This is a genomic window from Gordonia soli NBRC 108243, from assembly GCF_000334455.1.
GTDB lineage: Bacteria > Actinomycetota > Actinomycetes > Mycobacteriales > Mycobacteriaceae > Gordonia > Gordonia soli.
The window spans coordinates 1-56,455 of the sequence record NZ_BANX01000024.1; the positions used below are offsets into that span (position 1 = coordinate 1).

The window sequence follows — 56,455 nt, forward strand, 5'->3', positions numbered from 1 at the left end:
CCGGCGCGAACTTCGCGCTGGTATGCGGATCGGTGCTCGCGGTGGTGCGTGCCGTCGGCACCCCACCGCGCACCACTGCCGTGATCGGGGCGTTGGTCATCCTGGCGTTCGTGGTGCTGGTGCGACCCTCGCCGAGCGTGCTGCGCGCGGCCATGATGGGCGCGGTCGGCATCCTCGCGCTGGCGTCGTCGCGCCGGTCCCAGGCGATCCCCGCGCTGGGCACGGCGACCATCGTCGGCCTGCTGTGGTGGCCGGGCCTCGCGGTCTCACCCGGCTTCGCCCTGTCGGTCGCCGCGACCGGGGGACTCGTCGTGTTGGGTGCACCGATCCGTGATCGGCTGACCCGGCGTCGGGTCCCGCGAGGACTCGCCGAGGTGCTGGCCATGGCGATCGCTGCCCAGATCGTGACGGCGCCGATCATCGCCGGGCTCAGCGGTTCCTACAGTGCCGTGTCGGTGGTCGCGAACGTCCTCGTGGCACCGGTGGTCGGGGTCATCGCCATCGCCGGCACCGCGGCCGCCCTGGTCGGTGCGATCGGTCCGCCGTCCGGGATATGCGCCGACGTCGCACTGGTGGTACTCCGTGGCTTGATCCCCGAGGTGTGGTGGATGCTGGCTTGCGCCCGCACCGCCGCGAACACACCGTGGGCGCGGCTCCCGGTTCCCGACGGCGCAGTCGGCGCGGTGGTGGTGATCGCGGTGACCGTGGTCGTGGTCCTGGTGGTGCGCAACCGGCACACGCGGCGCCTGCGATCCCGTGTCCGTCGGGTCTGGCAGCATGAACGCCGTGAGCGAGCGACTGCATCTGCTGCTGGGCGATGACGACTTCCTCACCGGCCGGGTGATCGGCTCGGTGACCGGTGGTCGCGTCACCGACGTCGGGTCCGAGTTGCCGGTGACGAGGGTGCGGGCAGGCGATGTGAGCGAGCACGAGCTCGCCGAGCTGCTCAGTCCGTCGCTCTTCGCCGAAGAGCGCGTCGTGGTCATCGAGTCGGCCGCCGACGCCGGCAAGCAGCCGGCGGCATTGATCGCCGAGGCTGCGGCCAACCTGCCCGAGGGCATCACGCTGATGGTCGTCCACACCGGCGGTGGGCGCGCCAAGCCCTTGGTCGGCGACCTGAAGTCGGCAGGGGCGACCGAGCACGACTGCGCGGCACCGCGCTGGCCGTCCGAGCGGATGGACTTCGTCCGCAAGGAGTTCCGCTCGTTGGGTGTGCGCGTGAGCGCCGATGTCGTCGAGCAGGTGGTCGAGGGCGTCGGCTCGGAACTGCGCGAGCTCGCTGCCGCATGCAGTCAGCTGGTCGCCGACACCGGCGGAAAGATCGACCGCGATGCGGTTCGACTCTACTACGCGGGTCGGCCGGAGATCACCGGCTTCGAGGTCGCCGACAAGGCCGTCACCGGTGATCGTGCCGGGGCGCTGGAGTCGCTGGCGTGGGCCCACCACCACGGCGTGCCACGGGTCCTGCTCGCCGACGCCCTGGCCGAGGCGGTCCACGCCATCGCCCGGGTGCGGGCGATCGGTTCGATGGACCAGTACGCGGCCGCCTCGGAACTCGGCATGCCGCCCCGGCGGGTCAAGAAGGTACAGGCACAGGCTCGAGCGTGGGATTCTGCGTCCATCGCCGAGGCGGTCGTCGTGGTGGCGACGCTCAACGGTGACGTCAAGGGACAGGCCGCCGACGCCGATTACAGCCTCGAACACGCGGTCGGCCGGGTGGCCGATCTCCGGCCGTCATCCGGCCGGGCAGCACGCGCCTGACCGACCCGTCGACCGACGACACCCGAGCCGGCGGCAGATGGGGGAGCGCCTCGTCTGCCGTCCGTCGTGGCCCGACAACGCAACGCAGCTCACCCCGGTGACCGCGTGGAGGTCGCCGGGGTGAGCTGAAGAAGTGTGTGTCTAGGTCAGAGCTTGTTGACCGCGACGGCCATGGCCGACTTCTTGTTGGCAGCCTGGTTGGCGTGGATGACGCCCTTGCTGGCTGCCTTGTCGAGCTTGCGGCTGGTGCTGGTCAGCAGCTCGGTGGCCTTGTCCTTGTCGCCCGCCTCGACGGCCTCACGGAAGCCACGGATGGCGGTGCGCAGCGACGACCGCACCGACTGGTTGCGGAGCCGACGCACCTCGTTGGTGCGGTTGCGCTTGACCTGGGACTTGATGTTCGCCACGCGTGTATACCTCGTCTATCGCTCGGATGGTTCGCTGTCTGTGTCCAGGCGTCCATCGTTGTTCGTACTGCGAGGCGCCTGAGCAGGTCGGATTCGATGGGCACGGCCATCGGCGTCTGACACTGCGACAGCGGTCGACTCTACCAGTCGGCGACGTACCGCCCCAAATCATCGCCGGTCGTCGGGCGAATCGCGGCCGACCGCCCGCGGTGATCGCGACTTCCGACGGTATCGCCGAACGGATGCTCGGACGCACCGATGCCGACGGTACTGTCGATCTCGTCATGCAGCGCGTATTCCTCCACCTCGGACTCCCCAAGACGGGGACCACGAATCTCCAGGACCGGCTCTGGCGTAACCGGGACACCGCGCTCGCCGACTTCGGCCTGCTCTATCCCGGCAACCTGATCTCCGATCACTTCCACGCTGCCGTACACCTCCAGCCCGACCGGTATCTCGACTGGGTCGATCCGGCGTTCGCGGGTAGTTGGCCGACGATGCTGGCGCAGATGAAGAACTGGCCGCAGACGTCGCTGGTGTCCCACGAGTTGTTCAGTACCGCGACACCGGAGACCGTCGACCGGATCCTCGCCGACCTGTCGTTCGCCGACGAAGTGCACGTCATCGCCACCGTCCGTGATCTGGCACGCCAGCTCGCGTCGGTGTGGCAGGAGAACGTCAAGAATCAGCGGGTCGCCACCTTCGGCGAATTCGTGTCATCGGTGCGGGCGCACGCCGGGCCGCCCGGTGACGGGTCGCTGACCCCCGGCTCCGAGGGACGTCTCCTGCCGGAAGCCATCGAGGAAGAACCGTTCTGGGAGTTCCAAGATCACGTCCGGATCCTGCGCACGTGGTCGGAGCGGCTGGGCGCCGCGCGCGTACACGTCGTCACGGTCCCGGCGCGCGGCACCGACGGTTCGCTCTGGGATCGCTTCCTGAGCGTGTTGGAGGTCGATGGTGCCGCTTTGACCGCGCAGGTGCCCGGCACCAACAGTTCACTCTCCGCCGCGCAGGCGGAGTTCCTGCGACTGCTCAACCGCCGCCTCGGTCCCGATCAGATCCCCTGGGAGCGATACGAGCGGGTGGTCAAGGGGCAGCTGGTCGGCGAGATCCTCTTCCGTTCACAGGAGGGCGTGCCTCAGGGGCTCTCCGCCGACCAGCGGGTATGGGTCTCGGCCCACGCTGCCGCGATGACCGGTTCGATCCGCTCGGCGGGGTATCGGGTCGGGGGTGATCTCGACGACCTCACGGTCAGCCGGGTCACCGGTCCCGATGCGAAACCCCCGACCGGACAAGCTGTCCTCGACGTCGCTCTGGACACGTTGTCGGAGATGGTGCGATCTGCTCCGCTGCCGCGGACGCGGCCGCGTTGGCAGACCGAGGCCAAGAACGTCGCCCGTCGTATTCGGCGGCGTGCGCTGTCACTCAGGACGCGCCGTACCGCGCACTGACCCCCGGCCGGTCGGGTCCGACGCGGTTCCCGCTGTGGGACGGGCGAATCGGGCGCCAGGAGGCGCAGGCTCGCCTCGGAGATGGTGGCTACATCGAGCGAGCATCCTGCCGCGTGCCGGATTTTGTAGCACCATGGCTCACTATGACTCCCGCTCCAACCGCCTCGTCCACCAAGCGCGCGTCTCGCAAGAGCACGGCCACCACCTCGGATCAGCAGCGGGCGGCGAAGTCGAAGAAGTCCGACGGCTCGGCGAAGTCGGGGAGGGCGGAGCCGTCCTCCCGTGGCAAGGCCAGATCGACGTCGGCGACCAAACGATCACGACCCTCGTCCACCGAGGTCCGCGCATCCGCCGACTCCATCTTCGGTGCCTACGCCGGAGGCACCGGTGCCGCGGCGTTCGACGAGATGTTCGACGACGACGGGTCGGTGCGCTCGGCCTACCGGGGCATCTTCAAGGCCATGAGTGCATCCGAACGCGCCGACCTCGAGGTCCGGGTCGACGCGCTCGGTCGTGCGTTCATCGATCAGGGCGTCACCTTCTCGCTGTCGGGTAAGGAGCGCCCGTTCCCGCTCGACGTCGTGCCGCGCGTCATCTCCGCCTCCGAATGGACCAAGCTGGAGGCCGGCATCACCCAGCGGGTCGCAGCACTCGAACTGTTCCTCGACGACATCTACGGCGAGCAGGAGATCCTGCGCGACGGTGTGCTGCCCAAGCGGCTGGTCCACTCCTGTGAGCACTTCCATCGCCAGGCTGCGAACTTCAAGCCACCCAACGGTGTCCGCATCCATGTCGCCGGCATCGACCTCATCCGCGACGCGCAGGGCGACTTCCGCGTACTCGAGGACAACCTCCGATCGCCGTCGGGTGTCTCCTACGTGATGGAGAACCGTCGCACCATGGCGCGGGTGTTCCCCGACCTGTTCTCGTCGCATCGAGTTCGCGCCGTGGGCGACTATCCCAGCCATCTGCTCCGCGCGCTGCGGGCGTCGGCAGCGTTCAACGAGGCGGACCCCAACATCGTGGTGCTCACACCCGGTGTCGCGAACTCCGCCTACTTCGAGCACTCCCTGCTCGCGCGGCAGATGGGAGTGGAGTTGGTGGAGGGGCGAGACCTCTTCTGCCGCGACAACATCGTTTACATGCGCACCACCGAGGGCGAGCAGCGCGTCGACGTCATCTACCGCCGGATCGACGACGACTTCCTCGACCCGATGCAGTTCCGGCCCGATTCGATGCTGGGGGTCGCCGGGCTGCTCAACGCAGCGCGGGCCGGCAACGTCGTCATCTCCAGCGCGGTCGGCAACGGGGTCGGCGACGACAAGCTGATCTACACCTACGTGCCCGAGATCATCGAGTACTACCTGGGCGAGAAACCGTCCCTGGCCAACGTCGACACGTTGCGATGTTGGCTCGACGACGAGCGTGAAGAGGTGCTGGACCGCATCGACGAACTGGTCGTGAAACCGGTCGAGGGGTCGGGTGGTTACGGGATCGTCTTCGGCCCGGATGCGACCGCAGCAGAGCTGGACACGCTGGCCCGCAAGGTTCGTAACGACCCGCGGGGCTGGATCGCCCAACCGGTAGTGCAACTCTCGACCGTCCCGACCAAGATCGGCGACGACCTGTGTCCGCGCCACGTCGACCTGCGGCCGTTCGCGGTCAACGACGGCGAGTCGGTGTGGGTGCTGCCCGGCGGACTCACCCGTGTCGCGCTCCCGGAGGGTTCGCTCGTGGTGAACTCCAGCCAGGGTGGAGGATCGAAGGACACCTGGGTGCTCGCCTCTCGGTCGTCCGAGGCCGAGCAAGAGCTCGCAGGCGACCAGGTCGTCGCCGCATCCGGGGTCGCCAATGCGCGCCCGGCCGAGAGCGCGCCCGAATCGTTGCGGACCCAGACCCAACAGCAGCAGCAGGCAGGTGATCTCGGATGATGCTGGCGCGCAATGCCGAATCGCTCTACTGGATCGGTCGCTACGTCGAGCGTGCCGACGACATGGCCCGCATCCTCGACGTCGCCATCCACCAGCTGCTCGAGGACGCGACGGTCGACGTCGACCGCGCCGCCCGGCTGGTCATCAACGTCCTGGGACTCGATCCCGGTGACGCCGACGGCGACATGGACGTCTGGTCGCTGACCGAACGTGTGGCCTACGACAAGAGCTCGATCGGCTCCATCGTCGACTTGATCGGGGCCGCACGCGAGAACGCGCGTGGCGCACGGGAGGTCACATCCAGTGAGATGTGGGAATGCCTCAACACCACTTACAACGGGCTCGGCGACGCCGAACGTCGTGCGCGCCGACTGGGGCCGCACGAGTTCCTCTCGTACGTGAAGAACCGGGCCGCGATGTTCGCGGGGCTGGCCGATGCCACCCTCAGTCACGACGACGGTTACCGCTACCTGCTGCTGGGCCGGTCGGTGGAACGTGTCGACATGACCATCCGGATGTTGCTCTCACGCGCCGGTGACCGCGTGAGTTCGCCTGCGTGGGTGAGTGTCCTGGTGTCCGCGGGCGCGCACGACACCTATCTGCGGACCTATCGCGGAATCCTCGACGCCGAACACGTGGTCGAGTTCATGCTTCTCGACCGACTCTTCCCGCGGTCGGTGTTCCACGCGTTGCGGGTCGCGGAAGGCACGCTCAGCGACCTCGAGACTCGCACCAGTCGTGTCGGCGCGCAGGCCGAGGCGTTGCTGCTGCTCGGTCGGGCGCGGAGTTCGCTAGAGTTCCTCGAACCCGGGCGTCTGCTCGACGATCTGCAGACCCGACTGCTCGACCTGCAGGACACCTGCCGTGCGGTGAACGAGGCCGTCACCGCCCAGTACTTCCATGTGTCGCCGTACGTCTCGTGGGCCGATGCCACGGTGAGCGACGGCGAAGACCACGTGATCGAGGAGAGTGAGCTGTGAGCTGGCGTCTGCGAGTGGTGCACTCGACGGGGTTCGCGTACAAGAGTGCGGTCACCTCGTCCTACAACGAGGCTCGGCTGACGCCACGCAGCGACACACGCCAGAACGTGATCGTGAATCGTGTGGAGACCGTGCCCGCCACCCGTTCCTACCGGTACACCGACTACTGGGGCACGGCCGTCACGGCGTTCGATCTGCACGCACCGCACGAGGAACTCGAGGTGTCCGGATCGTCGGTGGTCGAGACGGAGGCCGGTGAGCGACCGGATGTCGAGCAACAGCTGACGTGGGACGACCTGTTGTCGGAGTACGTCGTCGACCGCTACGACGAGATGCTCTCCAACACCGCGTACGTCCCACGCAACCGGCAATTGGTCGCCGCCGCCAAGCGTGTCGTCAAGGGACTGGGCCCAGAGGAGGCGGTCGAGGCGGTGTGTCGGCACGTCCATGCCGAAATGCAGTATGTGCCCGGCACGACCGGCGTGCACACGACCGCGGTGGACGCCTGGAACGAGCGCAAGGGGGTGTGTCAGGACTACGCCCACTTGACGCTGCTGATGTTGCGCGGCCTGGGAATCCCGGCCCGCTACGTGTCGGGATACCTGCATCCGAAGCGCGATGCCGCCGTCGACGAGACCGTCGAGGGGCAGAGTCACGCCTGGATCGAGGCATGGACCGGCGGTTGGTGGGGGTACGACCCGACCAACGACACCCCGATCACCGAGCAGCACGTGTCGGTCGGCGTCGGGCGCGACTACTCCGACGTCTCACCGTTGAAAGGTATCTACACCGGTGGCGGCGCAACCGATCTCGACGTCGTCGTCGAGATCACCCGGCTCGCCTGAATCGCTCGACACCGCGCCGATCCGTAGAAGTTGTTCCCGGAATCCGGGAACAACTTCTACAAAAACGGGGGGCGGAATGGTCGGAGTCAGTGCCACCCGTGATGTCGACGCAGCAGATCGGCGACCTCGTCGAACCTGCCGCGGTCCAGGATCGCCCCTTCGCGGCGGATCCCGTGTTCCTCGACGACCAGGACGCGGTCCAGCCGGACGAAGCTCTGGCGTCCCTGACTGTCCCAGCTCCCGCTGCCGATCGGGTACCAGTCCGGGTCGTCACGATGATACTCGCGGCTGGAGAGCATGAGTCCGAGCAGCGTCCGGTCGTCGCGCCCGACCACCAGCACCGGCCGGTCCTTCCCCTGATCCGGATGGTCCTCGTAGGCGACCCAGGTCCACACCACCTCGCCGGGATCGGCGGCGCCGTCGAGGTCGGGTGCGTAGGCGATCTCGCGGGCGAATTCGTTTGTCGGACGCGAGTTCTGCGGATGCGGGGTCATGCTCCCACCGACCAGAACTCGTCCACCGCGTCTGCGGCGAGCGGTGCGGTCGGTGTGCGATCGGGGCGCAGATCGTGTCCGGCACCCCGGATCTCGACGATCCGGGTGTCGGAGGGGATCAGTGCGACCGCGTCGGCGAGTTCGGTCGAGGTGGCGAACGGGTCGGAGTGCCCGTGGACCACGACCGTCGGGACCGCCAACGAGGGCAGGTGTTCGGTCCGCAGTCGGTCCGGCTTTCCCGGCGGATGCAACGGATAGGACGAGAGGAGCAGCCCGTCTGCCACCGACGCGTCCTCGGCCACGAGCATCGATGCCTGCCGTCCGCCGTAGGAGTGACCGCCGGCCAGGACCGGTCCCTCCGTGTCACCTCGGAGTGCCTCGATCGCCGTGCGTATGCCGTCACGATCGGCAGCCGCGGTCGACGGGCTCGGCGGTCCCTTCGGGCGGCGGCGCCGGTAGGGGAGGTCGATGCGGGCGACCACCCAGCCCCGGCTCGACAATTCATCTGCGTACGCGCGCAGGATCGCGGAGTTGCGATCACCGCCGGCGCCATGGGCCAGGACGATCGTGCCCCGGGCACCGCCGGCCGGCCTGTGGACGTCCGCGAGGAGCTCGTCGGAGTCGATCGTGACCACCGTCATGGTCGTCAACGGTAGCCCGCGGTGAGGCAGTCGGCGGTCCGGGGAGCCCGCGCCGAGCCGCTCGAGAGGCCGGTGTCCGGCGGCCGGTGTCGTGGACATGAGAAAATGGTTCCCAACACGACGTCAGCAGCACCCGCACGTCTCGTCCCGAGGAGCAGTTCGATCACCACCTTCGCCGACACCACCTTCACCGATCCGGCCCGGATCCGGAACTTCTGCATCATCGCCCACATCGACCACGGGAAATCGACCCTGGCCGATCGCATGCTGCAGCTCACCGGTGTGGTCGAGGAACGGCAGATGCGCGCCCAGTACCTCGACCGGATGGACATCGAGCGTGAGCGCGGCATCACCATCAAGGCACAGAACGTCCGGTTGCCGTGGCAGGTCACCGAGGCCGACGGGAGCACCACCGACTACGTGGTCCACCTGATCGACACGCCGGGCCACGTCGACTTCACCTACGAGGTGTCACGCGCCCTGGAGGCGTGCGAGGGTGCCGTGCTGCTCGTCGACGCCGCACAGGGCATCGAGGCGCAGACGCTGGCGAATCTGTACCTCGCGATGGAGAAGGACCTGACGATCATCCCGGTCCTCAACAAGATCGATCTCCCCGCCGCGGACCCCGACCGCTACGCCTCGGAGATCGCCCACATCATCGGCTGTGAGCCGGACGAGGTCCTGCGGGTGTCCGGCAAGACCGGCGTGGGCGTCGCCGAACTGCTCGACGAGGTGATCCGGCAGGTACCCGCCCCCGAGGGCGACCAGGAGGCTCCCGCCCGCGCGATGATCTTCGACTCCGTCTACGACACCTACCGTGGCGTGGTGACCTACGTCCGTGTGGTCGACGGGAAGGTGTTGCCGCGCGAGAAGATCCAGATGATGTCGACCGGCGCCACCCACGAACTACTCGAGGTGGGCATCGTCTCGCCTGAGCCCAAGGCCACCAAGGGCCTCGGTGTCGGCGAAGTCGGCTACCTGATCACCGGGGTCAAGGATGTGCGGCAGTCGAAGGTCGGCGACACCGTCACGACCGCCAAGAACGGTGCGACGCAGCCACTCACCGGCTACCGGGAACCACGACCGATGGTGTACTCGGGTCTCTACCCGGTCGACGGTTCGGATTATCCGGTGCTGCGCGAGGCGTTGGAGAAGTTGCAGCTCAACGACGCCGCTCTCACCTTCGAGCCGGAGACGTCGGTGGCACTGGGCTTCGGTTTCCGCTGTGGCTTCCTCGGCCTGCTGCACATGGAGATCACCCGCGAGCGGCTCGAGCGCGAGTTCAACCTCGACCTCATCTCCACCGCACCCAACGTGGTCTACCGCGTCCAGATGGAAGACGGTGCCGAACACACCGTCACCAACCCGTCGGACTGGCCGGAAGGCAAGGCGCGCCACATCTTCGAGCCGATCGTCAAGACCACGGTCATCGCGCCGAGCGAGTTCGTCGGCGCGATCATGGAACTCTGCCAATCGCGCCGCGGCGAGTTGGGCGGCATGGACTACCTCTCGGAGTCCCGCGTCGAACTGCGGTACACGCTCCCTATGGCGGAGATCATCTTCGACTTCTTCGATGCGTTGAAGTCGCGGACACGCGGCTATGCCAGCCTCGACTACGAGGAGGCGGGGGAGCAGGAGGCGGACCTGGTGAAGGTCGACATCCTGCTGCAAGGCGAGGCGGTCGACGCCTTCAGCGCGATCGTGCACCGCGAGGCCGCCTACGCCTACGGCAACAAGATGGCCACCAAGCTCAAGGAACTCATCCCGCGCCAGCAGTTCGAGGTACCGGTGCAGGCGGCGATCGGGTCGAAGGTCATCGCCCGCGAGAACATCCGCGCGATCCGAAAGGACGTGCTCGCCAAGTGCTACGGCGGTGACATCAGCCGAAAGCGCAAACTGCTCGAGAAGCAGAAGGAGGGCAAGAAGCGGATGAAGACCATCGGTCGGGTAGAGGTCCCGCAGGAGGCCTTCGTGGCCGCTCTGTCCACCGATGCCGTGGGAGACAAGCCGAAGGGGAAGTGACGGTGACGGGTACATCGCAGCAGGGGCGATCATCGCAGCACGATCCGGTCGGGAACGAGCCGCCGACCGGGGTGAACCCCGTTCTCGCGCACAGTGATCTGCCCCATGGGCTACCTGACTTCGGAGCGATCTCCGACGCCGACTTCCTGCCAGCCTTCGAGACCGCGATGGCCGATCACCTCGCCGAGGTGGACGCGATCGCGAGCAACCCGGATACGCCGACGTTCGCCAACACCATCGCGGCACTGGAGTTCTCCGGCCGATCCCTCGCGCGGGCATCGGGGGTGTTCTTCAACCTCGTCGGGCCGGACACCAACCCGACACGTAACGAGATCGCCCAGCAACTCTCGACCCGTCTGACCGACCACGGCAACGAGATCGCTCTCGATCCTCGCCTGTTCGCCCGTATCTCTGAGCTGTACGCACAGATCGAGACCCTCGACCTCACCGAACCGCAGCGTCGTCTCCTCGCGCGTCGGTACCGTGACGCGGTGCGATCGGGCGCGGGCCGCCAGTCGCCAGACCAGGACGAGATGCGGACGATCTCGTCGCGGCTCGCCTACCTCACGACCGCGTTCTCGCAGCGCATTCTCGACGACACCAACGCATCGGCCGTACTCGTGGAGTCGGTCGCCGAACTCGACGGCTTGTCCGCCGGGGAGATCGCGGCTGCTCGACGCGCCGCGATCGACGCGGGGCACGGGTCCGGTCATCTCCTGACGCTGGAACTGCCGACCAGCCAGTCCGTCCTGACCTCGCTCTCCGACCCTGCCGTCCGCCGACGGATCTTCGACGCCTCGGTCCGTCGTTGCTCCCGTGGGAACGACTTCGACACACGAGAACTCGTCCTCGAGATCGTGACCCTGCGGGCGCGCCGTGCACATCTGCTGGGGTACCGCGACCACGCCGAGTACGTGATCGCCGAAGAGACCGCGCCGGGCCCAGCCGCGGTCGAGACCCTGCTGCGCGAGCTGGCCGCATCGGCGACCCGTGCCGCCGAACGCGAGATCGCCCAGTTGGATACGTCCGACGGCCCGATCGGTCCGGCGGACCTGACCTATCGCCTCGTGCGCGAACGGCGGTCGCAGGCGGCGGTGCCGCTCGACGACTTCGCCGACTACTGCGAACTCGACACGGTGATCGAGAACGGTGTCTTCCATGCGGCGAAGGTCCTCTACGGGTTGCGCTTCACCCCGCGGCCGGATCTGCCCGCCTATCACCCGGACGTGCGGGTGTGGGAGGTCTTCGACGAGTCGGACACCAGCATCGGGTTGTTCCTCGGTGACTATTACGCGCGCCCGTCCAAGCGCGGCGGCGCCTGGATGAACAACATCGTCGACCAGTCCGCGGTGCTCGGCGACCGGCCGATCGTGGTCAACGTGCTGAATCTGACCGAGCCCGACGCGGGGGAGCCGTGTCTGCTGACGATGGACCAGCTCACCACCCTGTTCCACGAGTTCGGCCATGCGTTGCACGGGCTGCTGTCCGCTGTCGACTACCCGTCGCAGTCCGGGACGTCGGTGCCGCGAGACTTCGTCGAGTTCCCCTCTCAGGTCAACGAGATGTGGGCGCTGCACCCGGACGTCCTCGCGAACTATGCGAGGCACCACCGGACCGGTACGGCGATCCCCGCCGAACTCGCCGAGGCCGCACGCGAATCCGTTCGGACCGAGTCGGCACATTCGACCGTCGAATACCTCGCGGCGGCGATCCTCGACCTGGCCTGGCATCGCGTGACCGTCGACGACACCGTGACCGACGTCGAAGCGTTCGAGGCACGTGTGCTCACCGACGCTGGACTCGATCCCGAGCTCATCCCGCCGCGGTACCGCAGCGCCTACTTCAACCACGTGTTCGGTGGCGGATACTCGGCCGGCTACTACTCCTACATCTGGTCCGAGGTGCTCGACGCCGAGACCGAGCAGTGGTTCCTCGCCGAGGGCGGACTGCGTCGGGAGAGCGGTTCCCGATTCGCCGCATCGACGCTCTCCCGTGGCGACAGCGTGGACCCGTTGGTCGCGCATCAGGGACTGATCGGTCGGACAGCCCGGATCGAACCGCTGCTGCTGCGGCGCGGACTGCTCGAGGTGCCGGGGTCCGCCTGAGCCGGGATCCACACGGTCGTTCGCCCGTCGAACCGTCGGACGGGGCACACGCAACGGCGCGCTAGGATCGGGGATGCGCCCGGTTGCGCATCGCGGTCGCCCGACAACCCTCGAGTAGGGGTCAGGGGCGGTCCCGACGGTTGAAATCAGACTGAGAAAAAGTCACCGGGAGGCCCGGTAAGACGAGGTGATGGCGGTGTCGGCAGTGTTGTCCTGGTGGGACGGGGTCGAGGAGTGGTTGACCGGCCTGTCGTTCGTCCCGCAGTTGCTCGTCACCCTCGTGGTGGTGGTCCCTCTCGCCGTGTTCGTCGCGTTCGTGCTGAATCTGCTGGTGGAGGGTGTGGTCCCGCTGTTCGACCGTCGCCGCCTCTCCGACGACGACGGATCGGGGCTGTGAACTGATGATCCGCTCGCGCGTCACGCTCGCCCTCATCGCCCTGGTGGTGCTGGTCGTGTTGGCCTGGCTGTTGGCCCGTTAACACAGTTCGAGCACCTTTCACGCTCGGTGAATGACACCGTTGGCGCCCCTCTCCGCTGTTGTTAGCGTTAGCCGGCCGGATGAGGCCGGCCCACCGAACGGGGGCCGTCGGGGTGCTGGAGGTGAATGGTGAGACGGGACAGATCCGCGCGCCACAGAGCGGGGATTCTCGCCTGTGTGGCGATCGTCGGAACAGCTCTGGTGAGTGCGTGTGGGGGAGGCTCCACCGATGAACCCGGTGGTGCCGACATCTCGACCGGCAGTCGACACCTGAACCTGGTCGCGTACGCGGTCCCCAAGACGGGTTTCGACGTCATCATCCCGGCGTTCCGGAAGACCGAGGCCGGCCACGACGTCGGCTTCTCGCAGTCCTACGGCGCATCCGGTGACCAGTCGCGCAAGGTTGCACGTCGGGTTCCGGCCGACGTCGTCAACTTCTCCGTCGAACCCGACGTGACCCGCCTCGTCAAAGCCGGTGTCGTCGACAAGGACTGGCAGGAGCAGGCCCCCAACAAGAGCACCCCCTTCGGTTCGGTGGTGGCGCTCGTCGTCCGTAAGGGCAACCCCAAGAACATCCGCGACTGGGACGATCTGCTCAAGCCGGGCGTCCAGGTCGTGACGCCCAACCCGGGCAGCTCCGGTTCGGCCAAATGGAACCTGCTGGCGCCGTACGCCGCCAAGAGCAACGGCGGTCGCGACGACAAAGCCGGCCTCGACTACATCTCACAGCTGGTCCGCGACCACATCACCGTCGTCCCGAAGTCGGGCCGTGAGGCGACCACCGCGTTCGAACAGGGTCAGGGCGATGTCCTGATCAGCTACGAGAACGAGGCGATCATGCTGCAGCGGCAGAACGCGACCGCGTCGGCCAACAGCCAGGTCGACTACGTGCTCCCGCCGCAGACCTTCAAGATCGAGAACCCGGTCGCGGTGGTGAACTTCTCCGAGGACAAGGCAGGCGCGAAGTCATTCGTGGACTTCTTGTTCACCGACGAGGCCCAACAGCTCTGGGCACAGCAGGGCTTCCGTCCGGTGGTGCCCGAGGTCATCGACCGCACCCGGTCGTTGTTCCCGGGTGACATCCAGAAGCTCTGGACCATCGACGAGGTCGGCAAAGTCCTGGGCAAGGGGACTGCCGAAGACAACGACGGCAAGGATCTGAAGGGATGGAAAGCTGTGGACCAGAAGCTCTTCGGGTCGAAGGGCTCGATCAGCAAGATCTATGACTCTGGGGGCCGGCAATGACCACCGAGACACCTGAGAAAGGTGCGCCGACCGGCTTCCTCGGTCGGTCGCGCACCTTCAGCGGGGTCAGCCCCATCGGCATCGGGGTGACCTGGCTGTGGCTGAGCATCATCGTCCTGCTGCCGCTGGCCGCCATCACCGTCCAGTCGTTCGGTGACGGATGGAGTGGGTTCTGGGACGCCATCAGCAGTGAGAACGCGATCGACGCACTGTGGATCACGGTGCTCGTCTCGCTGATCGTCGCCCTGATCAACGTCGTCTTCGGCACCATCATCGCGTGGGTCCTGGTCCGGGACGAGTTCCCCGGCAAGGCGTTCGTCAACGCCATCATCGATCTGCCCTTCGCGTTGCCGACGATCGTCGCCAGCCTGGTGTTGCTGTCGCTCTACGGACCCAACAGTCCGATCGACATCCAGCTCAACGCGACCAAGCCGGCGCTGGTCATCGCACTCACCTTCGTGACCCTCCCGTTCGTAGTCCGTCAGGTGCAGCCGGTGCTGCTCGAGGTCGACAAAGACGTCGAGGAGGCCGCAGCCGTGTTGGGGGCGAGCAACTGGACCACCTGGACCAAGATCCTCTTGCCGGCGCTGCTGCCCTCGATCCTGACCGGCGCCGGACTCGCGTTCACCCGCGCGATCGGTGAATTCGGTTCAGTGGTCCTGATCGGCGGCAACATCCCGGGCGACACACAGGTCGCCTCCCAGTACATCCAGCAGCAGATCGAGATCGACAAGCCCGCAGCTGCCGCCGCGGTCTCCGTGGTCCTGCTGCTGATCGCCTTCGTCGTGCTGTTGGTGCTGCGCATCGTCAGCCGCCGACAGGCCGTGCGAGAGGAGGACTGACCCGATGAAGCTGTCACCGTTCACCCGCTATGGTCTGCGGGCCGTCGCGCTGATCTACTTGTTCGTCCTTCTCGTGGTACCGGTCGGGCTCATCTTCTGGCGATCCTTCCAGCACGGTTTCGGCCAGTTCTGGGAGTGGATCACCACCCCAGCAGCCATCTCCGCGCTGCAACTGAGCCTTCTCATCGTGGTGATCGTCGTCCCGTTGAACGTCATCTTCGGCATCGTCACAGCACTCGCGCTGGTCCGAGGAAAGTTCCCGGGCAAGGGATTCCTGCAAGCCGTCGTCGACCTTCCGTTCGCGGTGTCGCCGGTGGTCGCCGGTGTCGCCCTGATCCTGCTGTGGGGCTACGGCGGTTGGTTCGGCGGTGTGGAGAGTCTCGGGTTCAAGGTGATCTTCGGATTCCCCGGGCTGGTGCTCGCCACGATCTTCGTGACCCTGCCGTTCGTGGTCCGCGAAGTGGAGCCGGTCCTGCACGAGATCGGCACCGAGCAGGAGCAGGCCGCTGCCACCCTCGGCGCCAACGGCTGGCAGACCTTCGGCCGGATCACGTTGCCCGCCATCCGCTGGGGCCTGACCTACGGCATCGTCCTCACCATCGCGCGAGCCCTCGGTGAGTACGGCGCGGTCACGATGGTGTCGTCGAACTTCCCGGGCATATCGCAGACCCTGACGCTGCTGGTGCATTCGCGCTACACCGACGACTACAACGAGTTCGGCGCCTACGCAGCGGCGACGCTGCTGATGTTCGTCGCGATCGTGGTGCTCGTCGCGATGACGCTCATCGAGCGTCGGGCCCGTAGCCGCCTCGCGGAGGCCAGTACCACCTACACCTCCGAGGACGAAGTGGTCGAGCCTGCCCTCGCGGTCCCGCACGGACCGGCCGCGGTCGACGCAACTCAAGAGGTTCGGGTCCGCCGCGACCCCCACAACGACAGCCGAGCCATCGGCATCGACACGGAAGGCGTGTGACATGTCCATCTCGGTGATCGGCGCCAACAAGCGCTACGGCGACTTCGCGGCACTCGACGACGTCTCCATCGACATCCCGGCCGGGTCGTTGACCTCGCTGCTCGGTCCGTCGGGATCGGGGAAGTCCACCCTGCTCCGTGCGATCGCGGGACTCGACTCCCTCGACTCGGGCACGGTGGTCATCAACGGCGGCAACGTCACGGGCCTCTCGCCACAGAAGCGGGACATCGGGTTCGTGTTCCAGCACTACGCCGCGTTCAAGCACCTGTCGGTTCGCGACAACGTCGCCTTCGGCCTGAAGATCCGTAAGCGACCCAAGCCGGAGATCGACAAGAAGGTCGACGAGCTGCTGGAGATCGTGGGGCTCACCGGGTTCCAGCGGCGCTTCCCGGCGCAGCTGTCGGGTGGTCAGCGTCAGCGCATGGCGCTCGCCCGCGCGCTCGCCGTCGACCCCCAGGTCCTGCTCCTCGACGAACCGTTCGGTGCGCTCGACGCCAAGGTCCGTGAGGATCTCCGGAAGTGGTTGCGGCGCCTGCACGAGGACGTCAACGTCACCACCGTGCTGGTCACCCACGACCAGCAGGAGGCCCTCGACGTCAGCGATCGGATCGCGGTGCTCAACAAGGGACGCATCGAGCAGGTCGGCGCACCCGACGAGCTCTACGATCGTCCGGCGAACGTCTTCGTCGCATCGTTCCTCGGTTCGACGGTGCGGGTCAACGGAGAACTGGTGCGGCCGCACGACATCCGCATCGGACGCAATCCGGAGTTGGCGTTGCCGGCCGCCGACACATCGCTGGACACAGGTGTGATCAAGGCGCGCGTCGTCCGTGTGGTGAACCTCGGCTTCGAGACGCGGGTCGAGCTCGTCGCGGCGACGACCGGTGAGGAGTTCCACGCCCAGGTCACCCGCGGAGACGCGAACGCGCTCAACCTGAGTCCTGGCGAGGACGTCTTCGCGCGCGCGACGAAGGTGCCGGAACTGGTCGCCGACTGAGGCGACCGAGAACGAGAACAGTCAGGGCCCCGTGGTCGATCTCCGACCACGGGGCCCTGGCATGTTCGCGCCGGTCGGCAGTATCGCCGCGGCAGTCACCGGCGTCGCGGGTCGGGAGAATGCTACTGCAGCAACCCGATGGGAACGGTCATTCCGACGAACAGCACGAGCTGGTAGGCCGAGTTGATCGCGGTCAGCGCGGCTGGCTTCAGCTCGAATCCATTGTGCTGCGCCAGAGTTGTCAGAGAGAACCCCAACCACGCGGCCGCTCCGACTCCCACTGCGAGCCACAGGGAGTCGGTTTCGAAGAAGCCTTCCGCGACGGAACTGGCTGCGGCGAGGGCGATCGCGGTGACCACGATCGATGCCACCAGGATCACGAAGGGCGCCTTGCCGCCTCGCGCCGAGTCGTCTGCGGTCACCCCGGTCAGTCGTCGCCAGGTGCTGCCGACCAGGCCCCAATCGCTGTACCAGACCCATGCGACGGCCATCCCGACCACGATCGCGATCACCACGGCCAACCAATCGATGTTCAGCTCCACTGGAACCCCCTGGGTCTCGCCTCGACGGTGTTCTGGTTGATAGAATCAACTGCGATGGAGAAAGTCAATCAAAACCCGAAGGGGTCGCGCAGTTACGGGCAGTTCTGTGCGCTCGCCCGCTCCCTCGACATGGTGGGCGAACGGTGGACGCTGCTCATCGTGCGCGAGTTGCTTCCCGGGCCGATGCGGTACACCGACCTCAAGAACTCGCTGCACGGGATCGCGACGAATCTGCTCGCCGATCGTCTGCGAACGATGGAGGCGAACGGGATCGTCGAACGACGTCTCGAGGACACGGGGGTGGCCTACGCGCTGACATCGTGGGGTCAGGGGCTACGGGAACCGATGGAATCGCTCGGTCGCTGGGGGGCGCCGCTGCTCGCGTCCGGGCAAGGGGATGATGCGTTCCGGCCGCGGTGGCTCACCCTCGCGTTGCCCGCCCTCTTGCGCGGCGCGACCGCGTCACCTCCGGTCGAGCTCGGAATCGAGACCGACGGGTTCGTCATGGTGCTGCGTGTCGACGAGAACGGCCCCGATGCGTTCGTCAGTTCCGACGTGCCGGACACCGTGTTCGTCGCCGCGCCAGAGGTCGTCGTCGCCCTCGCAGCAGGTGGGATGGGCGTCGAGCAGGCCATCGCGGTCGGTGAGCTGCGCGGCGACCCAGGCATTCTGCGGGTCGTGTTCGGCGCCGGTTCGTCTGGCGACGAGTGACCGTAGGGGAGATGTCGTCGCCTGTGGTTCGCGCCGCGGCGTGAGCGCGAGGCCGCGACGATTATTGTCGCGGAGTCTCGCTCACGCCGCGTTCGTGACCACTCCGGATCCCGGGACCGGATCAGCGAACCGTGAGCGACGCCCCGACGGTGGCTGCGACGCCGGGCCCGACGGAGCGGAGGTAATGGCCGACGATCGCGGTCACCACGTCCGGGTGAGCCCCCAACGGAGCGGCCACCAGCGCCCCTGGCGCGATGACGTCCAGCGCACGTTCCATGCGCTCGATGAGCAACCCGGCCGACAGGAAGTACGGGGACAGCGCGATCCGAGCGGCTCCGCGTCCCCTGAGGTGCTCCACCGCACCGGCGACCGCAGCCGCATTCTCACCCAGTCGCGTCGCGAACACGGTCACGACCGGTCGGCCAACGAGATGTGTGAGTTCACGAGCCCGTCGGCGGACATGGTCGTCGGCCGCCGGGTTGGATGACCCCACCGCACACAGGATCACGCCGTCGTCGTCGCGGAGACCGGCCGAGTGCAGCCGGTCGGCGAGTGCCGAGGCCAGGGGATGGGTTCCGATCACGGGGCTCTGGGTCACCCGCGCGCCCGGCAGACGCCGCTCGGTGATGATCGAGGGCAGGTCCACGCTGCTGTGATAGCCGTCTGCGAAGAGCAACGGCACGACGACCTGGTCGCCGGCCGTCTCGGCGATGACATCGCCCACGGTGGGGGAGTTCAGGTCCAGGTACGCGGGACGGACGGTGATCCCACGCAGTCGGGCGCGAACCGCTGCCGCGACGCGCTCGGTGGTGGCAGCGAAGCGCGGGTCGCGGCTGCCGTGCGCGGCCAGGACCAGCGTCGGTCCGTCCCCGAAGCCGGGGGTGTGCATCAGACCGGGGCCGGCGACGCGTTCAGGTGCAGCTCGGCCAGAGCGTCGCCGACGAGTCCGGCGCCCAGGGTGTTGCCACCCTGCGGGTCGATGAGCAGGAAGCTGCCCGACTCGCGATTGGTCTGGTAGTCGTCGGCCGCGATCGGCTCGGCGGTCTGCACGGAGATCCGGCCGATCTGGTTGAGCTCCACCGACTCCGGTGCATCGACCAGCGACAGGCCCTGCTCGTCGAACAGCACATCGAGCGACCCGATGATGGCTTGCGTGGTGCGCGTGCCGTGCTTGAGGAGCAGGCGGGCACCGGGGCGAAGCGGCTTCTCTGCGAGCCAGCACACCGTCGCGGTGAACTGCTGGGTGGGTTCGGGGGCGTCGACCGCCGCCGCGATGACGTCGCCGCGCGACACGTCGACATCGTCGGCCAGCAAGAGGGTGACACTCCGACCGGTATGTGCGGTCTCCAGATCGCCGTCCGCGGTGTCGATCTTGCTGATCGTGGTGCGGGTTCCCGACGGGAGCACGACCACCTCGTCGCCCACCGACACACGGCCGGCGGAGATCTGACCCGCGTAGCCGCGATAGTCCGGGAACTCGGGTGTGCGCGGGCGGATCACGTACTGGACCGGGAACCGGAGTCCGACCGGACGGGGGTCGGTGACGTTGGGGACCGTTTCGAGATGCTCGATGAGTGCGGGCCCGTCGTAGAACGGGGTGCCCTCGGACCGGCTGGCGATGTTGTCGCCGTGCAGTGCCGAGACCGGGATCGAGATGACCTGGTCGGCCGACCATCCGAGTGAGCGCGTCAACTCGACGAAGTCTGCGGAGATCTGACGGAACGCCGTCTCGGCGTCGTCGACGAGGTCGATCTTGTTGACCGCGAGCACGAGTTGCGGAACGCCCAGCAGCGCCATCACCGCGGCGTGCCTGCGGGTCTGTGCCACCACGCCGTTGCGGGCGTCGACCAGCAGGATGACCAACTGCGCGGTCGATGCCCCGGACACCGTGTTTCGCGTGTACTGGACGTGCCCTGGGGTGTCGGCGAGCACGAACGACCGTGTGGGCGTGGCGAAGTAGCGGTACGCGACATCGATGGTGATGCCCTGCTCGCGCTCCGCGCGCAGTCCGTCGACGAGCAGCGAGAGATCGGGCCCGTCGAGGCCGCGATCGACCGATGCCTTGGTGACCGCGTCGATCTGGTCGGCGAGAACCGATTTCGTGTCGTAGAGCAGACGTCCGACGAGAGTGGACTTGCCGTCGTCGACGCTGCCCGCCGTGGCGATTCGCAGGAGGTCAGGGGCGTGCGTCATCAGAAGTATCCTTCGCGCTTGCGGTCTTCCATCGCGGCCTCGGACACTCGGTCGTCGCCGCGGGTGGCGCCACGCTCGGTGAGCCGGGACGCCGCGACCTCGTCGAGAACAGCGTCGTTGTCACGGGCCTCGGACAGGACGGCGCCGGTCGAGCTGCCGTCACCGACGGTCCGATACCGCACCCAGCGACGCTCGAGGGTCTCGCCGTCGCGCGGTCCACCCCAGACCCCGGGGGTCATCCACATGCCGTCGCGCTGGAAGACATCGCGCTCGTGGGCGTAGTAGATCGACGGCAGGATGACCTGCTCGCGGGCGATGTAGCGCCAGATGTCGAGCTCGGTCCAGTTCGACAGCGGGAACACCCGGACGTGCTCGCCCGGCGCGTGCCGACCGTTGTACAGGTTCCACAGTTCCGGTCGCTGGCGTTTCGGGTCCCATTGGCCGAAGGCGTTGCGCAGCGAGAAGATCCGTTCCTTGGCGCGCGAGCGCTCCTCGTCGCGCCGGCCGCCGCCGAACACCGCGTCGAAGCGGTTCTCGGTGATCGCATCGAGCAGCGGGATGGTCTGCAGCGGGTTGCGGACGCCGTCGGGACGCTCTGTGAGGCGACCGTCGGCGAGGTAGTCCTCGACGCTGGCGACGTGCAGCCGCAGGCCGTGCCGTTCGATCACCTGGTCTCGGAACTCGAGTACCTCGGTGAGGTTGTGACCGGTGTCGACGTGCAGGAGCGAGAACGGCAGTGGCGCAGGCCAGAAGGCCTTCAGGGCGACATGCAGCAACACCGTCGAGTCCTTGCCGCCGGAGAACAGGATCACCGGCCGCTCGAACTCGCCCGCGACCTCGCGGAAGATGTGGATGGCCTCGGACTCGAGAGCATCCAGGGTGGTGAACTCGTCGTCGGTCACCGGGATCTCGCGGGTGGCGGCGTCGGAGGTGATGGTCATGCGTGCAACCCACATTCTGTCTTGGCTCGGCCGGCCCAACGGCCGCTGCGCGGATCGGATCCGGGTTCGGGCTTCGCGGTGCACGGGGCGCATCCGATCGACGGATACCCTTCGTCCACCAGGGGATTGACCAGGACACCGTGTGTGTCGATGTAGTCCTGCATCGTCTCGTCGGACCAGGCGGCGATCGGGTTGATCTTCACCAGTCCGAAACCCTCGTCGAAGGTGATCAACGGGGCGTTGGCACGGGTCGGGGCCTCGACGCGGCGGATACCGGTCACCCAGGCGTCGAAGCGCGACAGGCCACTCTTCAGCGGCACGACCTTGCGGAGACGGCAGCATTCACCCGGATCGCGGGCGAAGAGGTTGCGGCCCAACAGTTCGTCTTGCTCTGCGACGGTGTGCTCTGGGGTCAGGTTGACCATCTCGACGTCGTAGATCGACTCGACCGCATCGCGCGTGCCGATCGTCTCGGCGAAGTGATAACCGGTGTCGAGGAAGAGGATCTTGAGCTTGTCGCCGTCCAGGAGTTCGGAATCGACGTGCGTGGCGGCGAGGTCGACCAACGCGGCATCCTGCATGTTCGATGCGACGACGAAATTGTTGCCGAAGGTCTGCGCGGTCCAGCGCAGGAGTTCCTCGGGAGTCGCGTCTGCTCCGAGATCCGCGGCGCCGCGTTCGGCGATCGCGCGCAGTTCCTCGGCGCTGTGTGTGCGTCCGGTCGAGGTGACGGAAGTGGTCATCGCAGAGCCTCCTCGTCTGCGCGGACCGCCCACTGGGCGAACCGCTCTCCCTCGTCGCGCTGGTCGAGGAAGTTGCGCACCACGCGGTCGATGTAGTCGCCGATCTCGGTGGCGCTCACCTTGTGCTGACGCAGCTTCCGGCCGAACCCGGCGTCCTGGCCGAGGCTGCCGCCGAGGTGGACCTGGAAGCCATCGGTCGGGCGGCCGTCCTCGCCGTCGATGAGCTGGCCCTTGAAGCCGATGTCGGCGATCTGGGAGCGTGCGCACGAATTGGGGCAGCCGTTGATGTTGACCGTGATCGGCACGTCCAGGGCGTCGTTGATGTCGGCCAGCCGCTCCTCGAGTTCGGGGACGAGCCGCTGCGAGCGCTTGCGGGTCTCGGTGAACGAGAGCTTGCAGAACTCGATACCGCTGCACGCCATCAGGTTCCGGCGCCAGTTCGTCGGACGAGCCGACAGGCCCAACTCGCCGACCTCGGCGATGAGCTGCTCGACCTTGTCGTCGGGGACGTCGAGGACGACGAGCTTCTGGTAGGGCGTGAAGCGGATTCGGTCGGAGCCGACGCGCTCGGCGGCATCGGCGACAGCGGTCAGGATCGTGCCCGAGACGCGTCCGGCGATCGCCGCGAAACCGACCGAGTTCTTACCGTTCTTGAGGCGCTGGACGCCGACGTGGTCGCGGGGCGCGGTCAGCGGTACCGGAGCGGGTCCGTCGATCAGCTTGCGGCCCAGGTACTCGTCCTCGAGCACCTGGCGGAACTTCTCGATGCCCCAGTCCTTGATCAAGAACTTCAGGCGTGCCTTGGCGCGGAGGCGGCGGTATCCGTAGTCGCGGAAGATGGCGACAACGCCCTCCCAGACGTCGGGGACCTCGTCGAGCGGGATCCAGGCACCGACGCGTTGAGCGAGCATCGGGTTGGTGGACAGGCCGCCGCCGACCCACAGGTCGAGGCCGGGGCCGTGCTCGGGGTGCTCGACGCCGATGAAGGCGACGTCGTTGGTCTCGTGGGAGACGTCCTGCAGACCGGAGATCGCCGTCTTGAACTTGCGCGGCAGATTCGAGTACTGCGGGTCGCCGATGTACCGGCGCACGATCTCGTCGATTGCCGGTGTGGGGTCCAGCACCTCGTCCACCGCCTCGCCGGCGAGCGGCGAACCGAGCACGACGCGCGGGCAGTCGCCGCAGGCCTCGGTGGTCTTGAGGCCCACGGACTCGAGACGTTCCCAGATCGTCGGGACGTCCTCGATCTTGATCCAGTGGTACTGGACGTTCTCGCGGTCGGAGAGGTCTGCGGTGTCGCGGCCGAACTCGGTCGAGATCTGGCCGATGGTGCGCAGCCGGGCGACGTTGAGATCGCCTGCGTCGCAACGCACCCGCATCATGAAGTGGTTGTCCTCCAGGATGTCGATGTTGTCGTCACCGGTGAAGGTGCCGTCGAATCCCTTGGCGCGCTGGGTGTACAGGCCCCACCAGCGCAGCCGACCGCGGAGGTCCTGCTTGTCGATGGAGTCGAACCCGCGTTTGGAATAGATGTTCTCGACCCGGGCCCGGACGTTGAGCGGGTTGTCGTCCTTCTTGACCTGCTCGTTGGGGGTCAGTGGCTCGCGGTAGCCGAGCTTCCACTGGCCCTCGGCGCGACGCTTGGTCGGGCGCGGGCGGGCGGTACGGGCCGGTCGGTCGCCGTTCGCGGCGCCACCGCGTGCGCGGGCGGGCCGAGTGGGCTCGCCGCCGGACTCGGCGGTGCTGATCGCGTCAGTCGTCGACGTCATGAAATCTCCTGAGTCGGCGCATGGAAGCGCCGGGCACTTGCACGGTTGGGCTGAATCACGTGCCGGCATCCCCGCGAAGAAGGCAGCGGGAACTGTCTCGGGGCCAGTACGTCGTCTACGGACGACAGAATGCGCTGTTGACGCGCTTGAGATCGATGTGGCGGCGAGCGGCCAGCCACACCCCGGGGAAAATCACGGTGTCCATAGTGCCACGTGCTTCCTCGCGGAGTCTACTAGGGGTTATTTTGCATCACGGTGATGCAAAGAGGCCGATGGTGACCTCGTTCCAGTTCCAAGGGCCTCGGGATGGCCGATATTCCCGGCGCCCGATGGTCGGCGCACAATGGTCGGGTGAGTTCTGCAGCCCCCGACACGTCGTCCCGACCGGGTACGGCGCTGTCCGCCGACCTCCGCGACGGCCTGTCGTCGGTCGACCCGACCACGCCCCTCGGGCTCTACGTACACGTGCCTTTCTGTGCCACACGCTGCGGATACTGCGACTTCAACACGTACACGGCAGGGGAGCTGGGCAGCAGTTCGTCGCCCGAGTCGTGGCGCACCGCCGTCCGTGCCGAACTGGACCTCGCGGCCGAGCTGATGAGTCCGCGACGTCCCGTCTCGACGATCTTCGTCGGTGGCGGCACCCCGTCGTTGCTCGGCGCGTCCGGACTGGGTGGTCTGTTGGACGACATCCGGGAGCGGTTCGAGTTGACGGCCGACGCCGAGACCACCACCGAGTCGAATCCGGAGAGCACCGATCCGGAGTTCTTCGCCGGCATCCGTGCTGCGGGTTTCACCCGCGTCTCACTCGGGATGCAGTCCGCGGCAGCACATGTCCTGGCCGTCCTCGACCGCACGCACACCCCTGGACGGGCGGCTGCCGCTGCTCGCGAGGCTGCCGCGGCGGGCTTCGACCACGTGAACCTGGACATGATCTACGGCACACCGGGGGAGACCGACGCGGATCTGCACGCGACGCTCGACGCGATCCTGGGCGCACCGGTCGACCACGTGTCGGCATACGCGCTGATCGTCGAGGACGGGACCGCGCTCGCCCGGCGCATCCGACGTGGTGAGCTGCCCGCACCCGACGACGACGTCCTCGCGCGGCGCTATCAGATCATCGACGATCGGCTGACCGAGGCGGGTCTGCGCTGGTACGAGGTCTCCAATTGGTCTCGCCCGGAACCGGAGTCCTGGTGTCGGCACAACCTCGGCTACTGGTACAGCCACGATTGGTGGGGGGTGGGGCCCGGAGCCCACTCGCATGTGAACGGTGTGCGGTGGTGGAACCACAAACATCCGGCGCGCTACGCCGATTCGCTGGCCGTCCGCGAGCTGCCGGTGAACGGTCACGAGGTACCCGATGGTGACGAGTCCCACACCGAACGCGTGATGTTGACCGCGCGCTGTGCCTCGGGATTGGCGGATGCCGATCTGGACTCGGCCGAACGCCGCCGTGCCGCCCGCCTGGTCACCGACGGACTGCTCCGGCGTGTGGATGACGAACGCCTGGTGCTCACCGACCGGGGACGGTTGCTCGCCGACGGTGTGGTGCGCGACATCCTCTGGGGCTGACCTCCCGCGCGGCGGCGGTCACGCCCTGCGTCGGTACCGAGGATCGTCCGTGTTCACCACACGCGCGGCTGTGAGCCGCTCGGCGGACCGGGCGGCGGGGTCCAGCCGGTCGAGCGAGCCGGCCGGCGGGTTGGCCCGGTGACCGCGGGCCTCGCAGGTGTCGGGATCTCCGCCGTGTCCAGCTGATCGTCGAGCGATGCCGCCGGGTCGTCGAGGTCCAGGGCGTCGAGGTCCAGCATCCGGGCATGGATGATGTGCCGGTTCCGCAGCGCCGAACGCACGGCACGGTGGAGCCCGTCTTCCAGGTAGATCTCGCCCTGCCACCGCACCACGTGCGAGAACAGGTCGCCGTAGAAGGTGGAGTCCTCACTGAGCAGGCGGTCGAGGGCGAGCACGGTGGTCACGGTGGTCAGTTCGTCGAGCCGGAACTGGCGTGGCGGAATCTTGGCCCAGCCCCGAGCGGACAAGCCGTGGTCCGGATACGGTTTGCCGTCCCGGACGCCCTTGAAGATCATTCCCCGATGACTTCCTGATAGCTGCGCCGAGGTCGGTCGGCGGGCTCGGGGCGTGCCTGGACGCTCGCCTCCCGCTTCTGCGCACGGCGGTTTCGTAAGATGGACGACACCTACTGTATGGCAGTCGCCGGGTACTGGGAGGAGTGTCGCGTGTCGAGTACCGATGACCGACGGTTCGAGATCCTGCGTGCCATCGTCACGGATTTCGTCGACACCCAGGAGCCCATCGGTTCCAAAGCGCTGGTCGAGCGCCATCAGCTCGGGGTCTCCAGTGCGACGGTCCGCAACGACATGGCGGTCCTCGAGGCCGAGGGATACATCGCCCAGCCGCACACCAGCTCCGGACGCATCCCCACCGACAAGGGATACCGGATGTTCGTCGACCGGATCAGCGAGATCAAACCGCTGTCGGGTGCCGAGCGCCGCGCGATCCTGTCGGTCCTGGACTCCGGAGTCGATCTCGACGACGTCCTGCGTCGGTCGGTGCGGCTGCTCGCGCAGCTGACGCGACAGGTCGCGGTCATCCAGTATCCGGTGCTCTCGACCGCCACGGTCCGTCACCTCGAGGTGGTCTCGCTCTCGCCGTCGCGGCTGCTCCTGGTCGTCATCACCGACAACGGCAGGGTCGAGCAGAGGATGGTGGTTCTCTCGGAGGATGTCGACGACGACGACCTCAGCCGGATCCGCGACATGTTCTCCGCGGCACTGCACGGTCAGCGGCTCGAAGCGGCCTCCGCCGCGGTGGCCGAGGTCGCCAACGGGACGCCGGCAGACATCCGCGGAGCCGTGGTCAACGTCGCGACGGTCCTGGTCGAGACACTGGTCGAGCGGGGTGACGACCGACTGGTGCTGGGTGGGACGTCGAACCTGACCCGGTCGGCGGCCGACTTCGCGCCGGTCCTCGGCGGTATGGACACCGTCCTCGAGGCACTCGAGGAGCAGGTGGTCGTGCTCAAGTTGCTCGCGACGACGCAGCGTATGGGACGGGTGACCGTCCAGATCGGCGAGGAGACGCAGACCGAGAACCTCCGTGGAACGTCGGTGGTGTCCACGGGGTACGGTGCATCGGGCACCGTGTTCGGGGGCGTCGGTGTGGTCGGGCCCACCCGTATGGACTACCCGGGAACAATCGCCTCCGTGGCGGCCGTTGCCAAATATGTCGGCGAAGTGCTGGCCGAACGCTGAACGCTGCATCCGCGCGGTGCGATCGGAACCCTGCCGCAGACGGCGGAGATCGCCGAACACCCGACCGATGCGAACCACCGGCGCTGCCGGTGACGACTGGTGAGACGAAGGACCGAGACAACCGTGGCACGTGACTACTACGGAATCCTGGGCGTCGCCCAAGGGGCGACCGACCAGGAGATCAAACGCGCCTATCGCAAGAAGGCACGTGAACTCCACCCGGACGTCAACCCGGGTGAAGAGGAGAAGTTCAAGGAGGTGAGCACCGCCTACGAGGTGCTCACCGATCCGGAGAAGCGACGCATCGTCGACGCGGGCGGGGATCCCCTGGCCGGCGCGGGTGCCGGTGGCTTCGGCGGCGGCGGCTTCGGGAGCGGCGGTCTCGGTGACGTCTTCGAGGCCTTCTTCGGCAACGGAGGCGGTTTCGGTGGCGGTGGATTCGGTTCCGGTCGCGGACCCAAGAGTCGGGTGCAGCCCGGCGAGCCGGCGCTGGTCGCGATGGAACTCGATCTCGAGGAGTGCGCCGCGGGGGTGGCCAAGGAGATCACGGTCGACACCGCCATCCTGTGCGATCTGTGCCACGGTGCGGGCACGAACGGCGACTCGAAGCCCACCACGTGCGACACGTGCAAGGGCGCCGGTGAGATCCAGGCGGTGCAGCGCTCGTTCCTCGGTCAGGTGATGACCGTGCGTGAATGCCCGACGTGCCACGGCACCGGCGACATCATCCCGGATCCGTGCCGTAAGTGCGGTGGTGACGGGCGCGTCCGGTCGCGTCGCACGATGACGGTGCGCATCCCGGCCGGTGTGGAGAGCGGCATGCGTGTCCGTCTCGCCGGCCAGGGAGAGGTCGGCGCCGGTGGCGGCCCCGCGGGCGATCTCTACGTCGAGGTCGCCGAACGCGCGCACGACGTCTTCGTCCGCGACAAGGACGATCTGCACTGCACCATCCGTGTCCCCATCGCCGACGCCGCGTTGGGCACCGAACTCACGATCGACACCATCCTCGACGGCTCGGCGACGATCACGATCGCCGCCGGTACCCAGCCCGGACAGGTCGTGAAGGTGAAGGGTCAGGGCGTGCCGCACCTGAACACCGGCGTCCGCGGCACCTTGCACGCGCACCTGGACGTCGCCGTCCCGACGCGACTCGACGCCGCGCAGACCGACGCGCTCAAGCGATTCCGCGAGGTGTCCGGCGACGCCTCCGAACTCGTCAGCACGAGCGCGGCCACGGCACCCGGGGGCCTGTTCTCCCGTCTGCGCAACGCTTTCGCCGGTCGCTGAGCGCAGGCGTCGGCCGATGAGCCCTCCGGTCTTCTGGGTCGACCAGGTCCCTTCTGCGGGAGCCGATGTCGTCATCGACGGCCCCGAGGGCAGACACGCGGTGACCGTCACCCGACTCAAGGTCGGGGAGGCCGTCGTCGTCTCCGACGGTCGTGGCGCACGCGCTGAATGCGAGGTCGTCGCGGTCGAGGGCAAGGACCGACTGCGCGGACGCGTCCGGACCTTCGTCTTCACCGACCGCCCGCGTCCGGTGGTGACCGTGGTGCAGGCCCTGCCGAAATCGGAACGGTCGGAACTCGCGGTCGACCTGGCCACCGAGGCCGGTGCCGACCGTATCGTCCCGTGGCAGGCGGCGCGGTGCGTCGCGCGCTGGTCGGGCAAAGCCGACAAAGGGGTGGCCAAGTGGCGCTCCGTCGCCGCAGCGGCGGCAAAGCAGAGTCGGCGATCGTGGATTCCCGAGATCACCGAGCTGGCGAGCACCACCGACGTCCGGGCCCGGGCCGCCGACGTCCTGGCCGGCGGAGGCAGGGTCCTCCTCCTGCACGAGGAGGCCGCAGAGCCGCTTCGCGACATCCCACTGGCCGGGCTCCCGGAGATCTTGCTGGTCGTCGGGCCCGAAGGCGGCCTCGACGACGCCGAGATCGCCGATCTCGTCGCGCTCGGTGCGCAGCCGGTCGTACTCGGTCCCGAGGTGCTCCGGACCTCGGCGGCGGCAGTAGTCGCACTGGGAGCCATCGGCGCCCTCACCGACCGCTGGGTTCGGCGATGAGCGGTCGCGTCCATCGCGTGAAAGTGCACTATGGTTCGGCGCCTTCCCAATTCGGTCACGTCTATCATCCCGTCGATGACGAAGGGGGCTCCGATCCGACGGGTGGAGGCGAGACGGTCCCGCTGATCGTGCTCGTCCACGGCGGCTACTGGACCACCGAGTTCGCGCTGACCATCGAGACCGCCATCGCCCGGCTGCTCGCCGCGCGTGGATGCGTCGTCTGGAACATCGAGTACCGCCGTGTCGGTGAGCCGGGTGGTGGGTGGCCGTCCACCGGACGAGACGTCGTCGCGGCGATCCGTGCACTCGACGGTCCGGTCCCCGACGCACTCCCGTCGCCGATCGCCGAACGGTTGGCCCGGAGATCGGTCGTCGTCATCGGCCATTCCGCCGGCGGTCAACTCGCGGTCTGGGCGACCGCCCGACTCGGAGCGCGCACCGACACCTGCACCATCACCACCGTGGTCGCGCAGTCTGCGCCACTCGACCTTGCCGATCCCGATGCCGGCGACCGACCGTCGCTGGTCGGGCTGCTCGGCGGTCGCCGAGCCGACGTCCCCGACCGATACCGCGACGCATCGCCGGCCCACCAGCCGGCGTTTCCCGCACGCGTGGTCGCCGTGCACGCGGGGGAGGACCGCGCCGTACCGGTCGAGGCCAGCCGCCGATTCGTGCGGGCGGCGGCAGCGCGCGGTCAGGACGCGGAGTTGCTCGTGGTGCCCGGCGAAGGACACGACGCCTTCGTCGACCCTCACAGTCAATGCACCCGACAGACCATCCGCCTGCTCGGCGTCTGATCACCCGAGGTCGAGGCACGGAAATATTGCCTGCTGATCGCGGGTTCAATCGCGATAGAATGAACCGGTCATCGGCCGATCGAGCCGACCGACCCCACCTCCCCGACACCGGGGACACACCACCGAGGAGTGATCTCATACGTGAGTGACGACAACACCGGCGCAGCCAGGACGACCAGCAGGACCGGCGCGGGCGCGAGTGTGGTCACCTCCACTGTGGAGATCTCTCCCGAGGCGGTGTTCGGCCTACTCGGGGCGAGTGACGTCAATCTGCGCTCCCTCGAACAACTCCTGCCCGCCGACATCCATGTCCGCGGCAACCAAGTGACCCTCACCGGGACCCCCGCCGACGTCGGCGCCTCCGAGCGGGTCGTGGCCGAACTCGTCGATCTCGTCGGACGTGGCACGCCGTTGACGCCGGATCTCGTGCGTCACAGCGTCTCGATGCTGTCGAAAGGCGACTCGGAGTCACCAGCGGAAGTGCTGTCCCTGGACATCCTCTCGCGCCGCGGCAAGACGATCCGGCCGAAGACGCTGAACCAGAAGCGGTACGTCGACGCGATCGACACCAACACCATCGTGTTCGGCCTCGGTCCGGCCGGTACCGGTAAGACCTATCTGGCGATGGCGAAGGCTGTACAGGCGCTGCAGAACAAGTCGGTCACCCGGATCATCCTGACCCGGCCGGCTGTCGAGGCAGGGGAGCGGCTCGGCTTCCTGCCGGGCACGCTCAGCGAGAAGATCGATCCGTACCTGCGCCCGCTCTACGACGCGCTGCACGACATGATGGATCCGGACTCGATCCCCAAACTGATGGCCGCCGGGGTGATCGAGGTCGCGCCGCTGGCGTACATGCGGGGGCGGACCCTCAACGACGCGTTCATCATCCTCGACGAGGCACAGAACACCACCGGCGAGCAGATGAAGATGTTCCTCACCCGGCTGGGTTTCGGTTCCAAGATCGTGGTCACCGGTGACACCACCCAGGTCGATCTGCCGGGCGGCGCGCAGAGCGGGCTGAGCACGGCGACCCGAATCCTGGACGGGGTCGACGACATCCACTTCTCGCAGCTCACCAGTGCCGACGTGGTCCGCCACCGACTGGTCGCCGACATCGTGGACGCTTACGGCCGAGCCGAGGAGAACGCCCGCGCCGCGAGCAATCTGCGTGATGCCGACCGTCTGCCCGGCAACCGGGCGGCACGGCGTGCGGCCGGACACGGACGTCGTTCATGAGCATCGAGCTCGCGAACGAGTCGGGTGTCGAGGTCCCCGAGGGCCTGATCATCGAGGCTGCGCGCTTCGCCATCGCTGCGATGGACGTCCACCCGGCCGCCGAGTTGTCGGTGGTGCTCGTCGATCTCGACACGATGGCCGACCTGCATGTGCAGTGGATGGATCTGCCTGGGCCCACCGACGTCATGAGCTTCCCGATGGACGAGTTGTCACCGGGTGGGCGGCCGGATGCCGCCGACCCGGGACCCGCCCTGCTCGGCGACATCGTGCTGTGCCCCGAGTTCGCGGCAGACCAGGCCAAGGCGGCGCATCACTCCTTCGATCACGAACTGGCCGTGCTCACCGTGCACGGTGTCCTGCATCTCCTCGGCTACGACCACGCCGAACCCGAGGAGGAGAAGGAGATGTTCGGTCTGCAGGGCCGAATCCTCGAGGACTGGTACGCCGATCGTCATCGCCGTGCTCGTGAGCAACGTCAGTCCGATCGGGACTCGCGACTGCTGACCAACATCGGCTTCGCCGATCAGCAGGCGCCCGGAGTCGGACGAGAGGGCCGTACCGCGGCCGAGGAGGAGTGAGCGTGCCACACGACGTGTGGTTCGTCGTCGCAGCGATCGTGCTCATGGTGGTCGGTGGCGTCTTCGCCGCAGTCGACACCGCGGTGTCGACGGTCTCTAACGCCCGCGTCGACGATCTCCTCAAAGATCATCGCGCCGGTGCCCGCCCGCTGATGACGATCCTGCGATCACGGGGGACCTACGTCGGTATCGCCGTCCTGCTGCGCGTGGTCTGCGAGACGGCCGCCGTGGCTCTGATCGCGGTCGCCGCAACGGATTCCATCGGGGTGGGGTGGGGTCTGCTGCTCGCCATCGGGGTGATGGCGGTGGTCTCCTACGTTGCGATCGGGGTCGGACCCCGGACATTGGGCAGGCAACACGCCTACAGCATCGCCCTCGCGTCCGCGGTCGTGTTGCAGGCGTTGGGTGTCCTGCTGACCCCGCTGACCCGCCTGTTGATCCTCATCGGTAACGCACTCACGCCGGGTAAGGGATTCCGCAACGGCCCGTTCGCGACCGAGGTCGAGTTGCGCGAGGTCGTCGACCTCGCCGAGGCGAGTGGTGTGGTGGCCGCCGACGAGCGGCGGATGATCCAGTCGGTCTTCGACCTCGGCGACACCAACGCGCGCGAGGTGATGGTGCCCCGACCGGAGATGGTCTGGATCGAGGTCGACAAGTCGGTCGCGCAGGCGACGAGTCTTGCCGTGCGATCCGGACATTCGCGGATCCCGGTGATCGGCGAGAATCCCGACGACATCCTCGGTGTGGTCTATCTCAAGGACCTCGTCGCCCATTCGACGCGCGGTGAGGCGTCGTCGATCCTGGTCCGCGAGTTGATGCGTGATGCCGAGTTCATCCCGGACTCCAAGCCGCTCGACAAGGTCCTCGCCGACATGCAGCGCACCCGCAACCACATGGCACTGCTGGTCGACGAGTACGGCGGGATAGCGGGTCTGGTGACCATCGAGGACGTGCTCGAGGAGATCGTCGGTGAGATCACCGACGAGTACGACCTCGACGAGGTCGCGCCGATCGAGGAACTCGACGACGGTCGTTATCGCGTGTCCGCCCGTCTCTCGGTGGAGGATCTCGCCGAGCTCGTAGGCATCGAGATCGACGAGGACGAGGTCGAGACCGTCGGCGGACTGGTCGGACTCGCACTCGGCCGCGTGCCGCTGCCCGGCGCCGACGTCGAGTCCAACGGGCTCCGGCTCACCGCCGAAGGAGGCCCCAATCGGCAAGGGCGTCAGCGCATCATCACCGTCCTGGTGACCAGACTGGCGCAGGACCCGGACGACGAGGACGCCGAATCCCGAGATGGCGGCGACACCGACGACGAGACCGACCGCGATGCCGGTGGCGAACAGAGATCCCGCGGTGAGGGATACTCCGGGGCGGACGATCGCCGCGACCGCGAACGCGGCTCGCGCCACCGTGACCGTGACCCCAGCCGTGCAGGCAGCAAGGATCGATCGTGACTTCTGAGGTGATCCTCGACGACGAGGACGGCAAGCTCGTGACGCTGGCGCGTGGTGCGCAGGCGCGCGCCGATACGGCGCAGGGGGCTGCGGTGCGCGACGGTGACGGCCGCACGTACGCGGGCGCTCCGGTGACCGCTCGAACCCTGTCGTTGAGCGCGCTCCAGGTGGCGGTCGCGACGGCACTGTCCAGCGGTGCAGACGCATTCGAGGCCGCGGTCCTGGTCGGTGGCGCCGACGACGATCCCGGTCTGGCCACGCTCGCCGAGATCAGCTCCGATGCCTACGCGATCCTGACCGACGGTCGGGGTGCCCCGGTAGAGCGCCTGGGTGGTCGATGATGTCGGAGTTCCGTTCGGGTTTCATCTGCTTCGTCGGCCGGCCGAACACGGGCAAGTCGACACTGACCAACGCGTTGGTCGGCGAGAAGATCGCGATCACGTCCAACCGCCCGCAGACCACCCGACACACCATCCGCGGCATCGTGAACCGTCCGGATGCGCAGCTGATCCTGGTCGACACACCGGGGCTGCACAAGCCACGGACACTGCTCGGGCAGCGACTCAACGACCTGGTGCGCGACACGTATTCCGAGGTCGACGTCATCTGTCTGTGCATCCCCGCCGACGAGGCGATCGGCCCGGGAGACAAATGGATCATCACGCAGCTGCGCGAGATGGCACCGCGGACCACCGTTCTGGGTGTGGTCACCAAGATCGACCGCGTCACACCCGACCGGGTCGCCGCCCAACTACTCGCCCTCTCGCAGATCCTCGGGCCGTCGTCCGAGGTAGTCCCGGTCTCGGCGAAGTCGGGCAAACAACTCGACGTGCTGTCCGATCTGCTGGTCTCACTGGTCGAGCCCGGCCCCGCGTTCTATCCCGACGGTGAGCTCACCGACGAGCCGGAACAGGTGCTGATGGCCGAGTTCATCCGCGAGGCCGCTCTCGAGGGAGTCCATGACGAACTGCCCCACTCTCTGGCGGTGGTCATCGAGGAGGTCATCCCACGAGAGGAACGCGACCCGGAGCCGCAATCCGCGCCGGGAGCAGGCGGAGGATCGAAATCCGCGCCGGGAGCGGGCGGAAAGCCTCCCATGGTCGATGTCCATGCGATTCTCTATGTCGAACGTGACAGCCAGAAGGGCATCATCATCGGGCACCGCGGAGCACGCCTGAAAGAGGTCGGTACGGTGGCTCGCGCACAGATCGAGAAGCTGCTGGGTGTCCGGGTCTACCTGGATCTGCACGTGAAGGTCGCCAAGGACTGGCAACGGGACCCCCGCCAGCTCGGCCGACTGGGTTTCTGACGAGACGACCGCCGAGGTCGACGAACCGAGAGGTGGCGTGGACATGGCCGGACCGGACGAGAGCAACACCTACGGCAACGGGTCGGGGACGAGTGGCGACAGCCCGGCGACTCCCGACCCGGTAGCTCCCGACACCGCCGACACCGCCGACGCCGGGGTTGCCGACGTCGGCGCCCCAGAGACCGGTGCACCGGGAGCGTCGACCCGTCACCACGGTCGGCACGAGGCTCCCGAGTCCGATTTCGACGAGTCCGATCCCGATGTGCCCGCTGCCGACGTGTCCGCTGACGGCGTGCCCGTCTCCGGCGAGTCCACTGCCGGCGCGGAGCAGACCCCGCCCGAAGAGGACGAAGAAGAGGCCGCCGGGACAATCGCCGCCGTGATCGGCTCGCCCAGGTTCTGGCTCGCCCCGCTGGTGCTCGTGCTGATCCTCATGTCCCTGATGGCCGCGCTCTACATGGGCGCCGTGGCCAGCCCCCGTGAGAACCTGCACGACTTCCCGATCGCACTGGTCAACGCCGACCGCGGCGCCGAGGTCGACAATCCCGACGGCAACGGCTCCACCGAACAGAACTTCGGTGATCAGGTCGCGGCGGGGATCATTGACGCCGCACGGCCCAACGGGTTCGATGTGCACCGGTCCGACCGGACCACGGCCCTGAACGAGCTCAACGCGGGCAAGGTGTACGGCGTCATCGTCATCGGCCCGAACTTCTCCGAGCACGCGGTCAGCCTCGGTCGGGCCGCAGTGCTGCAGGCGAAGCCGGATGCGCCGTCGATCGACGTGTTCATCAACCGCGGGTCGGGGACGTTCGCGTCGTCGGTGACCACGACCTTCGCGCAGGAGATCGACAAACAGGTCAACTCCCAGTTCGGCGAACGGCTCACCGCCACGGTCCGCCAGCAGCTCGCGCGCGCCGACGTACCGTTCTCGGGCGCCGCCCAGTTGGCCCTGGCCAATCCGGTGAACGTGGCCGTGGTCGAGCCGACCCCGCTTCCCGACGGCGCCGGAAACGGGTTGTCGGCGTTCTATTTCACCCTCCTGCTGGTGCTCGCAGGTTTCACCGGCGCGATGATGGTCAGCGTCATCGTCGACGGGTTCCTCGGTCAGACCCCGGTCGAGTACGGCCCGTTCTACTCGCTGCGCAAGCGTCTGGCGATCTCTCGGTGGGGCACCCTCGCCGCCAAGTGGACGATCCTGTTGCTGGTCGCGCTGCTGCAGTCGGCGCTGTTCATCGCCGTGTGCACCGCCGTCGGGACCTCACTGCCGAACAGCTTCTTGCTGTGGGCCTTCTCGGTGCTGGTGATCTTCGCCGTCGGTGTCACCGCGAGTTCGGTGCTCGCGATCTTCGGCAATCCCGGTCTGCTGGTGAACCTGATCTTCTTCGTGATCCTGGGACTGCCCTCGTCGGGTGGCACGATCCCCCTCGAGGCGAGTCCACGACTGTTCAGCTGGATCGCGGCGTTCGAGCCCATGCACGTGGTGTACCTCGGGGTCCGGTCGATCCTGTACTTCGACGCCGACCCCGGCTCCGGCCTCGCCCGCTCGATCGTCCAGACGCTGCTCGGGTTGATCCTCGGTGCGCTCCTGGGTCTGGCGGTGACCAAGTTGTACGACCGCAAGGGCTGGCATCGCTACCCGGGCGGGATGACCCTGCCGCCCCGGCTGGCCGCGGCCGCGGGACTCTGACGTCCGGACGCATCGATCCCGACTCCGATCCCGGTATGTCGTGGTCGGTTGTGGTGGACGCCGGTGGAAGAATGTCGGGGTGAGGTTCTATCGGGATGAAGCCGTCGTGCTCCGCCAGCACAAGCTGGGCGAGGCCGATCGGATCATCACGCTGCTCACCCAGGATCATGGGCTGGTGCGCGCGGTGGCCAAGGGCGTCCGGCGCACCCGGTCCAAGTTCGGAGCCCGCCTCGAGCCGTTCGCCCACATCGACGTCCATCTCTATCCGGGTCGCAGTCTCGATGTGGTCACTCAGGTGCACAGCCTCAACGCCTTCGCGGCCGACATCGTCGCCGACTACGGCCGCTACACGACCGCCTGCGCGGTCCTGGAGACGGCCGAGCGTCTCGCCGGTGAGGAGCGGGCACCAGCGCATCAGCTGCACCGACTCACCGTCGGCGCACTGGAGGCGCTCGCCACCGATCGCCGACCGCGGGAACTGATACTCGACGCCTTCCTCTTGCGCGCCATGCACTGCGCCGGGTGGATGCCTGCCCTGGACGAGTGCGCGCGCTGTGCCCGGCCCGGCCCGCACCGTGCGTTCCACGTGGCCGCAGGTGGCGCCGTGTGCACACACTGCAGACCGTCGGGTGCCGCGACGCCGTCGCTCGGGGTCATGGATCTGATGGAGGCTCTCTTCCGCGGCGACTGGGACCACACCGAACTGGTCAGCGCCTCGGTGGCGCGCCAGGCCAGCGGGCTGACGGCAGCACATCTGCAGTGGCATCTCGAGCGTCAGCTGCGAACCCTGCCGCTCATCGAGCGCACGGCTCCCCATAGGCTGGTGGAAACCGCGTGAGGGGAGTCGGGTGATGGCACGTCGGCCGGGGTCTAGGTCGGCCGAATCGGTGGCGCCGCAGACTGTGCGACCACCGGATCCGCACCCGAGTGGCGCTCGTCCGCCGGAGATCCCCGCGCAGTTCGTGCCGCGGCACGTCGCGCTGGTGATGGACGGCAACGGTCGTTGGGCGACCGACCGCGGCCTGCCCCGCACCGAAGGACACAAGCGTGGCGAAGCCGTTCTGATGGATACCGTCTGCGGCTGTATCGAACTCGGTGTCGGATGGTTGTCGGCGTATGCGTTCTCCACCGAGAACTGGTCGCGCAGTCCCGACGAGGTGAAGTTCCTGATGGGCTTCAACCGCGACGTCATCCGGCGCAGGCGCGACGAGATGAACGAGATGGGCGTCCGGGTCCGGTGGGCCGGTCGCCGACCGCGACTGTGGCGCAGTGTGATCCGTGAGCTCGAGGTCGCGGAGGAACTCACCCGCGACAACACGGTCATGACCCTGACGATGTGCGTCAACTATGGCGGTCGCGCCGAGATCGCGGACGCGGCCAAGGAGATCGCGCGCCGCGCGGTCGCCGGCGAGATCAACCCCGACCGGATAACCGAGTCGACGTTCGCACGGTTCCTCGACGAGCCGGACATGCCCGACGTCGACCTGTTCCTCCGGCCGTCGGGGGAGCAGCGCATCTCGAATTTCCTGCTCTGGCAGTCGGCATATGCCGAGATGGTCTACCAGGAGAAGCTGTTCCCCGACTTCGATCGCCGCGACCTGTGGGAGGCGTGCCTCGAATATGCCCGGCGCGACCGACGATTCGGAGGGGTGGCACCGCGATGACCGCCGCCGGAACACTGCTCACACGTGTGGCAGCACTCGCAGCCGAGATCGGCACCGTCGACACCACCGACGACGAGTCGGTGGTGGTCCAGGTCGGCACCACCAGGGCGTCACTGCGGGTCCTCACACTGGCGCCCGGTCTCGAGGTCCTGTCGGTCACCCAGCTGATCGCAGTGAACCTGCCCAACACCGAGGCGTTGCGCACCGACGTCGAGAACTGCGACGCAGAGCTGAGTTTCGGGGCGTTGCGCCGTTCGGAACCGCAGGGGGTGACCACGGATGTGTTGCAGTACTACACGTTTCCGGCAGGATCCCTCGAGGACGTGCCATTGCTGACCATCGTCCACATCGTGTTGTCGGCGGGTTCGGACGTCGCCGATCGCCTCACCGGGGCCTGATCCGCAGGACTGCGCGGACTAGCGCAGCGCCGCCTGACATTCGGCGCAGTAGCCGAACACCTCGACGGTGTGGTTGATGTCGGAGAAGCCATGTTCCGCCGCGACCGTCGCGGCCCACCGCTCCACCGGATCGGCCTGGACCTCGACGGTGGTACCGCAGCGACGGCAGACGAGATGGTGGTGGTGACCGGTGGAGCAATGCCGGTACCGGGTCTCGCCGGAGCCGTCCCAGAGGGCGTCGATCTGGCCGGCCTGACTCAGGGCCTGCAGGTTGCGGTAGACGGTGGTGAGTCCGATCGACTCGCCCCGCGCCTTCAGTTGCTCGTGGAGTTCTTGCGCGGACCGGAAGTCGTCACCGGCGGCGAGGGCATCGGCGATGGCGGCACGCTGACGCGTCGAGCGCACACCCGTCACCGGGCGGTCGCGGGTGTCGGCACCGGCGGTCGGGTCCGCCGAACCCTGCGTGGTCATTCGACGACGGTCCGGCCGGACGTCGTCGGGGCCTGCGCGGAACCATCGTCTCGGGGCTCCTGCACGTGGGTGATCGCGTCGGTGACGATGTGTGCGAGGTGATGGTCGACCAACTCGTACATGATCTCGCGGCCGTGTCGGTGACCTCGGACCACACCCGCATCTTTCAGCACCCGAAGGTGCTGGCTGACCAGCGGTTGGCTGAGCCCGAGGAGACCGACCAACTCGTGTACGCAGCGTGAGTGCTCACGCAGGTTGAGGACGATCGCGATCCGCGTGGGCGCAGCCAGGGCGCGCAGCAACTCGCTCGCCGCCTCGCGCGCCTGCGGATCGGCGGCCTCGCCGGCGGGATGTCCCTCGACGACCTCGCCGGTCGAATGCTTGCTGACGGAATCGTCGACGGTCATCGGCAACCCTTCGCTCGTACTCACCGGCCCCCAGTCTAAGGGAAATGATTTTCAACCGGTGCCGTGGCGGGCGGGCCGCGATCGAGAACGAGCAGGCGGCTAACCTGTTGGGAGCCGACCGGTCGTCGACCGACGAACCGATCAGCACCTCCGCTGACCCCCAACACTCCGGGAGAAGAAGCTCATCGTGGCCGCTCAGACCAACCGCGTCGAATCCGTCGTCAATCTCGCCAAGCGGCGAGGTCTGGTGTTCCCGTGCGGTGAGATCTACGGCGGTACCCGCTCGGCCTGGGATTACGGACCGCTGGGCGTGGAGCTCAAGGACAACATCAAGCGGCAGTGGTGGCGGACGATGGTCACCAGTCGCGACGACGTCGTCGGCCTCGACTCCTCGGTGATCCTGCCGCGTCGAGTGTGGGAGGCATCCGGTCACGTCGAGGTGTTCACCGATCCGCTGGTGGAATCGCTGTACACGCACAAGCGCTACCGCGCCGACCACCTGCTCGAGGCCTACGAGATCAAGCACGGCCACCCGCCGGAGAACGGCCTGGCCGACATCAACGATCCCGACACAGGTCAGCCCGGCAACTGGACCGAGCCCAGGGCGTTCAGCGGTCTGATGAAGACCTACCTCGGCCCCGTCGACGACGAGGAGGGTCTGCACTACCTCCGGCCGGAGACCGCGCAGGGCATCTTCGTGAACTTCAAGAACGTCATGACCACGGCTCGCAAGAAGCCGCCGTTCGGCATCGCGCAGATCGGCAAGAGCTTCCGCAACGAGATCACGCCGGGCAACTTCATCTTCCGGACACGTGAGTTCGAGCAGATGGAGATGGAGTTCTTCGTCAAGCCGGGCGACGACGAGGAATGGCACCAGTACTGGATCGACCATCGCTTCGACTGGTACGTCGGCCTGGGCATCGATCCGGAGAATCTGCGTCTGTACGAGCACGCACCCGAGAAGCTGTCGCACTACTCCAAGCGGACGGTCGACGTCGAGTACAAGTTCGGCTTTGCCGGCAACCCGTGGGGTGAACTCGAGGGCGTGGCCAATCGCACCGACTTCGACCTCAGCACCCACAGCAAGCACTCCGGAGAGGACCTGTCGTTCTTCGACCAGGCATCGGGAGAGCGCTACACCCCGTTCGTGATCGAGCCCGCGGCCGGCCTCACCCGATCGCTGATGGCGTTCCTGTGCGATGCCTACACCGAGGAAGAGGTGCCGAACGCCAAGGGCGGCACCGACACCCGCACGGTCCTCAAGCTGGATCGACGACTGGCCCCGGTCAAGGTCGCGGTGTTGCCGCTGTCGCGCAACGAGAAGCTCTCGCCGAAGGCCAAGGATCTCGCCGCCGAGCTGCGCACCCACTGGAATGTGGAGTTCGACGATGCGCAGGGCATCGGCAAGCGTTACCGCCGACAGGATGAGATCGGCACCCCGTTCTGCGTCACGGTCGATTTCGACACCCTCGACGACCAGGCGGTCACCGTGCGCGAGCGCGACACGATGAGTCAGGAGCGGGTGGCGCTCGACAAGGTCGTCGAGTACCTGGGCGGAAAGCTCGTCGGCGCCTGATCGTCCGGTGCGGACGGCGCGCATCGTCACACCACATGGGTCGCGAGGTCGTCATCTCCGCGAATGGTCGCGACCTGCGCGGATCTGTCATAGTTGAGTGGAAAGTTGTCGCCGCGCGGGCACGGGGTCCGAGGTAGGGCGACGAAGAGAGTGAGTCTGTTGTGTCTGTCAGTGGGAAAGTCGTGCACTACGACGCCAATCGCGGTTTCGGGTTCCTCGCGCCGGAGTCCGGCGGAGCCGATGTGTTCTTGCACATCAACGACATCGACATCGACGAGAACTCGCTGAAGCCCGGCGCCAAGGTCGAGTTCGACATCGAGGAGACCGATCGCGGGTCCAAAGCGGTCAACGTCGCCGTGACCGAGGCCGCGCCGGCCGACGAGGCGCCCGCGGGTCGTCCGCAGCGGCGCGACAGCCATGATCACGGTCGGGGGCACGGGTCGGACCGCGATCGCGGAGACCGCGGTGATCGCGGTCGCCGTACGCGTTCGCACGGTGGCGGCGGATCGGGGTCGCTCGACGCCGCTGCCTTCACCGAGGAGATCACCGAGGTTCTGCTCGATTCGGCCGACGACCTCACCGCAGCGCAGATCGTCGCGATCCGGCAGCGCGTCACGGACTTCGCCATCGCCCGGGGCTGGGTGTTTGACTGACTCACCGTTGGTGGGCGCCCAGCGGCCACCAGGTGCGGCGTACGGAGACGAGGCGATCGAGCGTGTGGTCGCCGAGGACGCGAAGCTCGCGAGCCTTCCCGGCACCCGCACCGACCACCGCAGCGACTTCGCGCGAGACCGCGCGCGAGTGCTGCATTCCGCGGCGCTCCGGCGCCTCGCGGACAAGACGCAGGTCGTCGGGCCGCGCGAGGGTGACACCCCGCGCACCCGGCTGACGCATTCCCTCGAGGTGGGGCAGATCGGCCGAGGCATCGCCATCGGTCTCGGGTGCGAGCCCGATCTGGTGGAGTTGGCAGGTCTGGCGCACGACATCGGTCATCCGCCCTATGGGCACAACGGCGAACGGGCGCTCGACGAGGTGGCCGCCGAGATCGGTGGGTTCGAGGGCAATGCGCAGAACCTCCGCATCCTGACGCGCCTGGAGCCGAAGCTGCTCGACGACCAGGGCCACAGTGTCGGCTTGAATCTCACACGCGCGTCATTGGACGCGACGCTGAAGTACCCGTGGCGACGGACCGTGCCGTCGGGCAAGTTCGGGGCGTACGAGGACGACGCCGATGCCCTTGCCTGGATTCGGCGCGGAGCACCTGAGGGAGTGCGGTGTGTCGAGGCGCAGTTGATGGACTGGTCGGACGATGTCGCCTATTCGGTGCACGACCTCGAGGACGGCGTCATCTCGAACCGCATCGATCTGCGCACCCTCGGAGACGCCGACGATCAGCGTGAGCTCGCCGAGATCGGGGTTCGACAGTTCGACGGGCTGGAAGTGGAGGCGTTGATCGATGCGGCGCAACGGCTCTCGCAGATGGAGATCGTCGCCGCGATCGGTTCCTTCGACGGCACCCTCGATGCGTCGGTCGCGCTCAAACGACTTACCAGCGAACTGATCGGACGCTTCGCGTCGGCTGCGATCACGGGGACGCGAGCGGTGGTCGGAGACCGGTCGGTGTCGCGGTACGACGCCGACATCACGGTGCCGCCGCTGGTCGCGGCCGAGGTCGCCGTGCTCAAAACGGTCGCCTTGCGGTTCATCTTCTCCGACGCGCGGCACAAGTCGCACCAGGAGCGGCAGCGTGAGCGCATCCATCGGGTCGCGTCCTGGCTGACCGCGGCCGCGCCCGGTGGACTCGACCCCATCTTCGTGCCGATGTGGCACTCGGCGCCGGATGACTCCGCGCGGTTGCGTGTCATCGTCGATCAGATCGCCTCGATGACCGAAGGTCGTCTGGAACGCACCGACCGCCAGAATTCGGGCGCGCAAGCCCATCTGGGATGACGCATCTGGGATGGCGGTAGCGCCGGCAAAATCGGCTGGGTGCCTGCGCCGGTACATGGGTAGGGTGCAGGGTATGTCGAGTCCCGAAGCGTCCAGGTCGGGGTCTGTCGGTTCCGCCGCCGGCCCCGAGAACCCCTGATCTGACACATGATGCGTGGTGATCACCACGCATGACGCGGTTCGCGGTGCCCGGCCGCGGTGACGAGAAGCTCTCACTGCTCTCACTCATCCCGGAGACTCGATGCCTCTTCCGCTGTATCTTCTTGCTGCCGCCGTGTTCGCCATGGGCACATCGGAATTCATGCTCGCCGGACTCACGCCGGACATCGCCGCCGGGCTCGGTGTGTCCACCGCGACAGCCGGCTTGCTGACCTCGGCGTTCGCTGTGGGGATGGTGGTCGGTGCGCCGACCACTGCTGCACTCGCACGTCGCTGGCCACCCCGAGCCGCCCTGCTGACCTTCCTGTCCGTGTTCGCCGGCTGCCATGTGGTGGGTGCACTCACCGACGACTTCGGGATCCTCGTGGCGTCGCGTGTGGTGGCGGCAGTTGTGAGCGCCGGCTTCCTGTCCGTCGCCCTGAGTACCGTCACCGCTCTCGTCGCGCCCGATCGCACGGCTCGCGCTCTCGCGGTGCTGTTGTCGGGGACGACGCTGGCGACCATCGTCGGGGTCCCCGGCGGTGCAGCGCTCGGCTCCCTGCTCGACTGGCGCGCGACATTCTGGTCGATCGTCATCCTCTGCGCGTTCGCAATGATCGGGGTCGCCGCAATCGACATGCGACGCGACCAGGAGGCACCGCGATCGGCGGGCCCGCGCCTCGCGGACGAGTTGCGTGTGATCACGAGGCCGCGGTTGGTGATGATGATGCTGCTCGGTGTCCTGGTGAACGCTGCCACCTTCGCGACATTCACCTACCTGGCCCCGGTCGTGACCGACGTCGCCGGTCTGGGGGACCTGTGGGTCCCGTTGGCACTCTTCGGTTTCGGAGTCGGATCGTTCTGCGGCGTGACCGTGGCCGGACGACTCGCCGATCGCCGACCCTTCGAGGTGGTGGCGCTCGGAGGTCCGGCCCTCCTCGTCGGTTGGATCGTGCTCGCGGTCGGGGGCTCGGTGCCGGAACTGTTGCTGCCGATGACGTTCGTCCAGGGCACACTCTGCTTCGCGGTCGGGAGCACGGTGATCGCCCGGATTCTCGCGGAATCACACGGTGCTCCGACGATGGGTGGGTCGTACGCCACCGTGGCGCTCAACCTCGGTGCCGCTGTCGGCCCGGCTGTCGGTGGGGTGATGCTCGGAACCGCGGCCGGCCCGCTCGGTCCGGTGTGGCTGAGCGCCGGTCTGGTCGGTGCGGCGCTCGTCGTCGGGGCAGTGTGCTGGACGGTGATCCGGCGATCGTGCGCTCTGATTCGTTGATCGTGCGCTGGGAATCGTTGATCGTGCGTTACTGCGGCCGCGGGTCGGCGAGGCTTCTGGCGGCGAGTGCGCAGTCGACGTTTGCCGCGCACGGTCGACGTTTTGGAGCGCACGGTCGACGGGGTATGAGTGTGGCAGGTCAGTCGTGATTCGGTGGTTGGGCGCGTGTGAGTGCCCGGTCGGGGTGGTGGATGTTGTTGATGCGTGGTGTCGGTGGGCCGTTGATGGGTTGGGTGGTTGCTGGTGGTGTCCAGGTGACTCGTCTGGTGGTGCGGTCCAGGCGGGTGGTCCATTGGTCTCGGCGTGGGCCGGCGGCGCGGTTGTGTTTGGGGCATGCCACGCCGAGTTCGTTGATGTCGGTGCGTCCGCCTTCAGCCCAGTCGGTGAGGTGGTGGGCTTCGGAGTGCATGGCGGGTTGGTCGCAGTCGGGTGCGGTGCAGCCACGGTCGCTGGCGAACAGGGCCATGCGTTGGGCGCGGGATGCGGTTCGGCGTGCTCGTCCGAAGTAGAGGATTTCTTGGGTGTGATCGGCAAATACCGCCAGGTGCGGATCGGCGTGGGCGGCGAGGTCGACAACATCGCGCCACGGCAGATCAGCGCTGGTGGCGGTGACGCCGAGGCCGGCGGATTCGCGGAGTTGGGTTTCGGTGATGGAGATGATCAGCTGCGGTGGCAGTCCGCGATGACTCCCTCCCAAGGCCCCGCCGTCCAACACGCACTTGAGGAGGGCGTTCAGGGCGTCGTGGTTGCGCTGGGCTTGGGAGCGTGAGTCGCGTTGGGCTGCATCCTTGATCACCTCGGTGTCGGGGTCGGTGTCGTCGATGCTGCCTGATGGGGAGTGTGGGTCGTCGGGGTTGTTCATCCCGGGTGCTGCCCATTTGGCGAGGACGACGTCGAGCATGGCTCGGGTGATCGGGTCGAGGGTGGCGGTCAGTGTCGACATCAGCTGCGCGTCTTGGCGCGACAGGGTCATCGAGCGTTGCAGAGCCCGGTCACGCTCGTCGGTGAGTACACCATCGGGATTCAGGTGAGCCAACAATCTGACGCCCACCTGACTCAATGCGTGCAGCGACAAGGTCCGTGCGTGTTCGGCCAGCGCGACTTCGGCGGCCACCTGATCATCGACTTCGACGTGCGTGGGGATGCGGTTGGTGATGTCGAGGATCACCGACACGTGTTCGGGCGCGATCGCACCTTCGGCGAGTGCATCTGCTGTTGCCGACAGTTCCGGTGGCTGCTGGAGTCCGGTGATGGTGAATGTTTCCGACAGCGCTGCAGCGTGATCGAGGCGGCGTTTCACATCCGGCACACCGAGGTGGTTGGCCATAAACATCCGTATCGTCGCCGCACCGGTCAGCCGCCACGCGTCACGGTCGGCCACGTCCATCAGACGGCGATGCCCGATCGACTGCATCTGCCGAGTCAGTTTCTCGTGTTCGACAGCGAGATGCACAGTGTCGCTGTCGGTACAAGCATCGGCGTCGAGCTCCTGGATCCGTGCTACCGCTCGTGCCAGATCGGAATACGCATCGATCAACTCAGCGCGCACAGTCGCACTGCTCGTCGCAGTGGTCGGCGGCGGCGCAACATCTGTCGGCCGAATGGGTGTGGGTGGTGGCTTGTCGAAAGCCATGATCATCATCTCCTCATAGCTTCCGTTATCTGAACAGAACACTATCCCGACCCACCGACAATTCCGTTCGTCGACAGTTGTCGGTCACTGCCCACCGCGCAACTGACACGTGAGCGAACCACGCTGTGCACCAACCACACCGCGCCCCGCTGACGTGTCAGGAATCCGAACACCGCCGCGCCGAGATGCAGATTGCAGGGACGTGCAGCTGCCCCGCGCACGATCGACAGATCCGAGCGCACGGTCGACGGATCCGCGCGCACGGTCGACGAGTTGGAGCGCACGGTGGGCGACGAACACCTGGAGCGTTCGCGACTCCCGAATCGCGAACTGTGTCAGACTCGGAACCGTGGCGGACACGTCAGCAGGGGACCGGCTGCGAGGCAGAGTTGCTGTCGTGGCAGGTGCGACGCGCGGTGCCGGACGTGGCATCGCAGCGGCGCTGGGCGAGGCCGGGGCGACCGTGGTGTGCACCGGTCGCAGCAGCCGCGGCGGGAACATCGCGATCCGCTCCGATTACGACCGGGGCGAGACCATCGAAGAGACCGCCGAGATGGTCTCCGGACTCGGCGGTGCCGGGGTGGCGATCCAGGTCGACCATCTCGATCCTGATCAGGTGCGCCGTCTGGCCGATCGGCTCCGGGCCGATCACGGGCACATCGACATCCTGGTCAACGACATATGGGGAGCCGAGCAGCTCAAGGGGCCGCCACCGACCTGGAACACCCCGATCTGGGAACACGACCTCGACACCGGGCTACGCATCCTGCGGTTGGCGATCGACACACATCTGATCACCTCACATCACCTGTTGCCGTTGCTGGTCGACCGTCCGGGCGGACTGCTCGTCGAGATCACCGACGGCACAACGTCGTTCAATGCAGACAATTATCGGATCTCGGTGTACTACGACCTGGCGAAGGTGGCCGTCAACCGACTGGCGTTCTCGCAAGGACACGAACTCGCCGAACGCGGTGGCACGGCTATCGCGGTCACACCGGGATGGCTCCGGTCGGAGATGATGCTCGATGCCTTCGGCGTGACCGAGTCCACCTGGCGCAACGCCCTCGACGGTTCGGTCGACGGCCACCCGCAGGCTCCGCCCGGGTTCGCCGGGTCCGAATCGCCGCGTTACGTCGGCCGCAGCATAGCAGCCCTCGCCGCCGACCCCGACCGGGGGCGGTGGAACCAGGGGTCGGTGACCGCCGGCGAGCTCGCCCGTGAGTACGGGGTCACCGACCTCGACGGGACTCGGCCGGACAGCTGGAGTGACGAGTGACGCATACGAGAACGCAGAGCTCGGCCCCGACCGCCTGACGTCGTCGTCTGTGCGCGCGGCAGGTCGTCGTCGCCCGGGCGCCGGACGGTCTGCGACCGGTCGGCACCGGGACCGCTCACCGGTCACTACACTGGTCGCGTGCCAGGCCGAATCCCCGATCGCGACATCACGGAGATCCGTGAACAGACGCGGATCGAGGACATCGTCGGCGACTACGTGGCTCTGCGGCGGGCAGGAGCGGACAGCCTCAAGGGCCTGTGTCCTTTCCACGACGAGAAGAGCCCGTCGTTCCACGTCCGGCCCAACCACGGGCACTTTCACTGCTTCGGCTGCGGCGAGGGCGGCGACGTCTACAGCTTCCTGCAGAAACAGGAGCACATCAGCTTCGTGGAAGCGGTCGAGCAGCTCGCCGACCGCATCGGCTACCGGATCAACTACGAGGGCGGCGGCACCGCCATCAATCGCGATCGCGGGACCAGGGCACGTCTGGTCGCGGCCAATGCCGCGGCTCAGAAGTACTACGCCGAACAGCTGCGAACTCCTGACGCCCAGGCCGCCCGCGACTACCTGAAAGACCGTGATTTCGACGGCGCGACCGCCGTGACCTTTGGGTGTGGCTACGCGCCGGCCGGCTGGGACACCATGACCAAGGCTCTCCTCTCGCAGGGGTTCGAGTTCTCCGAGCTGGAGGCCGCCGGGTTGTCGAAGCAAGGGCGCAAGGGACCCATCGACCGGTTCCACCGTCGGCTCCTGTGGCCCATCAGGAACCTCGGTGGCGACATCATCGGATTCGGTGCCCGCAAGCTCTACGACGACGACAACCTCGGCAAGTACATGAACACGCCGGAGACGATGTTGTACAAGAAGTCTCAGGTGCTGTTCGGACTCGACCACGCCAAGAAGAACATCGCCCGCGGTCACCAGGTGGTGATCGTCGAGGGTTACACCGACGTGATGGCGATGCACCTGGCCGGCGTGACCACCGCGGTCGCGTCGTGTGGCACCGCATTCGGCGAGGACCACCTCGCGCTGGTCCGACGTCTGATGATGGACGACTCGTACTTCCGCGGTGAGGTGATCTACACCTTCGACGGCGACGACGCGGGTAAGGCGGCCGCGCTCAAGGCATTCGAAGGTGAACAGAGTATTGCCGGACAGACCTTCGTGGCCATCGCGCCGGACGGCATGGACCCATGCGAACTGCGGCAGGACAAGGGTGACGGAGCTGTTCGTGACCTGATCGCGCGGCGGGTCCCGATGTTCGAGTTCGCGATCAACGCCCTGCTGGGCGGACACGATCTCGACACCGCCGAGGGGCGAGTGCACGCGCTGCGCGACGCCGTGCCGGTGGTGGCCAGGATCAAGGACGTCGCCCTCCGGGACGAGTACGCCCGACAACTCGCCGGCTGGGTCGGTTGGGAAGACGTGGGGCAGGTCCTCGGTCGGGTTCGGGAGGAAGCCGCCAAGGCGGCTCGGTCACGTCCCGCCGAGTCGACCCGCGGTGGCCGGAATCGCGGTACCGCGACCCGCCCCCAACGTCCCGAGGCGACATCGGCCGCCGCTGCGCGGCCGATTGCCTCCGACCCGCGGCTGTGGCCCCAGCGCGAGGCGCTGAAGGCCGCGCTGCAGTATCCGGCGATCGCTGGGACCGTGTTCGACTCGCTGCCGCTGGAGTGCTTCACCGAGGGTGCCTACGGCCTGATCCGGACGGCGATGACCGACCTCGGTGGTACGTCGTCGGGGATGGGTGGCGCGGCCTGGGTCGATGCGGTGCGCAACGCTGTCGACGATCCCGTGATCGGACCGCTCGTCACCGAACTCGCCGTTGAGTCGATGCCGGTGGGGGAGAACAACATCCCGCGCTACATCAGCAGCGTGCTCGCGCGTCTGCAAGAGGTCTGGGTCGGTGCGCAGATCGCCGACATCAAGTCGCGCCTGCGACGGATGGCCCCCAGCGAGGATCCTGACGCCTACAACGCCGTCTTCGGAGATCTCGTCGCGCTCGAGGCGTACCGGCGGAGCCTGTTGGAGCAGGCCGTCGACCCTGACGCCGACGCCGGTTGAGCGGTCTGACGATCCGGTTGTCCTCGGAGTCGGTGGCGCACAGACACGTGATTTTCGGGCTTCGACCGATCGAATGAACCTCGGGCCCGAGCATGTCCTTGCGTGGCATTGGCCGAATACTCTGTGGCGCATGATGATGAAGCGTGCCGCGGCTGCGGGACTCATCGCCGCGGGGGTCCTCACCGGTGGGGTCGTGAGCCTCGTCGAGGCCGGTGAAGCCGATGCAACCGTCCCTCGTGTCGGCGCCCATTGCGACAGAGCAGAAGTCAACTCGTTGCGTCGGACGAAGGGCATCTCGGTGGTGTGTGCCCACACCGGTCCGCGCTCGGGCACCAGGTGGGTCCGTACCGCGCCGGCCGATCCCGTGGTCCGCTACGCCGGGCAGTCGTGCTCGGGGCGATATGCGGTCGCGGCCACCCGGATCGGTGTCGCACTCAAGTGTGTGGACGGCAGGTGGCGGTTCGGTCCGTAGCGGGATTCGATCAGCGCGCCGCACACGCTGCCCGGTCGCGGCGTAGGCGTCCCCGGGCGGCGCTGTCGGGTGCGGTAATCTCTCGGATCGGACACCACGGTGCCCGGTCGGGGCGGTAGCTCAGTCGGTTAGAGCCGCGGACTCATAATCCGTAGGTCGCGGGTTCGAGCCCCGCCCGCCCCACCCGCCCGCCCCACCCGCGCGCACAAGGCTCGAAACCTTGCCAATGGAATCGTTGACTGGGGTTCGGGCGTTGTTGGCGTTCTGAGCCCAGTTGAGGGCGTTGGCGTCCTTGGTGGAGGACCATCTCGCCTTCAAATCGAGCAGCGCCGCCGCTCGCGAGCACGTTCCGCGTCTCGTGACAACAGCCGAACGGATGATCAGAAGTGAGCGCCGGAACGATCGCGCCCAGGCACCCATCGTCCGGGCAACGCCGCCGGGCTCTTCGCACGAGCTGGGCTCTTGCGCCCAGCACCCTGCTTGCCGCGGTGGTGTGTTTCGTCGGTGTCAGCGGCGCGATGCTAGTGGCCCAGGCGGTGATGCTGGCGCTCGGGCTCGGCGGGATTATGCGGCACTTGCGCACGCTGCCCTCATGGCTGTCGCCCGACGAGTGGGGTTTGTGGGGCTACGCAGCGGGTCACATCGTCGTGGTCGTGCGGATGATGGGTATCGCGTTCGGTGTCGTGAGCCTGCTGGGCGCGGCAGCCTGCTGGGCGGTGGCGGTCCAGTGCCTTCACGGCCGTGACGCCGGGCGTTGGTGCGATCGCCGTCTCCGGCCGCGTCCTCGATGTCCTGGTCGGCCCGGCCGGTGCCGGGAAGACGACGGCGATGAATGCGTTGCGACGTGCCTGGGAGAAGAATCATGGCAAAGGCTCGGTGGTCGGGCTTGCGCCGTCCGCGGTGGCCGCGCAGGTTCTCTCCGAGGACTTGGGGATTGCGACGGAGAACACGGCGAAGTGGTGGCAGAACCACCTCACTCACGGAACCGACTTCCAGGCCGGTCAGCTCGTCATCATCGACGAAGCCTCCCTCGCCGGCACCCTCTGTCTGGACCGCATCACGCACCTGGCCGAATGAGCCGGAGCGAAGGTGCTGATGTCGGCGACTACGCCCAGCTCCAATCCGTCGACGCCGGCTGTGCCTTCTGACTCCTTGTGGGCGATCGCGATGATGCGCCCGAGCTGGTCGACGTCCACCGCTTCACAGGCGCCTGGGACAAGCCCCTTCCCTGAGGTCACGACATGGCAGTACGCAGGTGATCGACACCTACCTCGACCACGCCCGCATCCACGACGGCGACGCCGAGACGATGACCGATACCGCCTACACCGCCTGGCGCACCGACCGGCAACGAGGGTGAGGTCGGTGCTGATCGCCGAGACCCGCGACGACGTGACCACTCTGAACCAGCGTGCTCGTGCGGACCTGATCCTCGACGGCACGTTGACGCCGGGCCGAGAGGTCGAGTTCAACGACGGCACCCACCGCCGGGGTGGGGGACACGTTCATTACCCGACGCAACGACCGCCGCCTACGGTCCGGGAAGACCTGGGTGCGCAACGGCGATGCCTGGACCATCACTGGCGTTCGTGACGACGGGTCGGTCACGACAAGACCGGCCGCCGGTTCGGCGGTTCCATCGTCCTGCCCACGGCCTATGCGGTCGAGCATGTTGATCTTCGTTACGCGGTCACCGCGCATCGGGGCCCAGGGCGTCACGGTCGATACCGGGCACGTGCTTGTCGAGCCGACCACCACGCGGGAGAATCTCTACGTCGCGATGACCCGCGGCAAGCACTCCAATCACGCCTACGTGATCCTCGACCGGCCCGACGAGCACGCCCACCCGAATCCAGGCGACAACCCACACGCCACCGGCCGCTCCGTGCTGTTCGGAGTGCTCCAGAACGTCAGGGCGGAGCTGTCCGCGCACGAGACCATCACCGCCGAACAGGAGCAGTGGGGGTCGATCGCCCAGCTCGCCGCCGAGTACGAGACCATCGCCGCCGCCCAACGAGACCGCTGGGCCACCCTCATCGTGCCTCTGGTCTGACTGCCGAGCAAGCCGACGCCGCGATCGAGTCCGAGCGTTCGGTGCACTCACCGCGGAACTGCGCCGTGCCGAGGCCAACCACCACGACCTCGACATTCTGTTGCCGCGTCTCGTGGCCGCGCGCGGGTTCGCCGATGCCGACGACATCGCTCTGTCCTGCACTACCGGGTGGCGCGTGCCACCAGCCGCCCGACAGGCTCGGGCCGCACGCGGAAGGCGCCGCGGTTGATCGCCGGACTGGTCCCATCCGCGGACGGACCGATGACCAGCGACATGCGCCACGCGCTCGATGAGCGACGCGAGCTGATCGAGACCCGCACCGACGCCGTACTCGACACCGCCCGCGACGCCGCGGAGCCCTGGACGCTGTCACTCGGTGACCCGCCGCGCGACCCACGCAAGGCAGCGGCGTGGCGACGGCACGTTCGCACCGTCGCTGGCTACCGCGACCGCTACGGCATCACCGAAGACACGCCCCTCGTACAGGAACCGGAGGACACGGCGCAGAAAATCGACTTCGCCTGCGCAAGAAGTGCGCTCGCACGGTCACGCGCTATTGCTCGGCAGCGCCCGACTGCCGCCGAGCGACGACCTGTCGAGCCCGATGCCCCCAACCGGCGCCTGTGACGCCACCCTGCCCGGGTCGCACGCAAGATCCGACACGTCTATATGCGTCACAGAACTGACTCCAAGCGAGACAATCGTCAGGAGGGCGGTCCAGGTCTCCATCAGGATGGCCTAACTGCGTCAGGCGCTATCCCGACTACGAGGTGAGGAGGACGAGGCCGATGATGAGACAGCCTCGCTGGTGTCGGCGCTGGGGCGAGGGGCCGAGGCGGCAGCGATGACCGACATGCCGCCAGACCTCGGTGCTCTCTACCTCCGCCATCGAGACGCCATGCACAAGGTTGCGGCCTCAGTGCTGCGCGAGGCTGGTCGCGCCTCTGAGGCGGAGGACGCGGTGCAGGACGCGATCGTCTCCATCATGGCTTCGCCGCCGGGGAATGTGCGGAACTGGGAAGCATTTCTCGTGACCGCGGCGAAGCGAAAGGCGCTGGATCGAATCAGATCAGCAGAGGTACGGCACGCCGGACCTGAGTTCGTCGAAGCCGTCGATGACCGTGCCGATGACTCCGACCTCGCGGAAGACATTGCGGAAGCCATCGACCAACAGGAACGGGCAGGTCATGCGTGGGACTGTCTCACGATATTGGACGAACGCCATCGAAAGGCGGTGTGGGAGACCGCGGCGTTGGGGCGGCCGCGATCTGAGGTGGCAGCCGAAATGAACGTGAGTCCGGCGCGTGTGAGCCAGATGTCGACACGATCGCTAGCGCTCCTTCGAGAGGAAATGCACAGAAAGGAGGAAGGGAAATGAATGACGACGAACGCGACAGACTTGTCGCAGAGCTGCTTGAACGACCCCAAGAGCGCGAACTTATCCTGCGTGACGTCGAGCTGAACGACCGAGAGCGCGCAGAACTTGATGGCATCGTTGAGACGGCGGATGCACTCTGGCTCGCCGCCCGAGGCGCGCCAGCACTTGAAGATGACCCCGTGGCAGCGATGCTGGGTCTACTCCCTGACAGCGAATGCCGTCTCGACTCTGCCGCGTTGTCTCGTGTAAGAAAGCGTGCGCGACTGAGCGTCAGTGACGTTGCCGCGCGCTTGCATGAGCGAGGGTGGCAGTTCGACAAGAGCGACGTTTTCAGGTGGGAGACTCGTACAGCGGCTGACGTACCTCCCGCCGTGGTCCAGGCAATCGCTGACATCTTCGGAGCACGGGTAGACGACCTGATCTCAGCTCCGTCATCGGCGTCTCTGCCCGATCACGTAGGCGCTGTACGCGCGAATCCGCTGTTTGAACAGCTCGTCACGCGCTGGTCACAGGCCCGACGAGTGTCACGTGCCGTGGCTGCTGCGACGCTCGAAAGCCGGATGCTTGCGACCGTGCACCGAGGAGAGCGCCCCGACACAGAGCAACTGTTGCGCTCGCTCGACGCCCTTGTCGCTTCTGTCGAGCAAGCCGACCGTGGGTGATACCCGCATGAACCTGGAAGGTTGTGTTGACCAGGCACTGTCCCTGCTGACGGATGACGTCCGAGCCCGCTTCGCCGGGGACCCGTTTGGCGTCCTCCGCGACGAGCTTGAGCTGACTGTCAGAGCCGTCGAACACCTAGCTAGTTCCCGTGACGACGGTGGCGCGTGTGATGGCGTCTCGTTCCTCGAAGACGGGGTGATCCTGTATGCGCCCACGCCAGCGAGTCGGCGTGAGAACTTCACTCTCGCCCATGAACTTGGGCATTGGCTCGCCGAGAGGGCGCCGGACATCTATGACTGGATAGCCGACCAGGACGAGCCCGGCCGCCTTCTCGAAACCGTCTGTGACCGGATCGCCCAGCGATTGCTCTTGCCCGAGTCTGCGGCAACAGCGGTCATCGCCAACGGACCGATCAGAGCGCAGCACCTGGTCGACCTCTATAACGCCTCCCAGGCCAGCCGGCCGGTGTGTGCGATCGCTATCGCCAAGCACCTACCCGGCTTGGGGGCCATCGCCATCATCGACCGCTACACCGGCACCGTTACACACGCCAGCGTCAAGCCCGACCCCGAGCAAGGCTGGCCCACCGTTTTCCCTTGGCGTGACCAGAAGCTCACTGAACGCCACTCCCTACTGGGCCTGGCACCAGGAGCATCTGCGGCTCGGCGCCTTTCCTGGCGAACCCCCTGGGGCACGCAAGCAGACTTCTACGTCGACGCGATCGGGGACGACAAGCGCGTCGTGGCCGTGTTTTGCGATCGAGACATTTGGGAGGTCGAGCAGTTTCATGCGCCCATCCAACGCGACTTCGACACCCGCCCCCTGCTCACAGGGTCATGCTGCGGGACCAGTTTCGAGCGCCGAGGGTACCCCTGCTCGGACTGTGGCCAGCCGTTCTGTCCTCGTTGCGGCGACTGCCGTTGTCAGCGAGATGCCAAGCGCGCACTGACCTGCACCGAGTGCTTCCTTCAGTTCCAACCACACCTCGTTGTCGACGGCCTCTGCGTGGACTGCCGTTCCTGACGCTAACTCCACACAGCCCTATCTCGACTACTCAGTGAGAGCCCCCGCGCACGCGGATCTGGGCTGTCGGGACGGAGGTGAAGGAGATGGCCAAGAACACCGGACAAGGACACCGCGTCGGTGCCGTGAAGAGCCGGAGCGAGTTCAAGCGCGGCACCACATGGTTCAAGCGTGATACCGGCACTGGCCGGATTCTCAACGGCAGCCCCAACCAGCACAAGGGCGTCCGTAACGAGAAGTAGCCGGTGGGCCGGCGATGCCTCGGTGTCGCCGGCCTAACCCATTACACGTCAGGAGAAGAACATGAGCGCACTGCTCATCAGTTATGACCTCAACAAACCTGGACAGAAGTACGATGATCTCTACGAGAAGATCAAGGCGCTTGGCCCTTGGTGGCACTATCTCGACTCAACCTGGATCGTCGTCTCGTCACTCAGCCCGAGCCAAGCCCTCGACCGACTCAAGCCCGCGCTGGACGACTCCGACAGTGTGCTCGTCGTTGACATCTCGGGCGACAGCTACTCGGGCTGGCTCCCACAGAAGGCTTGGGATTGGCTCCGTAAGCATGTCTAGGCGGGGGAAGCCAACAAGCCGCGCATGCGGAGCCGACTGCTCGGCGAGCAAGGGCATGAGTACGACCGGTACGGCTCCGTCTCGCGCCTCGGTGGTGTCGGTGCGGCGGGCGCAAAATACTTACATGGGTGTAGTTCCTGCAAGATCGACCGATCCCGGAGGCGAGATGCTGCCCGGGCAGGCCGACGCGCCCGGACGGCAGGACCATCCATCCACGACGATCGAGCCGAGGCCCCCATCCGTCGATCGCTTCCAGATTCTCGCCCTCGATGGTGGCGGAGCCAAGGCACTGTTCACCGCTCACGTGCTGGCGCGGCTGGAACAGGACCTCGGTGTGAGCATCAAGGACTCGTTCGACTTGATCGCCGGGACGTCGGCGGGTGGCATCGTCGCGCTCGGGTTGGGTGCCGGTCTCACCCCGAGCGCGATCGTGGGGCACTACGAAGAACTGGTCGAGGCGGTCTTCCCGACCACGCGTCGGCGACTGTGGCGGCGGCCTCGCCAACTCACTGCACCCATCTACGACGGCGATGCGCTGCGCACCGCCTTGACGAAGGTGCTCGGTGTGCGGCTGCTTGGGGACAGCGCGAAGCGGTTGGTCATCCCGGCGTGGGACGTGCAACGAGGCTCCGTGCACGTCTTCAAGACGCCGCACCACACACGGCTCGCCCGCGACTGGCGCATCCCGATAGTGGACATCGCGATGGCGACCTCGGCGGCGCCGCTCTACTTTCCTGCCGCACGTGTGGATGGACACCGCCTCATCGACGGCGGCGTGTGGGCGAATAACCCCTCTGTCGTCGCAATCGCCGAGGCCGTGAGCATGCTCGACGTTCCGCTGGCCTCGATCAGGGTGCTCAACGTCGGCACCATCGACCAGCTCACGAACCACCCCAAGCGCCTCGACCGCGGCGGGCTGTTCAACTGGGCGAAGCCGATCGCGCCTCTGATTCTCACAGCCGGCA

58 protein-coding genes and 1 tRNA gene (1 of these 59 cut by a window edge) are annotated in these 56,455 nt (G+C 67.2%); 46 read left to right on the forward strand and 13 right to left on the reverse strand.

Annotated features, from left to right (window positions below; translation table 11 throughout):
• The coding region (locus GS4_RS15920) for a ComEC/Rec2 family competence protein (RefSeq protein WP_007622350.1) at positions 1 to 821 on the forward strand (821 nt) is incomplete at its 5' end.
• On the forward strand, positions 778 to 1,761 hold the full coding sequence (gene holA / locus GS4_RS15925; protein ID WP_040510781.1) for a DNA polymerase III subunit delta: 984 nt from the start codon (positions 778 to 780) through the stop codon (positions 1,759 to 1,761). The genes GS4_RS15920 and holA, both read left to right, overlap by 44 nt.
• 146 nt (positions 1,762 to 1,907) lie before the next feature.
• Here the strand turns inward: holA and rpsT are convergent, their stop codons facing one another.
• Positions 1,908 to 2,168, reverse strand: a complete 261-nt coding sequence (gene rpsT / locus GS4_RS15930) for a 30S ribosomal protein S20 (RefSeq protein ID WP_007622352.1) — start codon at positions 2,166 to 2,168, stop codon at positions 1,908 to 1,910.
• A gap of 284 nt (positions 2,169 to 2,452) precedes the next feature.
• Here rpsT and GS4_RS15935 point away from each other — a divergent pair, with 284 nt between their 5' ends.
• The 4 genes from GS4_RS15935 to GS4_RS15950 all read left to right on the forward strand — a co-directional run bounded on the left by GS4_RS15935 (position 2,453) and on the right by GS4_RS15950 (position 7,375).
• Positions 2,453 to 3,619, forward strand: a complete 1,167-nt coding sequence (locus tag GS4_RS15935) for a hypothetical protein (RefSeq protein ID WP_040510799.1) — start codon at positions 2,453 to 2,455, stop codon at positions 3,617 to 3,619.
• Between the two features lie 143 nt (positions 3,620 to 3,762).
• Complete coding sequence (locus GS4_RS15940; RefSeq protein ID WP_007622356.1) at positions 3,763 to 5,550, forward strand: circularly permuted type 2 ATP-grasp protein; 1,788 nt, start codon at positions 3,763 to 3,765, stop codon at positions 5,548 to 5,550.
• On the forward strand, positions 5,547 to 6,530 hold the full coding sequence (locus tag GS4_RS15945) for an alpha-E domain-containing protein (protein ID WP_007622357.1): 984 nt from the start codon (positions 5,547 to 5,549) through the stop codon (positions 6,528 to 6,530). The genes GS4_RS15940 and GS4_RS15945 overlap by 4 nt, the downstream gene beginning before the upstream one ends.
• The gene (locus GS4_RS15950) at positions 6,527 to 7,375 is read left to right on the forward strand and encodes a transglutaminase family protein (protein ID WP_007622360.1); all 849 of its coding nucleotides are present in this window, start codon (positions 6,527 to 6,529) and stop codon (positions 7,373 to 7,375) included. Before GS4_RS15945 ends, GS4_RS15950 begins: the two co-directional genes overlap by 4 nt.
• An 86-nt stretch (positions 7,376 to 7,461) precedes the next feature.
• Here the strand turns inward: GS4_RS15950 and GS4_RS15955 are convergent, their stop codons facing one another.
• The gene (locus GS4_RS15955) at positions 7,462 to 7,869 is read right to left on the reverse strand and encodes a type II toxin-antitoxin system PemK/MazF family toxin (protein WP_007622362.1); all 408 of its coding nucleotides are present in this window, start codon (positions 7,867 to 7,869) and stop codon (positions 7,462 to 7,464) included.
• A complete protein-coding gene (locus GS4_RS15960; protein ID WP_007622364.1) occupies positions 7,866 to 8,510 on the reverse strand; it encodes an alpha/beta hydrolase family protein in 645 nt (214 codons plus the stop codon). The genes GS4_RS15955 and GS4_RS15960 overlap by 4 nt, the downstream gene beginning before the upstream one ends.
• 105 nt (positions 8,511 to 8,615) lie before the next feature.
• Here GS4_RS15960 and lepA point away from each other — a divergent pair, with 105 nt between their 5' ends.
• The 7 genes from lepA to GS4_RS15995 all read left to right on the forward strand — a co-directional run bounded on the left by lepA (position 8,616) and on the right by GS4_RS15995 (position 17,172).
• Positions 8,616 to 10,532, forward strand: a complete 1,917-nt coding sequence (lepA, locus tag GS4_RS15965) for a translation elongation factor 4 (RefSeq protein ID WP_007622373.1) — start codon at positions 8,616 to 8,618, stop codon at positions 10,530 to 10,532.
• 71 nt (positions 10,533 to 10,603) lie between these two features.
• The gene (locus GS4_RS15970) at positions 10,604 to 12,637 is read left to right on the forward strand and encodes a M3 family metallopeptidase (RefSeq protein WP_040510801.1); all 2,034 of its coding nucleotides are present in this window, start codon (positions 10,604 to 10,606) and stop codon (positions 12,635 to 12,637) included.
• A gap of 190 nt (positions 12,638 to 12,827) precedes the next feature.
• The gene (locus tag GS4_RS15975; protein ID WP_007622375.1) at positions 12,828 to 13,034 is read left to right on the forward strand and encodes a hypothetical protein; all 207 of its coding nucleotides are present in this window, start codon (positions 12,828 to 12,830) and stop codon (positions 13,032 to 13,034) included.
• 207 nt (positions 13,035 to 13,241) lie between these two features.
• On the forward strand, positions 13,242 to 14,360 hold the full coding sequence (locus GS4_RS15980) for a sulfate ABC transporter substrate-binding protein (RefSeq protein ID WP_007622376.1): 1,119 nt from the start codon (positions 13,242 to 13,244) through the stop codon (positions 14,358 to 14,360).
• Positions 14,357 to 15,202 carry a sulfate ABC transporter permease subunit CysT gene (cysT, locus tag GS4_RS15985; protein ID WP_007622377.1) on the forward strand — a complete coding sequence of 282 codons (846 nt, stop codon included), beginning with the start codon at positions 14,357 to 14,359 and terminating at the stop codon, positions 15,200 to 15,202. Before GS4_RS15980 ends, cysT begins: the two co-directional genes overlap by 4 nt.
• Positions 15,203 to 15,206: 4 nt before the next feature.
• Positions 15,207 to 16,175, forward strand: coding sequence for a sulfate ABC transporter permease subunit CysW (gene cysW / locus GS4_RS15990; RefSeq protein ID WP_007622379.1), 969 nt, complete (start codon positions 15,207 to 15,209; stop codon positions 16,173 to 16,175).
• A 1-nt stretch (position 16,176) separates the two neighbouring features.
• On the forward strand, positions 16,177 to 17,172 hold the full coding sequence (locus GS4_RS15995) for a sulfate/molybdate ABC transporter ATP-binding protein (RefSeq protein WP_007622381.1): 996 nt from the start codon (positions 16,177 to 16,179) through the stop codon (positions 17,170 to 17,172).
• 122 nt (positions 17,173 to 17,294) lie between these two features.
• On the opposite strand, the gene GS4_RS16000 is transcribed toward GS4_RS15995, so the two are convergent.
• On the reverse strand, positions 17,295 to 17,714 hold the full coding sequence (locus tag GS4_RS16000) for a DUF1761 domain-containing protein (protein ID WP_007622383.1): 420 nt from the start codon (positions 17,712 to 17,714) through the stop codon (positions 17,295 to 17,297).
• 54 nt (positions 17,715 to 17,768) lie between these two features.
• On the opposite strand from GS4_RS16000, the gene GS4_RS16005 reads away from it, so the two are divergent.
• A complete protein-coding gene (locus tag GS4_RS16005; RefSeq protein WP_007622385.1) occupies positions 17,769 to 18,425 on the forward strand; it encodes a winged helix-turn-helix transcriptional regulator in 657 nt (218 codons plus the stop codon).
• 121 nt (positions 18,426 to 18,546) lie between these two features.
• Here the strand turns inward: GS4_RS16005 and GS4_RS16010 are convergent, their stop codons facing one another.
• The 5 genes from GS4_RS16010 to GS4_RS16030 are packed head-to-tail and all read right to left on the reverse strand — an operon-like array spanning position 18,547 to position 24,071.
• The gene (locus GS4_RS16010) at positions 18,547 to 19,314 is read right to left on the reverse strand and encodes a sirohydrochlorin chelatase (RefSeq protein WP_007622387.1); all 768 of its coding nucleotides are present in this window, start codon (positions 19,312 to 19,314) and stop codon (positions 18,547 to 18,549) included.
• Entirely contained in the window at positions 19,314 to 20,618 is a 1,305-nt protein-coding gene (locus GS4_RS16015) for a sulfate adenylyltransferase subunit 1 (RefSeq protein ID WP_007622389.1), read from the reverse strand. Before GS4_RS16015 ends, GS4_RS16010 begins: the two co-directional genes overlap by 1 nt.
• Entirely contained in the window at positions 20,618 to 21,574 is a 957-nt protein-coding gene (cysD, locus tag GS4_RS16020) for a sulfate adenylyltransferase subunit CysD (protein ID WP_007622390.1), read from the reverse strand. Before cysD ends, GS4_RS16015 begins: the two co-directional genes overlap by 1 nt.
• Entirely contained in the window at positions 21,556 to 22,302 is a 747-nt protein-coding gene (locus tag GS4_RS16025) for a phosphoadenylyl-sulfate reductase (protein ID WP_007622391.1), read from the reverse strand. The genes cysD and GS4_RS16025 overlap by 19 nt, the downstream gene beginning before the upstream one ends.
• Positions 22,299 to 24,071 (reverse strand): nitrite/sulfite reductase, encoded by a 1,773-nt coding sequence (locus tag GS4_RS16030; protein WP_007622393.1) that lies wholly within the window; start codon positions 24,069 to 24,071, stop codon positions 22,299 to 22,301. The genes GS4_RS16025 and GS4_RS16030 overlap by 4 nt, the downstream gene beginning before the upstream one ends.
• A gap of 351 nt (positions 24,072 to 24,422) precedes the next feature.
• Here GS4_RS16030 and hemW point away from each other — a divergent pair, with 351 nt between their 5' ends.
• Positions 24,423 to 25,649, forward strand: coding sequence for a radical SAM family heme chaperone HemW (gene hemW, locus GS4_RS16035; protein WP_007622398.1), 1,227 nt, complete (start codon positions 24,423 to 24,425; stop codon positions 25,647 to 25,649).
• A 53-nt stretch (positions 25,650 to 25,702) separates the two neighbouring features.
• Here the strand turns inward: hemW and GS4_RS16040 are convergent, their stop codons facing one another.
• Positions 25,703 to 26,164 carry a type II toxin-antitoxin system VapB family antitoxin gene (locus tag GS4_RS16040; RefSeq protein WP_007622400.1) on the reverse strand — a complete coding sequence of 154 codons (462 nt, stop codon included), beginning with the start codon at positions 26,162 to 26,164 and terminating at the stop codon, positions 25,703 to 25,705.
• A gap of 150 nt (positions 26,165 to 26,314) precedes the next feature.
• On the opposite strand from GS4_RS16040, the gene hrcA reads away from it, so the two are divergent.
• The 13 genes from hrcA (at position 26,315) to GS4_RS16105 (ending at position 38,534) form a co-directional block, all read left to right on the forward strand.
• Positions 26,315 to 27,349: a heat-inducible transcriptional repressor HrcA gene (hrcA, locus tag GS4_RS16045; protein WP_040510807.1), complete on the forward strand. Its 1,035-nt coding sequence runs from the start codon at positions 26,315 to 26,317 to the stop codon at positions 27,347 to 27,349.
• 123 nt (positions 27,350 to 27,472) lie between these two features.
• Entirely contained in the window at positions 27,473 to 28,636 is a 1,164-nt protein-coding gene (gene dnaJ / locus GS4_RS16050) for a molecular chaperone DnaJ (RefSeq protein WP_007622404.1), read from the forward strand.
• A 16-nt stretch (positions 28,637 to 28,652) separates the two neighbouring features.
• Complete coding sequence (locus GS4_RS16055) at positions 28,653 to 29,405, forward strand: 16S rRNA (uracil(1498)-N(3))-methyltransferase (protein WP_007622405.1); 753 nt, start codon at positions 28,653 to 28,655, stop codon at positions 29,403 to 29,405.
• Positions 29,402 to 30,202 (forward strand): alpha/beta hydrolase family protein, encoded by an 801-nt coding sequence (locus GS4_RS16060; RefSeq protein WP_007622406.1) that lies wholly within the window; start codon positions 29,402 to 29,404, stop codon positions 30,200 to 30,202. Before GS4_RS16055 ends, GS4_RS16060 begins: the two co-directional genes overlap by 4 nt.
• A 141-nt stretch (positions 30,203 to 30,343) precedes the next feature.
• Positions 30,344 to 31,438 (forward strand): PhoH family protein, encoded by a 1,095-nt coding sequence (locus GS4_RS16065; RefSeq protein WP_007622411.1) that lies wholly within the window; start codon positions 30,344 to 30,346, stop codon positions 31,436 to 31,438.
• Positions 31,435 to 32,016: an rRNA maturation RNase YbeY gene (gene ybeY / locus GS4_RS16070; RefSeq protein ID WP_007622414.1), complete on the forward strand. Its 582-nt coding sequence runs from the start codon at positions 31,435 to 31,437 to the stop codon at positions 32,014 to 32,016. The genes GS4_RS16065 and ybeY overlap by 4 nt, the downstream gene beginning before the upstream one ends.
• Before the next feature lie 2 nt (positions 32,017 to 32,018).
• Positions 32,019 to 33,473, forward strand: a complete 1,455-nt coding sequence (locus GS4_RS16075; RefSeq protein WP_007622415.1) for a hemolysin family protein — start codon at positions 32,019 to 32,021, stop codon at positions 33,471 to 33,473.
• Entirely contained in the window at positions 33,470 to 33,814 is a 345-nt protein-coding gene (locus GS4_RS16080) for a cytidine deaminase-like protein (RefSeq protein WP_007622417.1), read from the forward strand. Before GS4_RS16075 ends, GS4_RS16080 begins: the two co-directional genes overlap by 4 nt.
• Positions 33,814 to 34,782, forward strand: coding sequence for a GTPase Era (gene era, locus GS4_RS16085; RefSeq protein WP_007622418.1), 969 nt, complete (start codon positions 33,814 to 33,816; stop codon positions 34,780 to 34,782). Before GS4_RS16080 ends, era begins: the two co-directional genes overlap by 1 nt.
• A gap of 43 nt (positions 34,783 to 34,825) precedes the next feature.
• Positions 34,826 to 36,472 (forward strand): YhgE/Pip domain-containing protein, encoded by a 1,647-nt coding sequence (locus tag GS4_RS16090; protein ID WP_083862746.1) that lies wholly within the window; start codon positions 34,826 to 34,828, stop codon positions 36,470 to 36,472.
• A gap of 79 nt (positions 36,473 to 36,551) precedes the next feature.
• Positions 36,552 to 37,310 (forward strand): DNA repair protein RecO, encoded by a 759-nt coding sequence (recO, locus tag GS4_RS16095; protein WP_040510811.1) that lies wholly within the window; start codon positions 36,552 to 36,554, stop codon positions 37,308 to 37,310.
• Between the two features lie 13 nt (positions 37,311 to 37,323).
• Positions 37,324 to 38,136 (forward strand): isoprenyl transferase, encoded by an 813-nt coding sequence (locus GS4_RS16100; RefSeq protein WP_007622424.1) that lies wholly within the window; start codon positions 37,324 to 37,326, stop codon positions 38,134 to 38,136.
• Positions 38,133 to 38,534, forward strand: coding sequence for a hypothetical protein (locus tag GS4_RS16105; protein ID WP_007622438.1), 402 nt, complete (start codon positions 38,133 to 38,135; stop codon positions 38,532 to 38,534). The genes GS4_RS16100 and GS4_RS16105 overlap by 4 nt, the downstream gene beginning before the upstream one ends.
• A gap of 18 nt (positions 38,535 to 38,552) precedes the next feature.
• On the opposite strand, the gene GS4_RS16110 is transcribed toward GS4_RS16105, so the two are convergent.
• Positions 38,553 to 39,005 (reverse strand): Fur family transcriptional regulator, encoded by a 453-nt coding sequence (locus GS4_RS16110; protein ID WP_007622440.1) that lies wholly within the window; start codon positions 39,003 to 39,005, stop codon positions 38,553 to 38,555.
• Positions 39,002 to 39,412 carry an ArsR/SmtB family transcription factor gene (locus tag GS4_RS16115; protein ID WP_007622442.1) on the reverse strand — a complete coding sequence of 137 codons (411 nt, stop codon included), beginning with the start codon at positions 39,410 to 39,412 and terminating at the stop codon, positions 39,002 to 39,004. Before GS4_RS16115 ends, GS4_RS16110 begins: the two co-directional genes overlap by 4 nt.
• 187 nt (positions 39,413 to 39,599) lie before the next feature.
• Between GS4_RS16115 and GS4_RS16120 the strand changes: the two genes are divergently transcribed.
• The 4 genes from GS4_RS16120 to GS4_RS16135 all read left to right on the forward strand — a co-directional run bounded on the left by GS4_RS16120 (position 39,600) and on the right by GS4_RS16135 (position 44,352).
• Positions 39,600 to 40,988, forward strand: a complete 1,389-nt coding sequence (locus GS4_RS16120) for a glycine--tRNA ligase (RefSeq protein WP_007622444.1) — start codon at positions 39,600 to 39,602, stop codon at positions 40,986 to 40,988.
• Positions 40,989 to 41,149: 161 nt separating this feature from the next.
• Positions 41,150 to 41,641, forward strand: a complete 492-nt coding sequence (locus GS4_RS16125) for a cold-shock protein (protein WP_007622446.1) — start codon at positions 41,150 to 41,152, stop codon at positions 41,639 to 41,641.
• Positions 41,634 to 42,938 carry a deoxyguanosinetriphosphate triphosphohydrolase gene (locus GS4_RS16130; protein WP_040510785.1) on the forward strand — a complete coding sequence of 435 codons (1,305 nt, stop codon included), beginning with the start codon at positions 41,634 to 41,636 and terminating at the stop codon, positions 42,936 to 42,938. Before GS4_RS16125 ends, GS4_RS16130 begins: the two co-directional genes overlap by 8 nt.
• 241 nt (positions 42,939 to 43,179) lie before the next feature.
• Complete coding sequence (locus GS4_RS16135; RefSeq protein ID WP_007622450.1) at positions 43,180 to 44,352, forward strand: Cmx/CmrA family chloramphenicol efflux MFS transporter; 1,173 nt, start codon at positions 43,180 to 43,182, stop codon at positions 44,350 to 44,352.
• A 139-nt stretch (positions 44,353 to 44,491) separates the two neighbouring features.
• Here GS4_RS16135 and GS4_RS16140 read toward each other — a convergent pair whose 3' ends face one another.
• On the reverse strand, positions 44,492 to 45,994 hold the full coding sequence (locus tag GS4_RS16140; RefSeq protein ID WP_439644625.1) for an HNH endonuclease signature motif containing protein: 1,503 nt from the start codon (positions 45,992 to 45,994) through the stop codon (positions 44,492 to 44,494).
• Between the two features lie 340 nt (positions 45,995 to 46,334).
• Between GS4_RS16140 and GS4_RS16150 the strand changes: the two genes are divergently transcribed.
• The 14 genes from GS4_RS16150 to GS4_RS16185 form a co-directional block, all read left to right on the forward strand.
• On the forward strand, positions 46,335 to 47,264 hold the full coding sequence (locus GS4_RS16150; protein WP_040510789.1) for an SDR family oxidoreductase: 930 nt from the start codon (positions 46,335 to 46,337) through the stop codon (positions 47,262 to 47,264).
• Between the two features lie 138 nt (positions 47,265 to 47,402).
• Complete coding sequence (gene dnaG, locus GS4_RS16155; RefSeq protein ID WP_007622454.1) at positions 47,403 to 49,328, forward strand: DNA primase; 1,926 nt, start codon at positions 47,403 to 47,405, stop codon at positions 49,326 to 49,328.
• 130 nt (positions 49,329 to 49,458) lie between these two features.
• Positions 49,459 to 49,800, forward strand: coding sequence for a hypothetical protein (locus GS4_RS16160; RefSeq protein WP_040510791.1), 342 nt, complete (start codon positions 49,459 to 49,461; stop codon positions 49,798 to 49,800).
• Between the two features lie 109 nt (positions 49,801 to 49,909).
• Positions 49,910 to 49,983 (forward strand) — tRNA-Ile (locus GS4_RS16165).
• A 558-nt stretch (positions 49,984 to 50,541) separates the two neighbouring features.
• Positions 50,542 to 50,877, forward strand: coding sequence for an AAA family ATPase (locus tag GS4_RS25980; RefSeq protein ID WP_007622456.1), 336 nt, complete (start codon positions 50,542 to 50,544; stop codon positions 50,875 to 50,877).
• 288 nt (positions 50,878 to 51,165) lie between these two features.
• Complete coding sequence (locus tag GS4_RS25985; protein WP_217997689.1) at positions 51,166 to 51,393, forward strand: hypothetical protein; 228 nt, start codon at positions 51,166 to 51,168, stop codon at positions 51,391 to 51,393.
• Positions 51,394 to 51,469: 76 nt separating this feature from the next.
• The gene (locus GS4_RS25990; RefSeq protein ID WP_217997690.1) at positions 51,470 to 51,853 is read left to right on the forward strand and encodes a hypothetical protein; all 384 of its coding nucleotides are present in this window, start codon (positions 51,470 to 51,472) and stop codon (positions 51,851 to 51,853) included.
• 261 nt (positions 51,854 to 52,114) lie between these two features.
• A complete protein-coding gene (locus GS4_RS25995; protein ID WP_217997691.1) occupies positions 52,115 to 52,480 on the forward strand; it encodes a hypothetical protein in 366 nt (121 codons plus the stop codon).
• 217 nt (positions 52,481 to 52,697) lie between these two features.
• Positions 52,698 to 53,231 (forward strand): sigma-70 family RNA polymerase sigma factor, encoded by a 534-nt coding sequence (locus GS4_RS25255; protein ID WP_157226648.1) that lies wholly within the window; start codon positions 52,698 to 52,700, stop codon positions 53,229 to 53,231.
• Positions 53,228 to 53,893 carry a hypothetical protein gene (locus tag GS4_RS25650; RefSeq protein ID WP_007622461.1) on the forward strand — a complete coding sequence of 222 codons (666 nt, stop codon included), beginning with the start codon at positions 53,228 to 53,230 and terminating at the stop codon, positions 53,891 to 53,893. Before GS4_RS25255 ends, GS4_RS25650 begins: the two co-directional genes overlap by 4 nt.
• Entirely contained in the window at positions 53,886 to 54,917 is a 1,032-nt protein-coding gene (locus tag GS4_RS16175) for an ImmA/IrrE family metallo-endopeptidase (RefSeq protein ID WP_157226649.1), read from the forward strand. Before GS4_RS25650 ends, GS4_RS16175 begins: the two co-directional genes overlap by 8 nt.
• A gap of 86 nt (positions 54,918 to 55,003) precedes the next feature.
• Positions 55,004 to 55,159, forward strand: a complete 156-nt coding sequence (locus tag GS4_RS25875; protein ID WP_007622463.1) for a hypothetical protein — start codon at positions 55,004 to 55,006, stop codon at positions 55,157 to 55,159.
• A gap of 61 nt (positions 55,160 to 55,220) precedes the next feature.
• A complete protein-coding gene (locus tag GS4_RS16180; RefSeq protein ID WP_007622464.1) occupies positions 55,221 to 55,490 on the forward strand; it encodes a hypothetical protein in 270 nt (89 codons plus the stop codon).
• Between the two features lie 124 nt (positions 55,491 to 55,614).
• Positions 55,615 to 56,455, forward strand: partial view of a CBASS cGAMP-activated phospholipase gene (locus GS4_RS16185; RefSeq protein WP_007622465.1) — the 5' portion only. It continues 272 nt past the right edge of the window; only the first 841 of its 1,113 coding nucleotides appear in the window; its start codon is at positions 55,615 to 55,617; its stop codon lies off the right edge, out of view.

Excerpts from the sequence above, each read along its gene's own strand:
- holA (WP_040510781.1), top strand. The coding sequence starts at position 778 with ATGAACGCCGTGAGCGAGCGACTGCATCTGCTGCTGGGCGATGACGAC.
- GS4_RS15935 (WP_040510799.1), top strand. The coding sequence starts at position 2,453 with ATGCAGCGCGTATTCCTCCACCTCGGACTCCCCAAGACGGGGACCACG.
- GS4_RS15940 (WP_007622356.1), top strand. The coding sequence starts at position 3,763 with ATGACTCCCGCTCCAACCGCCTCGTCCACCAAGCGCGCGTCTCGCAAG.
- GS4_RS15945 (WP_007622357.1), top strand. The coding sequence starts at position 5,547 with ATGATGCTGGCGCGCAATGCCGAATCGCTCTACTGGATCGGTCGCTAC.
- GS4_RS15955 (WP_007622362.1), bottom strand. The coding sequence starts at position 7,869 with ATGACCCCGCATCCGCAGAACTCGCGTCCGACAAACGAATTCGCCCGC.
- GS4_RS15960 (WP_007622364.1), bottom strand. The coding sequence starts at position 8,510 with ATGACGGTGGTCACGATCGACTCCGACGAGCTCCTCGCGGACGTCCAC.
- lepA (WP_007622373.1), top strand. The coding sequence starts at position 8,616 with ATGGTTCCCAACACGACGTCAGCAGCACCCGCACGTCTCGTCCCGAGG.
- GS4_RS15975 (WP_007622375.1), top strand. The coding sequence starts at position 12,828 with ATGGCGGTGTCGGCAGTGTTGTCCTGGTGGGACGGGGTCGAGGAGTGG.
- GS4_RS15980 (WP_007622376.1), top strand. The coding sequence starts at position 13,242 with ATGGTGAGACGGGACAGATCCGCGCGCCACAGAGCGGGGATTCTCGCC.
- cysT (WP_007622377.1), top strand. The coding sequence starts at position 14,357 with ATGACCACCGAGACACCTGAGAAAGGTGCGCCGACCGGCTTCCTCGGT.
- cysW (WP_007622379.1), top strand. The coding sequence starts at position 15,207 with ATGAAGCTGTCACCGTTCACCCGCTATGGTCTGCGGGCCGTCGCGCTG.
- GS4_RS15995 (WP_007622381.1), top strand. The coding sequence starts at position 16,177 with ATGTCCATCTCGGTGATCGGCGCCAACAAGCGCTACGGCGACTTCGCG.
- GS4_RS16005 (WP_007622385.1), top strand. The coding sequence starts at position 17,769 with ATGGAGAAAGTCAATCAAAACCCGAAGGGGTCGCGCAGTTACGGGCAG.
- GS4_RS16010 (WP_007622387.1), bottom strand. The coding sequence starts at position 19,314 with ATGCACACCCCCGGCTTCGGGGACGGACCGACGCTGGTCCTGGCCGCG.
- GS4_RS16015 (WP_007622389.1), bottom strand. The coding sequence starts at position 20,618 with ATGACGCACGCCCCTGACCTCCTGCGAATCGCCACGGCGGGCAGCGTC.
- cysD (WP_007622390.1), bottom strand. The coding sequence starts at position 21,574 with ATGTGGGTTGCACGCATGACCATCACCTCCGACGCCGCCACCCGCGAG.
- GS4_RS16025 (WP_007622391.1), bottom strand. The coding sequence starts at position 22,302 with ATGACCACTTCCGTCACCTCGACCGGACGCACACACAGCGCCGAGGAA.
- GS4_RS16030 (WP_007622393.1), bottom strand. The coding sequence starts at position 24,071 with ATGACGTCGACGACTGACGCGATCAGCACCGCCGAGTCCGGCGGCGAG.
- GS4_RS16040 (WP_007622400.1), bottom strand. The coding sequence starts at position 26,164 with ATGATCTTCAAGGGCGTCCGGGACGGCAAACCGTATCCGGACCACGGC.
- GS4_RS16055 (WP_007622405.1), top strand. The coding sequence starts at position 28,653 with ATGAGCCCTCCGGTCTTCTGGGTCGACCAGGTCCCTTCTGCGGGAGCC.
- GS4_RS16060 (WP_007622406.1), top strand. The coding sequence starts at position 29,402 with ATGAGCGGTCGCGTCCATCGCGTGAAAGTGCACTATGGTTCGGCGCCT.
- ybeY (WP_007622414.1), top strand. The coding sequence starts at position 31,435 with ATGAGCATCGAGCTCGCGAACGAGTCGGGTGTCGAGGTCCCCGAGGGC.
- era (WP_007622418.1), top strand. The coding sequence starts at position 33,814 with ATGTCGGAGTTCCGTTCGGGTTTCATCTGCTTCGTCGGCCGGCCGAAC.
- GS4_RS16090 (WP_083862746.1), top strand. The coding sequence starts at position 34,826 with ATGGCCGGACCGGACGAGAGCAACACCTACGGCAACGGGTCGGGGACG.
- GS4_RS16100 (WP_007622424.1), top strand. The coding sequence starts at position 37,324 with ATGGCACGTCGGCCGGGGTCTAGGTCGGCCGAATCGGTGGCGCCGCAG.
- GS4_RS16105 (WP_007622438.1), top strand. The coding sequence starts at position 38,133 with ATGACCGCCGCCGGAACACTGCTCACACGTGTGGCAGCACTCGCAGCC.
- GS4_RS16110 (WP_007622440.1), bottom strand. The coding sequence starts at position 39,005 with ATGACCACGCAGGGTTCGGCGGACCCGACCGCCGGTGCCGACACCCGC.
- GS4_RS16115 (WP_007622442.1), bottom strand. The coding sequence starts at position 39,412 with ATGACCGTCGACGATTCCGTCAGCAAGCATTCGACCGGCGAGGTCGTC.
- GS4_RS16135 (WP_007622450.1), top strand. The coding sequence starts at position 43,180 with ATGCCTCTTCCGCTGTATCTTCTTGCTGCCGCCGTGTTCGCCATGGGC.
- GS4_RS16140 (WP_439644625.1), bottom strand. The coding sequence starts at position 45,994 with ATGATGATCATGGCTTTCGACAAGCCACCACCCACACCCATTCGGCCG.
- GS4_RS16160 (WP_040510791.1), top strand. The coding sequence starts at position 49,459 with ATGATGATGAAGCGTGCCGCGGCTGCGGGACTCATCGCCGCGGGGGTC.
- GS4_RS25990 (WP_217997690.1), top strand. The coding sequence starts at position 51,470 with ATGTTGATCTTCGTTACGCGGTCACCGCGCATCGGGGCCCAGGGCGTC.
- GS4_RS25995 (WP_217997691.1), top strand. The coding sequence starts at position 52,115 with ATGACCAGCGACATGCGCCACGCGCTCGATGAGCGACGCGAGCTGATC.
- GS4_RS25255 (WP_157226648.1), top strand. The coding sequence starts at position 52,698 with ATGACCGACATGCCGCCAGACCTCGGTGCTCTCTACCTCCGCCATCGA.
- GS4_RS25650 (WP_007622461.1), top strand. The coding sequence starts at position 53,228 with ATGAATGACGACGAACGCGACAGACTTGTCGCAGAGCTGCTTGAACGA.
- GS4_RS25875 (WP_007622463.1), top strand. The coding sequence starts at position 55,004 with ATGGCCAAGAACACCGGACAAGGACACCGCGTCGGTGCCGTGAAGAGC.
- GS4_RS16180 (WP_007622464.1), top strand. The coding sequence starts at position 55,221 with ATGAGCGCACTGCTCATCAGTTATGACCTCAACAAACCTGGACAGAAG.